The sequence below is a fragment of the Pantoea sp. Lij88 genome (assembly GCF_030062155.1).
GTDB lineage: Bacteria > Pseudomonadota > Gammaproteobacteria > Enterobacterales > Enterobacteriaceae > Pantoea.
This window is the reverse complement of record NZ_CP118267.1, coordinates 565,440-622,179: the sequence shown is the minus strand read 5'-3', so window position 1 is coordinate 622,179 and position 56,740 is coordinate 565,440. Positions and strand designations below refer to the sequence as shown.

General features: G+C 55.9%; 56 protein-coding genes and 1 riboswitch (2 of these 57 only partly in view). Of the genes, 35 read left to right on the top strand and 21 right to left on the bottom strand.

The features are described from left to right. From PU624_RS03145 to PU624_RS03070, 16 genes are all read left to right on the top strand, one after another. Positions 1-306, top strand: partial view of a GntR family transcriptional regulator gene (locus PU624_RS03145; protein WP_283544831.1) — the final stretch only. The gene continues 429 nt to the left of window position 1, outside the view; 306 of the gene's 735 nt are visible here — the last part of the coding sequence; its start codon lies beyond the left edge, outside the window; it ends in the stop codon at positions 304-306. 327 nt (positions 307-633) lie between these two features. Then, a complete protein-coding gene (locus tag PU624_RS03140) occupies positions 634-1,632 on the top strand; it encodes an MsnO8 family LLM class oxidoreductase (protein WP_283544830.1) in 999 nt (332 codons plus the stop codon). 19 nt (positions 1,633-1,651) lie between these two features. Next, positions 1,652-2,803, top strand: a complete 1,152-nt coding sequence (locus PU624_RS03135) for an amidohydrolase (protein ID WP_283544829.1) — start codon at positions 1,652-1,654, stop codon at positions 2,801-2,803. 80 nt (positions 2,804-2,883) lie between these two features. Next, entirely contained in the window at positions 2,884-4,197 is a 1,314-nt protein-coding gene (locus tag PU624_RS03130; RefSeq protein WP_283544828.1) for an LLM class flavin-dependent oxidoreductase, read from the top strand. 11 nt (positions 4,198-4,208) lie between these two features. Continuing rightward, a complete protein-coding gene (locus PU624_RS03125) occupies positions 4,209-5,150 on the top strand; it encodes an ABC transporter substrate-binding protein (protein WP_283544827.1) in 942 nt (313 codons plus the stop codon). A 10-nt stretch (positions 5,151-5,160) separates the two neighbouring features. After that, on the top strand, positions 5,161-5,673 hold the full coding sequence (locus PU624_RS03120) for a GNAT family N-acetyltransferase (protein ID WP_283544826.1): 513 nt from the start codon (positions 5,161-5,163) through the stop codon (positions 5,671-5,673). Between the two features lie 9 nt (positions 5,674-5,682). After that, positions 5,683-6,609, top strand: coding sequence for an amino acid ABC transporter permease (locus PU624_RS03115; RefSeq protein ID WP_283544825.1), 927 nt, complete (start codon positions 5,683-5,685; stop codon positions 6,607-6,609). Next, positions 6,593-7,387, top strand: a complete 795-nt coding sequence (locus PU624_RS03110) for an amino acid ABC transporter ATP-binding protein (protein WP_283544824.1) — start codon at positions 6,593-6,595, stop codon at positions 7,385-7,387. The genes PU624_RS03115 and PU624_RS03110 overlap by 17 nt, the downstream gene beginning before the upstream one ends. Continuing rightward, the gene (locus tag PU624_RS03105; RefSeq protein WP_283544823.1) at positions 7,384-8,283 is read left to right on the top strand and encodes an ABC transporter substrate-binding protein; all 900 of its coding nucleotides are present in this window, start codon (positions 7,384-7,386) and stop codon (positions 8,281-8,283) included. Before PU624_RS03110 ends, PU624_RS03105 begins: the two co-directional genes overlap by 4 nt. 209 nt (positions 8,284-8,492) lie before the next feature. Next, entirely contained in the window at positions 8,493-9,053 is a 561-nt protein-coding gene (locus PU624_RS03100) for a non-canonical purine NTP pyrophosphatase (RefSeq protein ID WP_090965337.1), read from the top strand. Then, the gene (locus PU624_RS03095; RefSeq protein ID WP_003855101.1) at positions 9,050-9,844 is read left to right on the top strand and encodes an SIR2 family protein; all 795 of its coding nucleotides are present in this window, start codon (positions 9,050-9,052) and stop codon (positions 9,842-9,844) included. The genes PU624_RS03100 and PU624_RS03095 overlap by 4 nt, the downstream gene beginning before the upstream one ends. Before the next feature lie 156 nt (positions 9,845-10,000). Then, positions 10,001-10,354: a YebG family protein gene (locus PU624_RS03090; RefSeq protein WP_283544822.1), complete on the top strand. Its 354-nt coding sequence runs from the start codon at positions 10,001-10,003 to the stop codon at positions 10,352-10,354. 701 nt (positions 10,355-11,055) lie between these two features. Further along, positions 11,056-12,399 carry a carbohydrate porin gene (locus PU624_RS03085; protein ID WP_283545164.1) on the top strand — a complete coding sequence of 448 codons (1,344 nt, stop codon included), beginning with the start codon at positions 11,056-11,058 and terminating at the stop codon, positions 12,397-12,399. Positions 12,400-12,561: 162 nt separating this feature from the next. Then, complete coding sequence (gene licT, locus PU624_RS03080) at positions 12,562-13,395, top strand: BglG family transcription antiterminator LicT (protein WP_283544821.1); 834 nt, start codon at positions 12,562-12,564, stop codon at positions 13,393-13,395. Positions 13,396-13,530: 135 nt separating this feature from the next. Next, positions 13,531-15,384 carry a PTS beta-glucoside transporter subunit IIABC gene (gene bglF, locus PU624_RS03075; RefSeq protein WP_283544820.1) on the top strand — a complete coding sequence of 618 codons (1,854 nt, stop codon included), beginning with the start codon at positions 13,531-13,533 and terminating at the stop codon, positions 15,382-15,384. A gap of 12 nt (positions 15,385-15,396) precedes the next feature. Beyond that, a complete protein-coding gene (locus PU624_RS03070; RefSeq protein WP_283544819.1) occupies positions 15,397-16,791 on the top strand; it encodes a glycoside hydrolase family 1 protein in 1,395 nt (464 codons plus the stop codon). A 63-nt stretch (positions 16,792-16,854) separates the two neighbouring features. Here PU624_RS03070 and PU624_RS03065 read toward each other — a convergent pair whose 3' ends face one another. After that, positions 16,855-17,982 (bottom strand): Fic family protein, encoded by a 1,128-nt coding sequence (locus PU624_RS03065; RefSeq protein ID WP_283544818.1) that lies wholly within the window; start codon positions 17,980-17,982, stop codon positions 16,855-16,857. A gap of 521 nt (positions 17,983-18,503) precedes the next feature. Here PU624_RS03065 and PU624_RS03060 point away from each other — a divergent pair. After that, entirely contained in the window at positions 18,504-20,444 is a 1,941-nt protein-coding gene (locus PU624_RS03060) for a methyl-accepting chemotaxis protein (protein ID WP_283544817.1), read from the top strand. Positions 20,445-20,513: 69 nt separating this feature from the next. Here the strand turns inward: PU624_RS03060 and PU624_RS03055 are convergent, their stop codons facing one another. The 5 genes from PU624_RS03055 to PU624_RS03035 are packed head-to-tail and all read right to left on the bottom strand — an operon-like array spanning position 20,514 to position 25,543. Then, complete coding sequence (locus tag PU624_RS03055; RefSeq protein ID WP_283544816.1) at positions 20,514-21,596, bottom strand: ABC transporter ATP-binding protein; 1,083 nt, start codon at positions 21,594-21,596, stop codon at positions 20,514-20,516. 2 nt (positions 21,597-21,598) lie between these two features. Continuing rightward, positions 21,599-22,546, bottom strand: coding sequence for a carbohydrate kinase family protein (locus tag PU624_RS03050; RefSeq protein ID WP_283544815.1), 948 nt, complete (start codon positions 22,544-22,546; stop codon positions 21,599-21,601). A 2-nt stretch (positions 22,547-22,548) separates the two neighbouring features. Further along, positions 22,549-23,388, bottom strand: a complete 840-nt coding sequence (locus tag PU624_RS03045; RefSeq protein WP_283544814.1) for a carbohydrate ABC transporter permease — start codon at positions 23,386-23,388, stop codon at positions 22,549-22,551. After that, entirely contained in the window at positions 23,378-24,286 is a 909-nt protein-coding gene (locus PU624_RS03040) for a carbohydrate ABC transporter permease (protein WP_283545163.1), read from the bottom strand. Before PU624_RS03040 ends, PU624_RS03045 begins: the two co-directional genes overlap by 11 nt. Before the next feature lie 9 nt (positions 24,287-24,295). Continuing rightward, positions 24,296-25,543, bottom strand: coding sequence for an extracellular solute-binding protein (locus PU624_RS03035; RefSeq protein WP_283544813.1), 1,248 nt, complete (start codon positions 25,541-25,543; stop codon positions 24,296-24,298). A 297-nt stretch (positions 25,544-25,840) separates the two neighbouring features. On the opposite strand from PU624_RS03035, the gene PU624_RS03030 reads away from it, so the two are divergent. Next, on the top strand, positions 25,841-27,010 hold the full coding sequence (locus PU624_RS03030; protein ID WP_283544812.1) for an ROK family transcriptional regulator: 1,170 nt from the start codon (positions 25,841-25,843) through the stop codon (positions 27,008-27,010). Positions 27,011-27,052: 42 nt separating this feature from the next. Here PU624_RS03030 and PU624_RS03025 read toward each other — a convergent pair whose 3' ends face one another. The 3 genes from PU624_RS03025 to PU624_RS03015 form a co-directional block, all read right to left on the bottom strand. Continuing rightward, on the bottom strand, positions 27,053-28,327 hold the full coding sequence (locus PU624_RS03025) for a Glu/Leu/Phe/Val family dehydrogenase (protein WP_283544811.1): 1,275 nt from the start codon (positions 28,325-28,327) through the stop codon (positions 27,053-27,055). 462 nt (positions 28,328-28,789) lie between these two features. Further along, positions 28,790-29,179, bottom strand: a complete 390-nt coding sequence (locus tag PU624_RS03020; RefSeq protein WP_283544810.1) for a DUF1090 domain-containing protein — start codon at positions 29,177-29,179, stop codon at positions 28,790-28,792. A 112-nt stretch (positions 29,180-29,291) separates the two neighbouring features. Continuing rightward, positions 29,292-30,062 (bottom strand): MerR family transcriptional regulator, encoded by a 771-nt coding sequence (locus tag PU624_RS03015; protein ID WP_283544809.1) that lies wholly within the window; start codon positions 30,060-30,062, stop codon positions 29,292-29,294. Between the two features lie 359 nt (positions 30,063-30,421). On the opposite strand from PU624_RS03015, the gene PU624_RS03010 reads away from it, so the two are divergent. Next, positions 30,422-30,820 carry a hypothetical protein gene (locus tag PU624_RS03010; protein WP_283545162.1) on the top strand — a complete coding sequence of 133 codons (399 nt, stop codon included), beginning with the start codon at positions 30,422-30,424 and terminating at the stop codon, positions 30,818-30,820. Positions 30,821-30,865: 45 nt separating this feature from the next. Here PU624_RS03010 and PU624_RS03005 read toward each other — a convergent pair whose 3' ends face one another. Both PU624_RS03005 and PU624_RS03000 read right to left on the bottom strand, forming a co-directional pair. After that, positions 30,866-31,339 (bottom strand): nuclear transport factor 2 family protein, encoded by a 474-nt coding sequence (locus tag PU624_RS03005; protein WP_283544808.1) that lies wholly within the window; start codon positions 31,337-31,339, stop codon positions 30,866-30,868. A 50-nt stretch (positions 31,340-31,389) separates the two neighbouring features. After that, the gene (locus PU624_RS03000; RefSeq protein WP_283544807.1) at positions 31,390-31,824 is read right to left on the bottom strand and encodes a 6,7-dimethyl-8-ribityllumazine synthase; all 435 of its coding nucleotides are present in this window, start codon (positions 31,822-31,824) and stop codon (positions 31,390-31,392) included. 357 nt (positions 31,825-32,181) lie between these two features. On the opposite strand from PU624_RS03000, the gene PU624_RS02995 reads away from it, so the two are divergent. Next, positions 32,182-32,889 (top strand): phage antirepressor KilAC domain-containing protein, encoded by a 708-nt coding sequence (locus PU624_RS02995; RefSeq protein ID WP_283544806.1) that lies wholly within the window; start codon positions 32,182-32,184, stop codon positions 32,887-32,889. A 120-nt stretch (positions 32,890-33,009) separates the two neighbouring features. Here the strand turns inward: PU624_RS02995 and PU624_RS02990 are convergent, their stop codons facing one another. Next, positions 33,010-33,807 (bottom strand): MetQ/NlpA family ABC transporter substrate-binding protein, encoded by a 798-nt coding sequence (locus tag PU624_RS02990; protein WP_283544805.1) that lies wholly within the window; start codon positions 33,805-33,807, stop codon positions 33,010-33,012. A gap of 273 nt (positions 33,808-34,080) precedes the next feature. Here PU624_RS02990 and PU624_RS02985 point away from each other — a divergent pair, with 273 nt between their 5' ends. Together PU624_RS02985 and PU624_RS02980 are read left to right on the top strand one after the other, a co-directional pair. Next, complete coding sequence (locus tag PU624_RS02985; protein WP_283544804.1) at positions 34,081-34,464, top strand: cupin domain-containing protein; 384 nt, start codon at positions 34,081-34,083, stop codon at positions 34,462-34,464. A gap of 154 nt (positions 34,465-34,618) precedes the next feature. Beyond that, on the top strand, positions 34,619-35,200 hold the full coding sequence (locus PU624_RS02980; protein WP_283544803.1) for a DJ-1/PfpI family protein: 582 nt from the start codon (positions 34,619-34,621) through the stop codon (positions 35,198-35,200). Positions 35,201-35,234: 34 nt separating this feature from the next. Here the strand turns inward: PU624_RS02980 and PU624_RS02975 are convergent, their stop codons facing one another. Further along, positions 35,235-36,284, bottom strand: coding sequence for an ABC transporter substrate-binding protein (locus tag PU624_RS02975; protein WP_283544802.1), 1,050 nt, complete (start codon positions 36,282-36,284; stop codon positions 35,235-35,237). A gap of 211 nt (positions 36,285-36,495) precedes the next feature. Further along, a riboswitch (guanidine-I (ykkC/yxkD leader) is annotated at positions 36,496-36,594 on the top strand. Positions 36,595-36,654: 60 nt separating this feature from the next. Between PU624_RS02975 and PU624_RS02970 the strand changes: the two genes are divergently transcribed. The 6 genes from PU624_RS02970 to uca all read left to right on the top strand — a co-directional run bounded on the left by PU624_RS02970 (position 36,655) and on the right by uca (position 44,416). Then, on the top strand, positions 36,655-37,710 hold the full coding sequence (locus PU624_RS02970) for a putative urea ABC transporter substrate-binding protein (protein WP_283544801.1): 1,056 nt from the start codon (positions 36,655-36,657) through the stop codon (positions 37,708-37,710). Positions 37,711-37,732: 22 nt separating this feature from the next. Next, a complete protein-coding gene (locus PU624_RS02965; protein ID WP_283544800.1) occupies positions 37,733-38,548 on the top strand; it encodes an ABC transporter permease in 816 nt (271 codons plus the stop codon). After that, positions 38,545-39,330 (top strand): ABC transporter ATP-binding protein, encoded by a 786-nt coding sequence (locus PU624_RS02960; RefSeq protein WP_283544799.1) that lies wholly within the window; start codon positions 38,545-38,547, stop codon positions 39,328-39,330. The genes PU624_RS02965 and PU624_RS02960 overlap by 4 nt, the downstream gene beginning before the upstream one ends. Further along, positions 39,327-40,055 carry an urea amidolyase associated protein UAAP1 gene (locus tag PU624_RS02955; RefSeq protein WP_283544798.1) on the top strand — a complete coding sequence of 243 codons (729 nt, stop codon included), beginning with the start codon at positions 39,327-39,329 and terminating at the stop codon, positions 40,053-40,055. The genes PU624_RS02960 and PU624_RS02955 overlap by 4 nt, the downstream gene beginning before the upstream one ends. A gap of 10 nt (positions 40,056-40,065) precedes the next feature. Further along, the gene (locus tag PU624_RS02950) at positions 40,066-40,701 is read left to right on the top strand and encodes an urea amidolyase associated protein UAAP2 (RefSeq protein WP_283544797.1); all 636 of its coding nucleotides are present in this window, start codon (positions 40,066-40,068) and stop codon (positions 40,699-40,701) included. Positions 40,702-40,810: 109 nt separating this feature from the next. Continuing rightward, a complete protein-coding gene (gene uca / locus PU624_RS02945) occupies positions 40,811-44,416 on the top strand; it encodes an urea carboxylase (RefSeq protein WP_283544796.1) in 3,606 nt (1,201 codons plus the stop codon). Between the two features lie 89 nt (positions 44,417-44,505). On the opposite strand, the gene PU624_RS02940 is transcribed toward uca, so the two are convergent. Then, entirely contained in the window at positions 44,506-45,414 is a 909-nt protein-coding gene (locus PU624_RS02940) for a LysR substrate-binding domain-containing protein (RefSeq protein WP_283544795.1), read from the bottom strand. 99 nt (positions 45,415-45,513) lie between these two features. Here PU624_RS02940 and PU624_RS02935 point away from each other — a divergent pair, with 99 nt between their 5' ends. Further along, a complete protein-coding gene (locus PU624_RS02935) occupies positions 45,514-46,287 on the top strand; it encodes a HalD/BesD family halogenase (protein ID WP_283544794.1) in 774 nt (257 codons plus the stop codon). A gap of 2 nt (positions 46,288-46,289) precedes the next feature. Here PU624_RS02935 and PU624_RS02930 read toward each other — a convergent pair whose 3' ends face one another. Both PU624_RS02930 and PU624_RS02925 read right to left on the bottom strand, forming a co-directional pair. Next, a complete protein-coding gene (locus PU624_RS02930) occupies positions 46,290-47,363 on the bottom strand; it encodes a DUF2817 domain-containing protein (RefSeq protein ID WP_283544793.1) in 1,074 nt (357 codons plus the stop codon). Positions 47,364-47,399: 36 nt separating this feature from the next. Next, complete coding sequence (locus tag PU624_RS02925) at positions 47,400-48,170, bottom strand: ABC transporter substrate-binding protein (RefSeq protein ID WP_283544792.1); 771 nt, start codon at positions 48,168-48,170, stop codon at positions 47,400-47,402. Between the two features lie 361 nt (positions 48,171-48,531). Between PU624_RS02925 and PU624_RS02920 the strand changes: the two genes are divergently transcribed. Beyond that, positions 48,532-48,975, top strand: coding sequence for an NUDIX hydrolase (locus tag PU624_RS02920; RefSeq protein ID WP_283544791.1), 444 nt, complete (start codon positions 48,532-48,534; stop codon positions 48,973-48,975). 332 nt (positions 48,976-49,307) lie between these two features. Here PU624_RS02920 and PU624_RS02915 read toward each other — a convergent pair whose 3' ends face one another. The 3 genes from PU624_RS02915 to PU624_RS02905 all read right to left on the bottom strand — a co-directional run bounded on the left by PU624_RS02915 (position 49,308) and on the right by PU624_RS02905 (position 51,281). Then, positions 49,308-49,622, bottom strand: a complete 315-nt coding sequence (locus PU624_RS02915) for a type II toxin-antitoxin system RelE/ParE family toxin (protein ID WP_283544790.1) — start codon at positions 49,620-49,622, stop codon at positions 49,308-49,310. Next, a complete protein-coding gene (locus PU624_RS02910; protein ID WP_283544789.1) occupies positions 49,622-49,882 on the bottom strand; it encodes a type II toxin-antitoxin system ParD family antitoxin in 261 nt (86 codons plus the stop codon). The genes PU624_RS02915 and PU624_RS02910 overlap by 1 nt, the downstream gene beginning before the upstream one ends. 190 nt (positions 49,883-50,072) lie before the next feature. After that, complete coding sequence (locus PU624_RS02905; RefSeq protein WP_283545161.1) at positions 50,073-51,281, bottom strand: aldose 1-epimerase family protein; 1,209 nt, start codon at positions 51,279-51,281, stop codon at positions 50,073-50,075. Between the two features lie 361 nt (positions 51,282-51,642). Between PU624_RS02905 and PU624_RS02900 the strand changes: the two genes are divergently transcribed. The 4 genes from PU624_RS02900 to PU624_RS02885 all read left to right on the top strand — a co-directional run bounded on the left by PU624_RS02900 (position 51,643) and on the right by PU624_RS02885 (position 54,726). Next, a complete protein-coding gene (locus tag PU624_RS02900; protein WP_283544788.1) occupies positions 51,643-52,206 on the top strand; it encodes a peroxiredoxin in 564 nt (187 codons plus the stop codon). Between the two features lie 24 nt (positions 52,207-52,230). Then, a complete protein-coding gene (locus PU624_RS02895) occupies positions 52,231-53,472 on the top strand; it encodes a protein-disulfide reductase DsbD family protein (protein ID WP_283544787.1) in 1,242 nt (413 codons plus the stop codon). A 71-nt stretch (positions 53,473-53,543) separates the two neighbouring features. Beyond that, the gene (locus PU624_RS02890; RefSeq protein ID WP_283544786.1) at positions 53,544-54,098 is read left to right on the top strand and encodes a sigma-70 family RNA polymerase sigma factor; all 555 of its coding nucleotides are present in this window, start codon (positions 53,544-53,546) and stop codon (positions 54,096-54,098) included. Next, a complete protein-coding gene (locus PU624_RS02885; RefSeq protein ID WP_283544785.1) occupies positions 54,085-54,726 on the top strand; it encodes a DUF1109 domain-containing protein in 642 nt (213 codons plus the stop codon). Before PU624_RS02890 ends, PU624_RS02885 begins: the two co-directional genes overlap by 14 nt. A 12-nt stretch (positions 54,727-54,738) precedes the next feature. Here the strand turns inward: PU624_RS02885 and PU624_RS02880 are convergent, their stop codons facing one another. Beyond that, on the bottom strand, positions 54,739-55,125 hold the full coding sequence (locus PU624_RS02880) for a VOC family protein (RefSeq protein WP_283544784.1): 387 nt from the start codon (positions 55,123-55,125) through the stop codon (positions 54,739-54,741). Continuing rightward, on the bottom strand, positions 55,122-56,276 hold the full coding sequence (locus PU624_RS02875) for an MFS transporter (RefSeq protein ID WP_283544783.1): 1,155 nt from the start codon (positions 56,274-56,276) through the stop codon (positions 55,122-55,124). The genes PU624_RS02880 and PU624_RS02875 overlap by 4 nt, the downstream gene beginning before the upstream one ends. Before the next feature lie 118 nt (positions 56,277-56,394). Here PU624_RS02875 and PU624_RS02870 point away from each other — a divergent pair, with 118 nt between their 5' ends. Then, positions 56,395-56,740, top strand: partial view of a DeoR/GlpR family DNA-binding transcription regulator gene (locus tag PU624_RS02870; RefSeq protein WP_283544782.1) — the 5' portion only. 425 nt of this gene lie beyond the right edge of the window; the window shows 346 of its 771 coding nt (coding positions 1-346); its start codon is at positions 56,395-56,397; its stop codon lies off the right edge, out of view.

Genomic DNA, 56,740 nt, shown 5'->3' with positions numbered 1-56,740 from the left:
GCGCTGGAGCAAATTCACCTGCCGGTAAATATGTTTAACAGCATGGAGTTCAGTAAGCTGGAAATCTCCAAATATTCCTACATTGAAGAAGTGACGGGAAAGAAAGTCCAGCTCAGAGACCAGCATTTAACGGCCGTCAATCTTACGGATACCCAATCACTGACGCTGCTTAAATTAGCGGAAGGCGATGCGGTCATCCAGCTTAATGAAACCGTTTTTCTCGATGACGGGGTGCCCTGCGAAGTCAATGTGGCGATTATCAATACCCGCTATTTCCCTCTGAAACAAAATTCTCAGCGGCCTTAGGCATTTAATCATTTATCCCGTTATTCCTGTGCACAGGTAATGATCGATGAGATCTGTTATTTAGCGTTTACAGCTCTCGATACCTAAGATTATTTTCTGCAATCCTTTGCCATTTCAGCGGTTTTCATCGCATTTTGATGAGGCAATAAACAGCGTTATCCGCCAGGACGTGTTATAAGGCCCTGTTTCAGCGCGTTTACCCTCCATTTTCCTTTCAGCCCTCCCCATTATGACGAATCCAATAAAGCATAAAACAATATGATGTTTTACCCCTAATCGACGGCGCAGCACACTGGTCAGCAACCGGAATAAATAAGGACCAGGTGAATGGGATATCGATTAAGTCTGTTAGATAAAGCGCCCGTGCTGCAGGGCGAGTCGCCCACTGCCGCACTTCAGCGCACGCTGCAACTGGCCCAGTTAGCAGAAGAGTGGGGCTATCACCGCTTCTGGCTGGCGGAACATCACAACACCGCGCAGCTCGCCAGTCCTTCACCGGAAGTGTTGATTGCCTGGATCATTGCCCAGACCCGTCATATTCGTGTCGGATCGGGTGGGGTGATGTTGCAGCACTACAGCCCCTACAAAGTGGCAGAGAACTTTAACCTGCTCGCCTCCCTGGCACCGGGCCGCATCGATCTGGGCGTGGGGAAAGCGCCGGGCGGGTTGCCGCTCTCCACGCATGCACTGCAACAGGGTGTCGATGCGGCTAAAAAAGGGAGCTTTGCCGAACAGCTCAGACTGCTGGATAGCTGGCTGAAGCCGTCGCAGTCGCATCCCGACGATGAGGGCTTAGCCGCCACGCCGCTGCCGTCACGTCCGACTAACCGTTTTCTGCTGGGGGCCAGTGAAGAGAGTGCCCGGCTGGCCGCCAGTCTGGGCTGGCAGTTTGTCTTTGCGGCTCACCTCAATGGCGATCGGCAGTTGCTGGAGAACGCGCTGAGTACCTTCTCCCGTCTGAGTCACGGCCAGCGCGCACTGGTGGCCGTGCAGGTGGTGGTGGCCGACTCACCCGCTGGCGCAGACCTGCTGGTTTCAGGTCTGCGTCATTATCACGTGGCGGTGAAAGATGGCCCAGGCGTCAACGTTGCCAGTCTGGAGCAGGCCGAACGCTATGTGCGGCAGGGCGGTTATCAGGATTACAAAATAGAGCCGCGCACGCCGTCACTGCTGAAAGGGACGGCAGCGCAGGTTCATGCCCAGCTGGACGCACTGCATCATAATTTTGATATCGACGAGTTTGTTGTCGACACGCCGATTACCGAGCCGTTTGCCCGCCTGAAGTCACTCGAACTGCTGGCCACACATACTCTGGTTGCCGCCTGAACCTCAGTGGAGAGTCATCATGAACCCTGCGTCACAACTGATCGAATGGCGACGAGAACTGCACACCTGGCCAGAACTGTCGGGTCAGGAATTTGCGACCACTGCGCGACTGCGCGGCTGGTTACAGGCCGCGGGCATCCGGCTGCTGGACTATCCCCTTGAGACGGGCCTGGTAGCGGAGGTTGGCCGCGGGGAGACGGTGATAGCCCTGCGCGCCGACATTGACGCGTTGCCGATCCATGAAGCGAGCGGGGTACGTTTTCATTCCCGTCATCCTGGCGTGATGCACGCCTGCGGTCATGACCTGCACACTGCGGTGATGCTGGGTGCCGCGCTGCAGCTCAACGCGCAGGCCGATGCGTTGCCTGGCCGGGTACGTATCCTGTTTCAGCCCGCTGAGGAGATCGCACGCGGCGCGCGTCAGTTTATCGACGCAGGCGTACTGGATGAGGTGCAGGCCATTTTTGGTATGCACAATGAGCCGTCGCTGCCCGTCGGCACCTTCGCCACCCGCAATGGGGCGTTCTACGCCAATACGGACAAATTTATCATCCGCGTCACCGGCAAAGGCGCACATGCCGCCTATCCGGAACAGGGCGTCGACAGCATCGTTACCGCCAGCCAGATTATTCAGGCACTGCAGGGACTCACCAGCCGCAGCTTCAGTGCGCTGGACAGCCTGGTTCTGAGCATTACCCGTATCGACGGCGGCAAAAGCTGGAACGTGTTGCCAGGCGGCGTTGAGTTTGGCGGCACGGCCCGTACCCACGATTTACAGCTGCGCGCGGAACTGGAACAGCGGGTGCGCACGCTGGTTGAGCACTTTGCCGAAGCCCATGGCGCGCAGGCGACGCTGAGCTGGCATCCTGGCCCGCCGGTGCTGATCAACGACGCGCACTGGGCAGACTTCAGCCGTGATGTGGCGCAGCAGGCGGGCTACCAGGTGCAGGCCGCCGAACTGCATCTGCTGGGTGAGGATTTTGCCTTCTATCTGCAACAGGTACCGGGTGCGTTTGTCAGCATCGGCAGTGCCAGTGATTTTGGTCTTCACCACGCCAGCTTTACCCCGGATGAGGCGCTGATTGCCCCCGCCGCCGACTACTTCGCCCGACTGGCCCGCCAGGCGCTGCAACATCTTAATGCGCGATGTCGGGAATCCACTCTGAACTGACTTCATCTGCAGCCCGCTCAATCACGACGGTTCTGAACACCGTCGTCGGGCATCGCTACGACTAAAAAAGAGAGAGCATCATGACCACAAGACAACTTCGGCTGGGCACTATTCTGCATGGCGCATCGGGAAATATGTCCGCCTGGCGTCATCCGGCGGCACAGGCCGATGCCAGCATCAACCTGGATTACGCCAAAAAAATTGCCCGCAAGGCCGAGCAGGGCAAGCTCGACTTTCTGTTTGTCGCCGACGGGTTGTTTATCAACGAGAAGTCGATCCCGCACTTTCTCAATCGCTTTGAGCCGCTGACGCTGCTCTCTGCACTGGCGGGCGTGACGGAGCATCTGGGACTGGTCGGTACCGTTTCCACCTCTTACAGCGAACCGTTTACCGTGGCGCGTCAGTTTGCCAGCCTCGATCACCTCAGCGGCGGTCGCGCGGGCTGGAACGTGGTGACCTCACCGCTGGAAGGGTCTGCGAAAAACTTCTCCCGCCAGAAACACCCGGAGCACGCGTTGCGGTATCGCATTGCGGATGAGTATCTGCAGGTGGTGAAAGGCTTATGGGATTCGTGGGAGCAGGATGCCTTTGTGCGCGACAAAGAGAGCGGACAGTTCTTCGATCCGGCAAAACTGCATACGCTCGATCATCACGGTGACTTCTTCCAGGTTCAGGGACCGCTGAACATCGCCCGCACGCCGCAGGGTCGTCCGATTATCTTCCAGGCCGGGGCGTCTGACGATGGTAAAAAGCTGGCGGCGCGGCATGCTGACGCCATCTTTACCCATCAGCCAACCCGTGAAGACGCGCAGGCGTTTTATCAGGATGTGAAGCAGCAACTGGTGGCGAACGGTCGTCAGCCCGAAGATCTGCACATCTTCCAGGGCGTCAGTGTGATTGTTGGCGATGATGCAGCGGACGTCGAGCGTCAGTATCAGACCACGGCGGCACTGGTGTCGATTACCGATGCGCTTAACTACCTCGGTCGTTTCTTCGACCATCATGATTTCTCGCAGTATCCGCTGGATCAGCCTTTCCCGGACATTGGCGACATCGGTCAGAATAGCTTCCGCAGCACCACTGACGAGATCAAACGCAAAGCCAGAGAGCACGGGCATACCCTGCGCCAGGCGGCGCTGGAAGCCGCCACTCCGCGTCCGTTGTTTCACGGCACGCCGGAAGAGGTGGCGGATGGCCTGCAGCAGTGGTTCGAAACCCAGGCCGCTGATGGCTTCATCATTAATGGCGGCACGCCCGATACCTTTGAACGTTTTGTCGATCGCGTGGTGCCGATTCTGCAGGCTCGCGGCCTGACGCGCCGTGACTATCCGGGCAGTACTCTGCGCGACAGCTTCGCCCTGAAACAACCCGTTAATCAGTTCATCTCACATTAAGGGCACAAGCCATGAAAAATACCTCGCGTCTTCTCGCCCTGCTTGTTCTGGCAGCCAGCAGCCATGCGCTGGCTGAGGACACCAGCGTCTCCTATAACGGCCAGCGCGTCAGCCTGGAAGCAAATAAAGCGCCGATTAATACCGTGAAGAATCCGGATGCCATCGCGCAGCTGCCTGCCGGTCATCACTTTGTGGTGCCGGGTTCCTTTACCGTGGCGGTCGCGGCGCTGAATTCGCCACCACTGACCGTGTTTTCCGATGACAACAAAACCCTGCTCGGCAGTGAAGTGGACATCGCGCGCCTGGTCGCCGACAGCCTGGGACTGAAACTCAACGTCGTGCCTGCATCGTGGGAAGACTGGCCGCTGGGTGTTGCCTCCGGCAAGTATGATGCGGCGATCTCCAACATCACCGTGACCAGAGATCGTAAGGAGAAGTTCGACTTCGCCACCTACCGCAAAGACTCGCTGGGCTTCTATGTCAAAACCAGCAGCCCCATTAAATCACTGACCAAAGCTGAAGATATCGCCGGACTGAGGATCATCGTGGGATCCGGCACCAACCAGGAAGCGATTCTGCTGGCGTGGGATAAAGAGAATCAGGCAAAGGGTCTGAAAGCCTTTACCCCGATTTACGCCAAAGATGACGCCGCTCAGACGCTGGCGCTGCAGGCCGGGCGCGCTGATGCCTACTTCGGTCCCAACGTGATCGGTGCCTGGAAAGCAGCACTGACCGGTAAAACCCGACTGGTGGGCAGCGTTGATGGCGGCTGGCCAAAGGCGGCACACATTGCCGTTACCGTGAAGAAAGGCAGCGGGCTGGCGGAACCGATCAGCACCGCGCTGAACGGCGTGATTGGCAATGGCGATTATCAGAAGGTGCTGAACCGCTGGGGCGAAGGGGTTGAGAAGATCGACCGTTCTGAAATCAATCCCGCCGGGCTGGGCGACTAAGGAGCTGACCATGAGTGAATCCACTTTTCGCGAAGTGTCGCCCGAGGCACCGGAGCTGCAGCCGATTCTCGGCGGCCTGTTCGGTGAATATTCGGCGCGCTACGGCGACTACTTTGCCCGTCATAAAGAGCAGGAGCTGACCGAATGGTATCTGCCGCCGCAGGGGCTGTTTATTGTGCTGGAGCGTGACGGCGAGATTATTGCGATGGGCGCTTACAAACCCTATGACCCGCAAACCGCCGAGCTGAAACGCATCTGGACCCGCAGCGATCTGCGCCGTCAGGGGCTGGCGCTGGTGGTGTTGCAGGAGCTGGAGCGTCGCGCCCTGCAGGCGGGTTATCAGCGGCTGTTCCTCACTACCGGCTTCCGTCAGCCGGAGGCGGTACGGCTCTATACCGGTCACGGGTATCAGCCTCAGTTTGACCTCAGCGGTGACCTGGAACGTTACGGCCAGCCACCCCACGACGGACGGCTGCGTTTTATCAAAGTGATCGGCGTGGTTAACGTCGCCGAAGCGAGTTAAGGAGTGACGATGAGCAAACATCAACATCTGCAGGTCGTGCCCGCGCGTTATCCGGCACGCACCGCCGGGGCTATCGTCGCGCTGTTTATTCTGGCGGGCGTGGTGCAGTCGGTGGCCTTTAATCCGCGCTGGGAGTGGAGCGTGTTCGCCCGCTGGTTCTTTGATCCAGTCATCCTGCACGGTCTGGGTCAGACGCTGCTGCTGACCCTGCTGGGCACGGTATTCAGCCTGTTTTTGGGCGGGCTGCTGGCGCTGGCACGCCTCTCTTCGTCGTGGCTGCTGAGCACGCTGGCGTGGGGTTATATCTGGCTGTTCCGTTCACTGCCGCTGATTGTGGTGCTGATCATTCTTTATAACTTCTCCTATCTCTACGACACCCTGTCGCTCGGCATTCCGTTTACCGGCCTGTCGTGGGGCGCGTTTCAGACGATTAACGTACTGGGCCAGTTTCAGGCAGCCGTGATCGGTCTGACGCTGGTGCAGGCGGCTTACAGTGCGGAGATTATTCGCGGCGGGATCCTCGGCGTCGATCACGGTCAGGTGGAAGCCGCGTCCGCGCTGGGTCTCTCTGCGACACGTCGCACCTTCCGCATCATTCTGCCGCAGGCGCTGCGCGCCATTATCCCTACTGCGTTCAACGAGATCATCAGCCTGGCGAAAGGCACCTCCGTGGTTTACGTGCTGGCGATGCCGGAGCTGTTTTACACCATCCAGATGATCTACAACCGCAATCAGGAAGTGATCCCGCTACTGATGGTGGGAGCCGCCTGGTATCTGATCATTACTACCGTTCTGTCCGTAATTCAGTACAACGCTGAACGCTGGATGGCCCGCAGCGTCACGCGTGAACCGCAACCCTCTCGCTGGCGACAGTGGCGCAACCGCGTCACGCCACTTCATCCGACCGAGGAGATCAGCCATGTCCGAAGCCATTGATTACCGCACCTCACACACGACCGGTGCCATCAGCATTACCGGCGTCAGTAAACGATTTGGTAAACATAAAGCGCTGGATGATGTCTCGCTGTCGCTGGAGCCCGGCTCCGTCACGGTGATCCTCGGGCCATCCGGTTCCGGTAAATCCACGCTGCTCCGTACCATCAATCATCTGGAGCGGGTCGATGAGGGATTCATTCAGATTGATGGCGACTACATCGGCTATCAGCAGCGCGGCAATAAGCTGTATGAGCTGAAAGAGAAGGCGATTCTGCGGCAGCGTATCAACGTCGGCTATGTGTTTCAGAACTTCAATCTGTTTCCGCACCTCAGCGTGCTGGACAACCTGATTGAAGCGCCGGTGGCGCATCGGCAGTTAACCAGACCGGAAGCGATAGCGCGGGCGGGTGAACTGCTGGATATTGTCGGCCTGCGCCATAAAGCCGATGCCTGGCCGCGCCACCTGTCGGGCGGGCAGCAGCAGCGCATCGCCATTGCGCGGGCGCTGATGCTCAATCCGCGCGTGATGCTGTTTGATGAGCCGACTTCGGCGCTGGACCCGGAGCTGGTCGGCGAAGTGCTCGACGTGATTAAAAAGCTGGCGCGTTCCGGCACCACGCTGGTGATTGTGACCCATGAGATCGGCTTCGCCCGCGAAGTGGCGGACAACGTGGTCTTTATGGTGGATGGCCGGATTGTAGAGCAGGGCAGTACGACTCAGGTGCTCAACAATCCGCGTCATGAACGCACCCGCCGTTTTCTGGCGCGCGTGTTATGAGGGCGCTGACGTTCACGGTGCTGGCGCTGCTCCCGACGCTGGGGTATGCAGCGGCAGCGAAACTTGATGTTCTGCAAAACGAGACACCGATCCATGCGTCGGCTAATCCAGAGGCAATCAGAAAAATTCCGGCTGATTACCACTTTATTGAACCTGGCACGCTGACGGTCGCGACCTCTGCCACTAACTCACCACCGCTGTCGCTGCTGGCGTCTGACAATGTGACGCGGATCGGCAGCGATCCTGACATCGCCAGACTGCTGGCGGACAGTCTGGGATTAAAGCTGAAGCTGGTGCCAGCGTCGTGGGAGGACTGGCCGCTGGGTATCAGCGCCGGACGCTATGATGTCGCGATGTTTAATATTGCCGTCACCGAAGAGCGTAAGAAGAAGTTCGACTTTGCGACCTATCGTGCCGACAATCACGCCTTTGCGGTGAAAAGCGACAGTCACATCAGCCGGATTGATCGGCCTGCTGATATTGCCGGTAAGCGGATCATCGTCTCGTCGGGCACCAATCAGGAGCGCATATTGCTGAGCTGGGATCAGCAGAACCGGGCCAACGGTCTGCCCGCGGTAACGCCGGTTTATCTCACTGACGATGCTTCAGCCACGCTGACGCTGCTGTCGGGACGGGCCGATGCCATCTTTGGCCCTCACTCGATGGCGGCATGGAAAGTGGCGTCGCGCGGGCAGACAAAGCTGGTAGGGAGCGGGCCGTTTCGCGCGTGGGTGGCCGTAACCACCAAAAAAGGCAATGGCCTGGCCCCCGCACTGCAGACGGCGCTGGATGGCACTATCAAAGACGGGCAGTATCAGCAGGTATTAGCCCGCTGGGGCGAACAGGATGAAGCCATCGCACAATCGACGGTGAATCCACCGGGCATTGTTTACTGAGTCCGCAGCGCCGGTGGCCGCACCGGCGCTGCATTAAATTTGCGTGCCAGAACAAGGCCGCATCACCGCCTGCGTCTCTCTCGTCTGACCGCGCGCTGTTCGCAGCGCCTGACCGAATTGGGCTACACTCTTCAGCGTTACTGATTTATCCTGCCCGCTTGTTTCCGTTAAAATTCAGTGCGTGGCGGAGTAATTAACCTGGAAGCCCCATGAAAATCAGATTCCTTTCTGCCAATGAGCCGAAACTGGCTGAGGTGCGCAAAATACTCGAACCCATCGGGGTCGAAGTTCTGCCCATCGCCCGTCGCATCGAAGAAATTCAGACCGAAAATGAGCTCGACCTGGTGCGCGATAAACTGACCAAAGCCTTTTCCCTGATTGGCCGGCCGCTGTTTGTGGAGCATACCGGCCTCTATCTGGATGGCCTGAATGGTCTGCCCGCCGGTCTGACCCGCATTTTCTGGAACCGCCTGGACGCGGAGCGCTTTACCGCGCTGGTGCAGGGACTCGACAGCCAGGCCGTGACGGCCAAAACGGTGCTGGGGTACTGCGATGGCCGCAAAATGTACCAGTTTTCTGGCGAACTGCGCGGTACCATCGCCGCGAAACCTGCCGGGACGCGCGGCTTCCAGTGGGACTGCGTGTTTATTCCCGAAGGCTATGAGCAGACCTTTGCAGAAATGGGCGAACTCAAGAATGAGATCTCGATGCGGCGCATCGCGCTGGATCGCTTCGCCACCTTTTTAAAAACCTCGCGGGGAGTGGCATGAAACCTGAACTTAAACGCGCCTATGATTCCGGCAAACTGATTCTGTTCGCCGGTGCCGGTATATCGCGCAATTTTGGTCTTCCCGAGTGGCATGAACTGATTGCTCATCTGGCTAACGAGCTGGGTTACGACCCTAAAATCTTTAATACCTATGGCACGCATCTGTCGCTGGCAGAATATTACAAACAGAAGAAAGGTTCGCTTGGCCCGCTGCGCAGCTGGATGGATCGCGAGTGGCACCGCCCGGATATCGATGTCCGGTCTTCTGAAATTCATACCATGATTACGCAGGGTAATTTCTCGCGCATCTACACCACCAATTACGATCGCTGGCTGGAAGCGGCGCACGATGCGCACGGTGTTCCTTATTACAAAGTAGCGAACGCCGCTGACCTGGTCTCGCTGACTGAAGATAAGCGTCACATCATCAAGCTGCACGGCGATTTCGATGATGACACCTCGATTGTGCTCGATGAGAGCAGCTATTTTGAACGTCTCTATTTTGACTCGCCGCTCGACATCAAACTGACCCATGACGTGATGGGCAATTCCGTGCTGTTTGTCGGCTACAGCATCAGCGACTTTAACATTCGCCTGCTGTTCTACCGTCTGACCAAGATGTGGGGCCGTACCGGGCTGGCAACCGCCCGGCCAAAATCGTACCTGTTCACCAACCGCAACAACCCGGTGGCCAAAGAGGTGCTGGGGCAGTGGGGGATCGAGGTGATCGTTTCCGAAGAGGACGATCCGCGCAAGGCACTGGCGATGTTCCTCGAAGAGTTGCTGGTATAGTCAGCGTCGTTTCCGGCAGAGAAGCGTCAGGAAAAAGAAAAAAACCTGCGCACGGTTAAGGTTAGCCCGCATGCAACCGATAAACGCTATTCTCTGCTGGCAAAGCATAACCGGCATGATATACTGTATGTATACACAGTACCTGAGGGCGAAAAGATGGCTGTTGAAACAAAATTTGTTGTAGTCAGAAAGGGTGAAGAGAAGATGACGTTTGCCAATAAGAAAGAGGCCGATGCCTACGACAAAATGCTCGATATGGCCGAAGCCTTCACTGACTGGCTGTTACAGCATCAACCTGCACTGGATGAGTCTCAGGCGGAAACGCTGGGCCTGCTGATTGCCGAGCAGAAAGATGCGGTGCAGCATATTCTCCGCACCAGCAAACTGCCGGAAGCGGCTGCGGTTTCTGAACCTGAAGCAGTAATGCCTGAAGCGGTATCTGACGATGGTGCGGATGAGCAGGTGGAAGAACCTGCTGCTAAGAAAGTGCGCGCCGTCAAAGCCGCATAATCACCACAACGCCGGAAGCGAACCTTCCGGCGTTGCTGTTTCTGAAAGGCAGTATGAACGCTGCTGCTTAACCTGATTTGAATCTGTACCTGCATTTTTGGCGCAAGTCCCTTTCTGCATAACTTTCCCGATTTTCCCACCTTACCGGCACGGGTAATCCTCTCTCCGATAATGCAGTATCAGCATCGATAGAAAAAACACGGATTGCTCCTGCGCTTATTGCTTTCAGAATATTGCATTCACTGCAGGAAATTTTAAAACGGCAGGGTTAATTAAATCACTACCGCTCACCCGGCACCGTTCATTGCATTTAATTAAACACGTTAATCAGAGCGCTTTCTGACTTCCTGTTAATATTTATTTTACATCGGGTTCAATAATGCGTGCTGCTATGACTTTCGGCAATATTAAGCGTTAATCAGCTCACATTTTACAGAAATACAATAGCGATAACTTTTCAGCATTCAAATGCAGTGTTAGGGTGGCACTGTTTTCAGCGAAGGGTTGCTACTGCACACCAGGCAAAACCTAAGCGTTCCACGGTATTTACCGCTGTGGAACGTTTAGGTTTTTTTTTGCCCTCGCTTCAGCTGATTGCTTACAGGTGACTGATAAATTTGATTATTACCTTACGTTTAACAGGAGGTTGAAAAGTCTCCTGCAAGCCCTTTTACGATTAAAAATAAATAACAGGTCTTATGATGATAGATAAAAAACTGTGGGCGCTCTTATTACTGACTTTTTCTCCTTTTTTGTCGGCGCAGGAATGGCACGGAACCGTACTGGGATTTGAGCCGCCACCCGAGCCCATTCTGGGTGATAGGTATGGATTACGTGAATCGCTTGCTGATAATGGGTTTACTTATAATCTGGGCTATCTGAATGAGATCGGCTGGAATGGCGGAGGCGGATATAACCATGATTCCCACGTCGCCTATATCGATCAATTTGCATTAACCTTTAATCAGGATCTCTCCCGCTGGAGCGGTATTCCCGATGCGCGTATTGAAGCCAATATCGTCAACCGTAATCATAATGATGATTTAACGACACGGCGCGTTCAGGATCCTCGCGCGAATATGAATGACCTCACGCAGGAGAGCTGGTGCGGGCAATCCATCACCCGGCTGGGCTGGCTGACCTTCGCGCGCAGCTTTGATGACCGCCGAATGACATGGCGCATCGGAATGATGAACAAGGTTCAGACATTCGATCAGATCATCCCCTGTGATTTCCAGATGCTGTCGCAGTGCGGCGGAAAATCGGCCAACTCACTGACCTGGAACAACTGGAACGTGCACACCTGGGGCACCACGCTTGAGTACCGGTTAAATCCCGTCGTCACCTTAAAAGGCGGTGTGATGGAGCAGAACCCGGATGCCGCCAGCCGTCAGCACGCCTGGAGTGCTTCCACCCGGGGCAGTAAAGGCGTGCTGCTGCCGGTGGAAATCGAAGCCCGCCCTCTGATAAAAGGTCTGCCAGGAGCCTATAACCTGGGCGTGCTCTTTACCAATGCGCCGCAGCGAGACCTCTATCGTGGCCACGCTGGCGGCGCGGGGGCCAGAGACCCTGAGGGCTATCAAAAGCACCACCGGACCTGGTTTCTTTATGCCGGTCTCAATCAGCAGCTGACGCAGCATCAACAGGATACGAGTCGCGGTCTGAGCACCTCCTTCAGCATGAGTCTGGCCGACCCGCGCACGAACTATATGCATTCCGTTTATGCGGCTTCGCTACGCTACCGCGGTCTGTCTGACGCCCGTCCGGAAGACTGGATTGGCATTGGCCTGACCTGGACGGAGGGGAGTAAGCAGTACGCGCGTAACCAGCGTGAAATGAACCAGATCAGTGGTGTCTCTGACTATAACGATGTGGCCTATCATCCGGTGCCGGGTGATTCGCTCAGAGGCGAATTCTATTACCGGTTCCGGCCCGTTTCCTGGCTTGAGCTGCAGCCCGGTCTGCAGTACTGGCATCATCCGGCAGGGATTTCCCGCACTCAGGATGCCTGGGTCACAGAGCTTAAGACGGTGGTCACCTTTTAAAACATCAGCTGAGTACGATCGCTGTCACGCTTTTTGCCCTGACAGATTGAGGCCGTAACGAAAGCTGATAGAGTGCCGGGACTGGATTGTTACTGCTTAGGCAGGCAAAACCTGATTTCTGGCCTCTGCCGGACGTCAGGTTTTTTTGTTTCTGGGGTGCCAATGATAATCGCCAAAATTCTTAATAATAATGTGGTGATGGTTCAGGATGAACAGGGGCGCGAGCAGGTCGTGATGGGGCGAGGGCTCGCCTTTCAGAAGCGCGCGGGTGACCCTCTGGATAGCGCGCAGATTGAGAAGGTGTTCGCCCTGCAAAGCGATCTGCTGGTTCAGCGGCTGGCGGAATTATTAAACCAGATCCCGGCTGAAGTCATGACTACCTGCGATCGCATTATCGATCTTGCCACGCAGCGTCTGGGGAAATTGCAGGAGAGTCTCTACATCACTCTGACTGACCACTGCTATTTTGCCATTGAACGGCAGAAAAAAGGTCTGGCCATTAAAAATGTGTTGCTGTGGGATATCAGACGTCTCTACCCCAGAGAGTTTGAGCTGGGTCAGGCGGCCAGGGCGATGATTTCCCAGCGTCTGCATGTCGAACTGGCTGAAGATGAAGCCGGGTTTATCGCCCTCCATCTGGTCACCGCGCAGCTTAACAATGAAATGCCGGAAGTGATGCATGTCACCCGGGTGATGCAGGAAATTCTGCAACTGGTGAAGTATCAACTGCAGCTGGAGTACGACGAATCTTCCCTGAGTTATCAGCGATTCGTTACTCACCTGAAATTCTTTGCCCAGCGGATGCTGACGCGCACCGTGATAGACGATGACGATGTGTCGCTGCACACCGCGGTTAAAGATAACTATCCCAGAGCCTGGAAATGCGCGGTGAAAATCGCGCAGCATCTGCAACAACGCTATCAGCGAGAGCTGACGGCTGAAGAGATCATGTTTCTCGCCATTCATATCGAGCGGGTGAGAAAAGAGGGGCGATAGCCTTTAAAACCGGATTGTTACTGCTTGATGCAGGCAAAACCTGAGCGCGTCTTCTGAAAAGAGGAGGTTCTCGGGTTTTTTTATTTTTAGCTCAGTCAGCGGGTGTCTGCGGGCATCTGTTTTAAGGAAACCGAGATGGAATATCAGACGCTGGCGCAGGATATCCTGCGCCATATTGGTGGCAAAGATAACATCGTCAGTCTGGTTCATTGTGCAACCCGACTTCGCTTCAAACTGAAAGATAACCAGAAAGCCGACGCTGAAAACCTGAAGAAAAATCCGGGCGTGATTATGGTCGTGGAAAGTGGTGGTCAGTTTCAGGTGGTGATAGGCAATCATGTTCACGATGTCTGGCAGGCCGTCCGTGCCGAAGCCGGACTGAGTGATGAGATCCCTGCGGCAACAGACGATCAGCACAATGCCGGTAACCTTTTCAGCCGGCTGATTGATATTGTGTCAGGCATTTTTACCCCCTTTATCGGCATTCTGGCCGCCTCCGGTATTCTTAAAGGCTTGCTGTCGCTGGCGGTGGTCTGCGGCTGGCTTACTGTTGAAAGCGGAACCTATAAAATCTGGTTTGCCGCGAGTGATGCACTGTTTTTCTTCTTCCCGCTGGTGCTGGGCTATACCGCAGGCAACAAGTTCGGGGGGAATCCCTTTATCACAATGGTCATTGGCGGAGCGCTGACGCATCCGACGATGATCGCCGCCTTTAATGCCAGCCAGCAGGCCGGGGCTATCACGGAGGCGTTTTTCGGCATTCCGGTGACCTGGTTTAACTACAGCGCCTCGGTCATTCCTGTCATTCTTGCTGCATGGGTAAGCTGCTGGCTGGAAAAACAGAGCGCCCGGCGGCTTCCTGCCTCAATGAAAAACTTCTTCGCGCCCTTAATTTGCCTGACCGTTACCGTACCGCTGACCTTTCTGGTGATTGGCCCGCTGGCTACCTGGCTGAGTCAGTTGCTGGCCCACGGCTACCAGTGGATCTATGCCCTCGCACCCTGGCTGGCCGGAGCCGCTATGGGCGCGCTGTGGCAGGTCTGTGTGATTTTTGGTCTGCACTGGGGACTGGTGCCACTGATGATCAACAACGTCGTCGTTCTGGGTCAGGATTCGATGCTGCCCATGCTGCTTCCCGCCGTCATGGGGCAGGTCGGCGCGGCGCTGGGTGTTTTTCTGCGTAGCCGGGATGCACGGCAAAAGATGCTGGCGGGCTCATCCGTGACCGCCGGGATTTTTGGGATTACTGAACCGGCCGTCTATGGTGTCAACCTGCCGCTGCGCCGTCCCTTCATCTTCGGCTGCGTCGCGGGTGCCCTCGGCGGTGCCCTGGTCGGATTCAGCGCGACACACGTTTACTCCTTCGGCTTTGCCAACATCTTCACCATCGCCCAGATGATCCCACCAGGCGGTGTCGACGGCACGCTATGGGGTGGCATCGCCGGTACGCTGCTGGCGCTGATACTGAGTTGTGGCATGACGCTGGTAGCCGGCATGCCCCGTGTCACCGCGCCAGACGCGGCAGAGCACAACGAAAATGATCTGCTCTCACCCATGACAGGCACCGTTCTTTCACTCGATCAGGTGCCGGATCCTACCTTCGCCGGAGGATTACTCGGTCAGGGTGTGGCCATTATTCCCGCTGATAATAAAGTCATCGCGCCCTTCGCAGGTGAAGTTGCCTCACTGTTTCAGACCCGGCATGCGATCGGCCTGCTGAGTCAGAGCGGCATAGAAATGCTGATCCATGTCGGCATCGATACCGTCAGGCTCGACGGCACACCTTTTACGGCACATGTCAGCGTGGGCGACACCTTTCAGCCCGGCGACCTGCTGCTGGAGTTTGATCGTCAGGCGATTCTTGATGCCGGTTACGACCTGGCGACACCCATCATTATTACTAACAGCGATGACTACGCGGAGGTTACTCCCCTGGCCGGGACAGCGATCACGGCGGGTGCGCCGTTACTCAGCGTCACTCATCGATAAAAGGAGAACAGGATGAAAACTTTTCCGGATTCATTTTTATGGGGCGGTGCGGTTGCCGCTAATCAGGTTGAAGGCGCATGGCGTGAAGCGGGCAAAGGCCTCTCAACCTCGGATGTGCAGCCACAGGGGATTTTTGGCCCGGTAGTGGAGCGCGTTGCGGGCAGCCAGAGTCTTAAAGATGTGGCGATCGATTTTTACCACCGTTACCCGGACGATATCAGGTTATTTGCAGAGATGGGATTCAGCTGCCTGCGGGTTTCAATCGCCTGGACGCGTATTTTCCCGAACGGTGACGAGCAGCAACCGAATGAAGCGGGGCTGGCCTTTTACGACCGCTTATTCGACGAACTGGCCGCGCATGATATCCACCCACTTGTGACGCTGTCACATTATGAAATGCCGTGGCATCTGGTTAAGCAGTATGGTGGCTGGGGCAATCGTCAGGTGATTGGTTTCTTTGAGCATTACGCCCGGACGGTCTTTACCCGCTACCAGCACAAAGTCAGCCTGTGGCTGACGTTTAACGAAATCAATATGTCCCTGCATGCGCCGCTGACCGGCGTGGGTCTGCCGGAGACCAGCAGCAAAGGCGAGGTTTATCAGGCGATCCATCATCAGCTTGTCGCCAGTGCGCTGGCGGTAAAAGCCTGTCATGAGATCAATCCGGAAGCCAGAATCGGCAATATGCTGCTGGGAGGTCTGGTTTACCCGCTGAGCTGTAAGCCTGATGATGTGCTGGAAACGCTGCAGGAGAACCGTAAATGGCTCTTCTTTGGCGATGTTCAGTGCCGGGGAGCCTATCCGGGCTACATGTTGCGCTTCTTCCGCGACAACCACATTCAGCTGGATATTACGGATGCCGATCGCCAGATACTGCGCTCGACCGTCGACTTCATTTCGTTCAGCTACTACATGTCCGGCTGCGTCACCGCTGATGAAACGCTGAATCAGCAGCTGCAGGGTAACATTCTGAGTATGGTGCCAAATCCCCATCTGCAGAGTTCTGAATGGGGCTGGCAAATTGATCCCGTCGGATTGCGTACATTGCTGAACCTGTTGTGGGATCGTTATCAGAAGCCACTCTTTATCGTGGAGAATGGACTGGGGGCGAAAGACGTGCCGGACGCCGGGGGCATCGTGCAGGATGACTATCGCATCAGCTACCTCAACGATCATCTGGTGCAGCTGCGTGAAGCTATTGAAGATGGTGTAGACGTGATGGGGTATACCAGCTGGGGGCCGATCGATCTGGTCAGCGCATCAAAAGCCGAACTGTCAAAACGTTACGGTTTTATCTATGTGGATCGCGATGACAAAGGGGAAGGTACGCTGGCGCGCAGCCGGAAGAAAAGCTTCCACTGGTATAAAGAGGTCATCGCCACCAACGGGGCTTCGCTGAAAGGGTAATCCCGTGCTTAACGGAGCATCGCCACCGCCGCGATGCTCCCCGCTTTCTCAGCAATCACGCCTTCAGGGCATCTCGCCGGTTTTAACCTGATAGCGGGTGCTCCTGCCGCCACCCTCCAGCCGGTAAAGACAGCCTTTCTCCACCAGATCCGCCAGATGACGGGTTGCGGTGGCTTTACTCACTCTGGCGACCTTCTGATACTGACTGGCGCTGATCCCCAGCTCAAAACCCTGTTCGCCACCGTCCAGCAGCCGGTTCAGCACTTTCACCTGCTCCGGGCTTAATCCGGCCCCCTGATGCCGCAGCCAGAAACGCGCTTTCTGCTGGGTACGATCGATGATGGCCATCGCCTGTTGGAGGCTCTCATCCAGGATATCGAGAAACCACACCAGCCAGTGGGTGATGTCCAGACCGCCTTTCTGCGTCTGCTCAAGGATGCGGTAATAACCGGCACGCTGCGCCAGAATCGCAGGGGACATGGCATAGAGACGGATGCTCTGGCTGTCGGCCTGCGACAGCGCCAAATCGGTTAACGCTCGCGTGATACGACCATTACCATCATCAAACGGGTGCAGGGTGACAAACCACAGATGGCAGATGGCGGCGCGCAGCAGCGGGTCCAGCATCACATCATGCTGGCTGCTGTTGAACCACGCAATGAACTGCGCCAGCTGCGGCTCCAGCCCCTGTCGTGGTGGTGCTTCAAAATGCACTGTGGGGCGATCGATGCGTCCTGAGATCACCTGCATCGGCTCACTGCCGCGCAGCATGCCAACGCTCAGGCGCTGCACCGTCCATTCATCAGCCGGAAAGAGCCAGTGATGCCACTGAAATAATCGCGCCATCGTCAGCGGCTGGCTGCGATTGTTGATGGCATCAAGCATCATCGCGGCCAGTCCCTCTGAACGATCGGAAACAGGATATGGCTGTTCTTCTGTTACGCCTAACCGGCGCGCCAGCGATGAGCGCACTGACTGCACGTTGACACGCTCCTCTTCAATCGCCGATGAGGAGAGAATATTGCTCAGCAGGGTATCTAGCGTCTGGGACTCAGCGTCTGACTGCAGGCTGGCACGGCCCAGCAGCAAACCGCGCTGCTGCTGCAGATGGCGCAGGCGCGGTAATAGCACGGCATCCTGCCATTGAAAATGGGGCCAGTCCGGCTGCTGCCAGATCCAGTTCACGCTCATAATCGGCTCACTATCAGAGAGAATGAGCCGAATAAGCGTTTATATTCGGCTCACAGAATGAGTCGATAATAACGAATATCTGGCTCACAGGCCAATCTGGCTGACGTGAGGGCAAAAAAAGGACCCGAAGGTCCTGTCTGCTTAGCGGGAGAATTGCATAAAGGTGTCTGAGTAGTAGTGAACGATCCAGGCGACATATGCTAACCAGACAACCATCCCAACAGCTAATCCTGATTTACCGATCATTGTTCTCTCTCCACTGCGATAAGGGGGCTACAGCAACTGTTGACATAAACTGACAGTAATAGCGGGCGGCAATATTGTTGCAGATCAAAAAAAGCCCGTTCATTCGCAGCGGCATAATCCCTTTTCGATCAACTTCCCTGCATCCCGCACGGTGAGCCCCCCGTCACGATGGAATAACACCTATTAAAGTTCAAAAAAACGCCGCCGATAGAAGATCTCAGGAGCACGATAATCACAAGGAGGTATTGAAGCGGGTAAATTTCAGGGGAATCACTATGGCCAGTCAGGTAACACATAAGAAAAAAATGAGTACCCGTGCGCAGATGTTAATCATGGGTGGTTTAACAATAGTGCTGGGGTTTACCGTGACTATCGGGGTCCTCAGCTGGCAGTCGGGTAAAGAACAGAAAGAGCTGGCCGAAAAATATCTGCAGCAGATTGCGCAGAGCCGTGCGTTACAGGTTCAGCAGGAACTGAGTCATGCCCGCGATGTCGCCAGCCTTCTCGGTCAAAGTCTGATCGCCTTACCTGGCGCCGGAATTACCGATCGCAAAGCGGCGGATAAGGTGATGGAGTATGCGCTGCGCGCTAATCCGGACTATCTGTCGATGTCTGTCATATTTGAACAGAATGCCTTTGATGGCCGGGATGCTGATTTTGCCTCACAGCCTGGTCAGGCCCCACAGGGTCGCTATGCCTTTTTTGTGGATCGCGACGCGTCGGGTAAATACGCGATGCATCCGCTGCTCTCCTATCTGACGCCGGGTCAGGGCGATTACTATCTGGTCCCGCAAAAATCACAAAAAGACACGCTCACCGAACCCTACAGTTATGCCTATAACGGCGTACCGACGCTGCTCACCTCCGTCGCGGCTGTGATTATGGATCAGGGCACCTTAAAGGCGGTGGTCACCTCTGATATTTCACTGGCATCACTGCAGCAGAAAGTGAATCAGATCAAACCCTGGCAGGGCAGCGGCTATGCCCTGTTGCTCTCTGCTAACGGGAATGTCGTCTCCTCACCGGTGAAAGATGAAGCCGGGAAACCCTGGAAAGGTGAAAAAGATGGTTTTACGACGACAGTCGTACAGCATTTTGATGCCGTGCTGGGTGAAGATGCCTTAGTGACCTGGCAGCCGGTGGTGATTGGTAACAGCGACAAACCCTGGTATCTCGGCGTCGTTGCCCCGGTCAGTCAGGTCATGGCCGCCTCCACCCGACAGCTGATGTGGGCGGTGATCCTGATGGTCGTGAGCGTCATGCTGGTCGGTGCGGTGCTGGGCATGCTGTTCAGCCGTAAAGTGCTGCGTCCGATTGGTGGCGAACCGGTTGAAGCAGCCCATATTGCGCTGGCCGTTGCCGATGGCAAACTGGATAACCGGATCGCAGTGAAAAGCGGCGACAGCAGCAGCCTCTTTTTCGCGCTTAACACCATGCAAAGCCAGCTCCGGCAGATTGTCGGGCAGATTAAAGATTCCAGTGAATCAGTACGTCAGGGCGCGGGCGAAATTGCCAGCGGCAACCTCAATCTGGCGTCACGCACTGAAGAGCAGGCTGCCGCGCTGGAGCAGACCGCAGCCAGTATGGAGCAGATCAGCGCCACGATTCGCCTGAACGCCGATAACGCGCAGCAGGCGACCAGCCTGACGGAGAACGCCACGCACATCGCCAGTCGCGGTGCATCGCTGGTAGGTGAGGTGGTGCAGACGATGGCGCAGATCGATGACAGTTCGAAAAAGATCGGCGACATTACCACTATGATTAACAGCATTGCTTTCCAGACCAATATTCTGGCGCTGAACGCGGCGGTAGAAGCCGCTCGTGCCGGTGAGCAGGGCCGCGGTTTTGCCGTGGTCGCCTCTGAAGTGCGTAATCTGGCCCAGCGCAGCGCGAATGCGGTGAAAGAGATCGGCGCACTGATTGAAGAGTCGAGCGTACGGGTCGAGAGCGGCGTCCGGCTGGTGAACGATGCCGGTAAAACCATGCAGGAGATGATGCACGCGGTGAATTCGGTGCAGGGCATTATCGGCGAGATTGTCACCGCATCAAGCGAGCAGGCGCGTGGCATCAGTCAGGTAACGATTGCCGTCAATGAAATGGATGGCGTCACTCAGCAGAACGCCGCGCTGGTGCAACAGATGTCGGCGGCCGCCAGTTCGCTGGAGGATCAGGCGCAACAGCTGTCACAGACGGTGGAGCAGTTTCATCTGGCATAAGGGGCCGTAGGTTCCCTGAGCCAGTATCTGCTTCACAGACTAAAAACCCGCCAGCGGCGGGTTTTTTTATCACTGTTCCGTCAGCCGCACGCCGCTGCTGGCATCAAACAGGTGCATCTTATCCGGATTCACGGTCACCGGCAGCGTCCCGCCCGGCACGGCATCACTGCGACCGCTCAGCTGCATATGCAGCGGGAAACCCTGCCAGTTCAGGTGTAACAGCGTTGATTCCCCTGTGATCTCCACAATGTTCACCGTCGCCGGTTGCCCGCTGGCATCAAAAATCAGATCGTGAGGTCGTACGCCCAGCGTCACGGGCTGATCGGCCTGCTGCTGAGCCGCACTGTGCCAGCGAGGGGGCAACGGCAGCCACTGCTCGCCACAGCAGACGCCAGGCAGGCCGTCGCGTGTCTGGAAGCGCGCATCCAGCAGATTCATCGGCGGCGAGCCGATAAACCGGGCCACAAAGGTGTTAACCGGGCGGTCATAAATCGCCAGCGGCGCACCCTGTTGCACAATCACCCCTTCTTTCATCACCACAATCTGATCTGCCAGCGTCATCGCCTCGACCTGATCGTGGGTGACATAAACCATCGTGGTTTTGAACCGCTGATGCAGAGACTTAATCTCGGCGCGCAGCTCCATGCGCAACTGCGCATCAAGGTTAGAGAGTGGTTCATCGAACAGAAACACCTGCGGGTTGCGCACCATCGCCCGTCCCATTGCCACGCGCTGCCGCTGTCCACCCGACAACGCGCGTGGATAACGCTGCAGCAGCTGATCGATGCCGAGAATGCCTGCGATGCGGGCGATTTTGCTTTTCTGCTCCTCGCGCTTCACCTTTTTTACCTGCATGTGAAACGCCAGATTCTCTGCGACGGTAAGATGCGGATAGAGCGCATAGCTCTGAAACACCATCGCGATATCCCGGTCAGCGGGATCGAGATCGTTAATCTGTTTTTTATCCAGCATGATCGCCCCATCAGAGAGGGTATCCAGACCGGCAAGCAGCCGCAACAGGGTGGATTTGCCGCAACCAGAGGGACCGACCAGCACGGTAAAACTGCCGTCAGGAATGGTTAAATCCAGCGGATGAAGCACGCTCTGTTTTCCGTAGCGCTTCGCCACCTGTACAAGTTCAACACTGGCCATATTCAGCGCACCTCATTTGAAAGTTGGAGTTGTTGCCAGCTGGGATAGCGGCGCGGAGAGCTGCTTATCGCCTGTGAAGCCACTTCAATGCCCCAGCGCAGCGCGGTGAGCGATGACTGGCGGTAGAGCAGTGCAGTAAGAAATCCGGCATTGAAACTGTCACCGGCACCAATGGTATCGACCACCGTCACCGGCTGACCGGCGGCAAACTGCACCGAGGCGGCAGACCAGAGACGCGCGCCCTCTGCGCCACACTTAATCACACAACCGCCACGACCACTGAGCTGAGTGGCCAGTCGTTTACCGCTTTGTTCCAGCAGGTCTGCGCCCGCTAAACCCAGCGCTTCCACCTCATTGAGTAGCAGCCAGTCACAGTCCGCTAACCAGCTCCCCATCTCCAGGCGAAGCGCATCGCTCCAGCCCGCAGGCGGCCAGCCGGTATCCACAGCGATACAGAAGCCACGCTGCTGCAGCGCGGCCAGCAGCGCCGGATAGTGGGTGTAGAGTTCAAGACAGAGAAAGGTGCCGCACAGCAGCACGATGTCGCCCGGCGTCGCCTGCAACGGCAGCTGGGCCAGCACATCGTCAGCGGTCAGCACGGTGATATGACCGTGATTGCTGAGAAACGATCGTTCGTTATCGGGATGCGTCACGCCCACCGTCAGCGAGGTCTCACAGGCATAGCGCGGCCAGTGTGCGGCACTTTGAGGAAAATGACTGGCGAGCCAGTGGCTGAAGCCATCATCGCCCTGATTGGCGATGGCGCGATGCGGCACCTGCATCGCTTCGAGGGCCAGTGCGCAGTTACCGGCCGATCCGCCAGGACGTAACTCGCTGTGCTGCAGCATCACTTCTGTGCCGCGCTTCGGCCAGTCGCTGAGCGTACTCATGATTAAATCGACGTTAATATTGCCCACCACATAAAGCGTGGACGCGATGGTCTTGTCCATAATTATCCCTTACTTCCGCCGCTGGTGAGACCGCTGACCAGCGTCTTCTGCAACCAGATGGCAATAAACAGAGGCGGCACCGAAGCCAGAATGCCAATCGCCGCGATCAGACCATCATCCGTCGCGCGTCCGGCGGTAAAACCGGCAATCGCGACCGGCAGGGTCTGAGCCGAAATATTGCTGGTGAACAGCAGGGCGTAGAAAAACTCATCCCAGGCGAGCAGCCAGCCAAACAGGGCAGCAGCGCCTAATACCGGTTTCGCCAGCGGCAGCGTGATGCGCAGCAGAACCTGCCAGAAGCGCAGGCCATCCAGACGGGCAGCCTGTTCGATATCACGCGGCAGCGAGTCGAACTGATTCTTCAGCATCCAGGTCAGGAACGGCAGGATCAACGAGCAGTAGACCATCACCAGGCCGGGACGGGTGTTGAGCAGCCCCAGCTGTTGCAGCAGGAAGTAGAGCGGCAGCACAAACGCCACCGGCGGCACCATGTAGATCGCCAGTGCGCCGGAAAGCCAGGCATCGCGGCCGCTGTAGCGTGAGAAGCTGAACGCCGCCGGTATTGCCAGCAGCAGCGAGATCGCCGTGGCCACCGTCGCGACCAGCAGGCTGTTACCCAGCGCATGCAGGAAAATGTTGCCCGGCTGGTTCGGTGCCAGCGAAATCAGCCTCTGATAGCGGCTGAAATCCCACTGACGCGGCAGCCACTCCAGCGGCACGCGAGAGAGATCGCTGGCAGAGCTGACGCTCATCAGAAACAGCCAGCCCATCGGAGCCAGAATGCTGATGGCGACCAGCAGCGCAGCTCCATAGCGCAGTACCCGTCGCAGTTTAGTTTTCATAAGCAGAACTCCGGCGGCGCTGATGCCACAACATCAGCAGATAGAGCGTAATTAGCAGGGCGCACATCAGCGTCATCAGTATCGCGTAGGCCGCACCGCTGCCGGCACGCAGATAGCTGAACGACTCCTGATAGACGAAAAAGCTGAGGGTTTTGGTGCTGTCCACCGGGCCGCCGCGCGTCATCACGTAAATGATGTCGAAGATCTTAAAGGCATCGATGGTGCGTAACACCAGCGCGACGCCGAGCGGAGCAACAATTGCCGGGAAGGTAATTGCCCGGAACCGACGCCATGCTGAAGCACCATCCAGCCGTGCCGCTTCATACAGATCGTCAGGAATCGACTGCAGCGCGGCCAGCACCAGCAGGGTGACCAGCGGATAGTTTTTCCAGATATCCGCAAACATCACCGCATTGAGCGCCGAATCCGGCGATCCCAGCCAGCTGCGGTAGCCATCAATAATACCGAGCTGGCTGAGCAGGGCGTTAATGCTGCCGTAATCGGGGTTGAAGTTGAGCCGCCACATCATCGCGTTGACGATGGTCGGCAGCGCCCACGGCAGAATCACCAGTACCCGCAACACATTACGGCCGATGAACTTCTGATTGAGCAGCAGCGCTACCAGCACGCCGATGATCCCTTCAAAAGTGACGGAGACCAGAGTGAAGTAGAGCGTGCGCCAGATCGACGCCCGAAAATCGGGATCGCTGAGCGCATAGAGATAGTTTTCCAGCCCAATCCAGGCAGGCGTTTCACCGCTGCCAATCAGCGCAGCATCGGTAAAACTGAGCCAGATGGTGCGCAGAAGAGGCCAGGCGGTAAGCAGCAGCATCACCAGCAGCATGGGTGCCAGCAGCACCCATGCCTGACGCTGTTCGCGTTGACGCAAACTCAGCATCATAACTCCTTAACGTAACCGGGCGGCGCTTTTATCCACCGTTGCCATCGCGTCCTGAGCCGGGACTTTACCCAGCAATACCTGCTGTAACTGCTGCTGCAGCTGGTTTGACAGGCGCGAATAGTCCGCAGTCTCCGGACGTGACAGCATCACGTTTAGCGATTTGTCCGCCGCAGTAATCAGACTCTCCTGATCCTTTTTCACTGCCTCATCCTGATAAGAGGATTTCCAGATTGGCAGGCTGAGCTTCGCATACTGGTTCTGAACCGGCTGTGAGGTCATGTACTGAATGTACTGCCACGCCTCATTAGCATGCGTGCTGCCTTTGGTGATCCCCAGTCCCATCGACCCGTTCACCGCACCCACTTTTCCTGGCGCATCGCCCGGCGCAGGCATGATGCCAACGTCGCCCGCCACTTTGCTCTGCTTAGGATCGTTCGCCATGTTGTACATGTAGGTCCAGTTCAGCGCGAAAGCCGCATCGCCATTAGAGAATGATTTGCGCACATCCTCTTCCAGATATTCACGGGAAGCCGGGTTACTCAGCCCCTCATCAAGCGAGCTTTTCATCAGGTTCAGCGCCTTAAGCGAGGCCGGGCTGGAGAAGTCGAGTTTGCCGTTCTGATAGAACTGTCCGCCAAAGCCTGACACCAGCGTGGTGTAGTCACACACCAGCGCTTCCGCCTGGGACCAGCTCCAGACCAGCGGGTACGTCACAATCTTTTTGTCCTTGATGATCTTCGCGTCATCCAGCACCTGCTGCCAGGTCTGTGGCGGGGTGGTGATGCCCGCTTTAGCCAGCATCGCTTTGTTGTAATAGAGGTATTTGGTATCGAGGATCCACGGCATACCCAGCGTCTTACCCTTATAGACCACGGTATTCATTGCGCCCGGGAAGACCTTCTCTTTTTCCTCTGGCGTAATGCGGGCGCTGACATCCTGCAGCAGATCGAAACGGGCAAATTCCGCTGGCCAGATGGCATCGAACAGCACCACATCATAGCCATTACCGCCCGCGCCACGCGCCGCTACGATCTTGTCGTGCAGCGCTTCATAAGGAACAAACTCCAGATTGACGGTGACATCCGGGTGCTGCTTTTGAAAATCCTGCGTCATCGCGCGGATATCATTTTCGCTATAGGCCGCCTGCGTCATAAACAGGGCATTGATCTGGCTGGCCGCCGCCGCGCTGCCTGCGCTCAACATCAGTAAGGCGGCGAACCCGGCTTTCAGTTTGGGGGTATAACGCTGTGACATGGTCTTCTCCACTATGCAGCAACAGGCTGTCGGTTAATTAAATCAATTTGATTGATTTAATCAGGGGCAAAATTCTGGTCAGTGAGGGAACTGACCTGTCAGGAACCAAGCAAACGGCGTGCCACAAGTGCCAGAGGCAAAGCAACAAAGCCGTAACAACGCTGAAACTCAGACTGCGCTTTTATGGCAAAATTGCCTATGCTGAAGCGCGAAAAATGCGTGCAGCATCAAAGATATTGTTTGCCGGAACGTCCCTGGGGACCAATACTGTCGGGTCCCGCTGTAATGGAAAACAACATGAAAACCTCAGGTACCAACCTTGAACATGCGCGGGCGCATAACCGGCGTGTGGTGATTGAAGCCATTCGCCTGCACGGTGAACTGACCCGTGCCGAACTGGCCCGCATGACGGCGCTGACGCCGCAGACCGTCTCGAATATCGTGGCGGAACTGGAGCAGGCTGAACTGCTGACCAGCCGCCAGCCGCGCCGCAGCGGGCGCGGTCAGCCCTCGATTCCGGTTACGCTGAATCCCACCAGTGCCTGGTCGATCGGCATTCATCTGGATCATCAGACGCTGCTGCTGGTGCTGGTCGATCTCAGCGGTGAAGTGCATTTCCGCCGCCTCGTTCTGGTGCAAAAGCCGCAGCCGGCTGCCACCCTGGCGTGCATTGCCGACGTGCTGGAGGAAATGCGCCTCTTTCTCGGCGCTCAGTGGCAGAAAGTGCTGGGCATTGGCGTGGTGATGCCGGGACCTTTTGGCGTTGAGGGGATTTCATCTGTCGGGCCGACGACGCTAAACGGCTGGGAGCAGGTCGATATCGAGGCTGAACTTGCCGCCATCAGCGGCCTGCCGGTGACGCTGGAAAACGACGCCACGGTTGCCGCTATTGGCGAGCGCTTTCACGGTACGGCGCGCCACCTTAACTCCTTTATCTATCTCTATATCGGTACCGGCCTGGGCGCGGGGATCTTCACCGATGGCCATATCTATACCGGCCACGCCCATAATGCGGGTGAGATTGGACACATCGTCGTGGAACCTGGCGGCCGCGACTGCTACTGCGGTAATCAGGGCTGTCTGGAGCGGTATGTCTCGTTACAGGCCGCCTATGAATTCTGCGGGCTCGATCCGATGCGGGCGCTGCCTGAGGATCTGCTGCAGATTGACCCTGCGCTGTTCACTGCGTGGATTGAGAGCGTCATGACGCCGTTGCGCCAGGCGATCAATATTCTGGAGTCGGTGTTTGATGCTGAGGCGGTGATTATTGGCGGGATGATGCCTGCGCCGCTGCTGGAGCAGATGGTTGAGCGGTTACCTCCGCTTTATCAGTCAGTGCGGGGACGGTATCTGAACGATATGCGTCTGAAGACTGGCATGACAGGCAGCGATACGGCTGCGCTGGGTGCGGCCGCCTTGCCGATATTTGATGAGTTTAACCCGAAGTTTCAGGTGCTGATGAAGTAAGAGAGGAAAAGGGCGCTGTTGCCTGCAACAGCGCCCTGAGCATTAACCCGGATAGATACCGCGATCTTTACGCGCCATCAGGATTCGCTCACAGGCCACGATATAGGCTGCGGTGCGCAGCGAGCAATCTTTCTCCTTCGACTTGTCCCAGATATGGACCATCGCTTCGGTCATAATCTTATCGGAGCGACGATTGATTTCATCCTCGCTCCAGAAGAAGCTGGCCATGTCCTGCACCCATTCGAAGTAGCTGACGGTAACACCGCCGGCATTACAGACTACGTCCGGCACCACGATAATACCGCGTGTTGCCAGCATGTCATCGGCCTCCGGATAAGTCGGGCCGTTTGCGCCTTCCAGCACGATTTTGCAGCTCAGGATCTCTGCGCGTTCGCGAGTAATCTGACCTTCCAGCGCGGCCGGGATTAGGATATCCATCTCGGTGGTCCAGAACGCCTCTTTATCAATGCTCTGCGCACCAGGGAAACCGGCGATCTGCTTGTGGGCGATCTGCCATTCGCTGAGCGCGGCCATATCAATGCCATCTGAATTATAAATTGTCGCCGTGTGATCCTGAATTACCACCACACGAGCGCCCGCCTCATCAAACAGGCGTGCGGCTTCGCTGCCGACGTTACCGAAACCCTGAACCGCCACACGGGCACCTTCGATTTCGATGCCTGAACGACGAGCCACTTCGCGTCCGGTGATAAACACGCCACGACCCGTCGCTTTTTCACGGCCCAGTGAACCGCCCAGGTGAATCGGTTTGCCGGTCACCACGCCGGTAATCGTTGTGCCGTGGTTCATGGAATAGGTGTCCATCATCCACGCCATCACTTTGCTATTGGTACCCACGTCTGGCGCCGGAATATCTTTTTGCGGCCCGATAATGATGCCAATCTCGCTGGTATAACGACGGGTCAGCCGCTCAAGTTCACCATCTGAGAGTTTGAAAGGATCGACACGGATGCCGCCCTTAGCACCACCGTAAGGCAGGTTAACCGCCGCACATTTAATGGTCATCCACGCCGAAAGCGCCATGACTTCATTCAGATCGACATCCGGATGATAGCGAATACCGCCTTTACCTGGGCCGCGCGAAAGGTTGTGCTGAACGCGATAGCCTTCGAAATGGCGAATTGAGCCATCATCCATCTGGAGAGGAATATCAACAATCAACGCACGCTTTGGATGACGCAAAGTATCTATCCAACGTGAAAGATCGCCCAGATAAGGCGCAACCCGGTCGATTTGCTGTAAGTAGGTGGACCAGGCAGATGTGCTGCTTTCAGACGCATAAGATAACTTATCCATAAAAAACCTTTCTTAATGAAGTCATTTATTGGGTGGAGCCGTGAAGGGTGAGCGCATTATCTTGCGCGGACATAATCTAACACTTCTGAAACAAATAAGATGGTGCCTTTGCTCCATTTAAGTGCACCTATGCCCTGTTTTGGGGCAGAAAAGTGAATAAAACGGGGGCAATGACCCCATCAGGGCGAATAAAGATGCGCGTTAAGTGCGTATTGGCTGCATATCAGGGGAACCTCGCTATCTTTCAGATCTTTGAGGGCGTTCAAAAAGTTAAATAATTGATCGCTACCTGATTGACTTTACGGTCCTGATTTCGTGCATGAGAATAAGTAATTGAAGGATTACCTTAAGTAATGCATTGAGCAGGAATTGTACAGGTTAATCAGGCATTTAGATCAGAGAGGCAGCAGGGAGGGGAAAATCGAAAAAGAGCGGGCCAGCGCAGGCGCTGGCCCGGAGCGATTACTGATGAAGAACCTGTTCGGCTTCTTTCAGCGCCTGACGCGCATCTGCCAGTTTGTCTTCACGCTTCTGGATTTTGCTGGCGCTGCGTCCATCCGCTTTCGCTTTTGCCAGTTCCTGTTCGCGTTCCTGCACCTTTAACTTTTTCTCCGCCACTTTTTCCTGGCGCTGCTTTAACAGACTGCCTTCGGTGCAATTCTGTTCAACTTCGCGCAGGGCGGTCTCAAGGCCGGCAACCTGATGAGCATTATTGTGCTGGCGGGCAAAAGAGAGCTGAGTCTCAATCTCCTGCTTTTTGGCAGCACAACCGGTCAGGGCAGATGCCGCATGCGCAGCAGTGAAAGTGAGGGGCAACAGGCAAAGGCTGAGGGTCAGTAAAGTTTTTTTCATCGTAGTCTCGTCAATGAGTCAGAGTTGAGGCGCCAGTATACGTAGCCGCCTTAAGAGATTCTTAACGGAAAAAAATATTTACCGGAACGATAAAGCGGGGAACTGCCTGCTATCAGGCAGCGCTGGAGGCGTCAGAGTGCGAATAGTGGAGGTTACGATCAGGGCCACTGAGCATCACAGGATGACCATCCTGACTCTGCTGTTCGAAATAATCCTGCATCTGCTGACTGATCCCGGCACCACACCACATGACATGATGCTGATGGAGTTCAGATTTAATGGCGGGCTGTCCGGATGCGCGTGAGTCAACCGCAACATTAAAGCCCATCGCAGTAAGACGAATCGCTTCCAGCCAGATCTCAGTTTTATCGAGCACGCTCACCGCTTCCAGAAACAGAGGAACCGAGGATGCGTTACGCGATGAAACGCGCATCACTTTGTCTGCCTGTTGCTGAACGGATTGTTCAAAGCGATCGAGGCGACGTGACGCTCCGCGACGGTGATCGGCATACAGCCAGACGCTCAACGGTCGCAGCAGATTAATGATGAAATCATCACCGCTGTAGTTGCTGGACATATTGTGCATCTGACGCGAAAGCGACAGCGGTGTGCCGAATTCGAGCTGCCAGAGCATGTCGCCTTTGCGCGCTGCCCAGCCATAGGTCGTAACCGCTGATGCAGCCTGCTGGCCCACTTTGATCTCGTCCAGCGTTGCGCCCATGGCCGTTAAGCCTACCAGGATACGAATTTCGCTGAGGTGATCATCACTCCAGTCATCTGAATTCTGCTGTGGCGTCAGTAAACCCTGCTTCATCCAGCGCTTCAGGTTCGCAGGATGGGTGCCGGTAATCGCACAAACAGTCTCGGTATTAAGAATTTGCATTTCGTGCCCTCTGTAGAGGGAATAGCCGCCGGGATTAACCGGGGATGAACAACCACTATGAACCTTATAATCACCAATTAACAGAGTAAAAGCCTGCTAAAGCCGGGAATAGCACGCGTGACGCTGCGCTTATCGCGCCTTATTTAGCGGTTAAACTCATGATGATCAGCAGGTTAAATGTTCAGCTACCGCTTAAAAAAAGACTGTACATTTATTCAGTAAAGATTCTTTACACAAACCAAACCCGAAATCCGCACGGATTTACCCTTTTTAAGAGCATGCCGACGCTTTCCCCCCTTACATCCGACCGGCAAATCGCTAAAATAGCGGGTTCTGATGATCAGGAGAAAGAGTGCCCAATGCGTTATCGTTATACTCTCGCCGTTGTGACGGTTGCTGCTGTGCTGACCGGCTGCGCAAAGAAAAATGCCGCCACCGATGCGCAGGATGAATTTGCTGCTGGCCCGACGCAGATTGATGTTTCACACATCAAAACCCGCGCAGATGATGGCTCCAGTGTGTTCCTGACGGTAGATGGTAAAGACGCCGGCAGATTGCCTAACGGTGAAAGCATGCTGCTGCATGTTCAGGCCGGCAAGCACCAGATTGGTGGCTATGTGCCCACCCTGTTCGGTATGGGTCGGGTAACTATTGCGCCGGTAGAAGTGACCACGTCACCGGAAGATGTCAAAAAAGTGGCTTATACAGTCACCCGCAACAAAGCGACCTTTGTTGAAAACAAAGACGAGCAGGGCTGAGTTGATGAAGGCGGAGAGCAACACTCTCCGCTGAACACGCCTGCGTTATAAACCGAGTTCGCTCAGTGAAGGATGGTCGTCAGGGCGCCGTCCCTGTGGCCAGTGAAACAGCCGCTGTTCTTCATTGATTTTCAGATCGTTGATGCTGGCAAAGCGCTGCATCATTAATCCCTGCTCATCAAACGCCCAGTTTTCGTTGCCATACGAGCGATACCACTGCAGCTGTTCATCGTGCCACTCATAGGCAAACCGCACCGCAATCCGGTTCTGGTCATAACTCCACAGCTCTTTGATCAGCCGATACTGCTGCTCCCGCTGCCATTTCTGCTGCAGGAAAGCGACAATTTCTGCCCGGCCGGTCAGAAACGTATCGCGATTACGCCACTGGCTATCCGCTGAATAAGCCAGCGCGACACGCTCAGCATCCCGGCTGTTCCAGCCATCCTCAGCCAGCCGGACTTTTTCTATCGCCTGTTCAGGCCGGGTAAACGGCGGTAAAGGCGGACGTGAATTTTCCAACTTACTCTCCTTAACAGCGCAGACAGATGCGTCAGCCGCATCCGGAATAATCAGAGTTCCAGAGAGTGGATCTGACAGACGGCACGCGCCGCTTCCTGACCTTTTTTCACGAAATGCTGGGTATAGAAGTCGATAAACTCTGCCGATGGCTGGAAATTGTGTGGCGTCAGGGAAACCGAGAACACCGGTACGTTGGTCGCCAGCTGCGCCTGCATCAGACCACTGACCACCGCCTGCGCGACGAAATCATGGCGATAGATGCCGCCATCCACCACCAGAGCCGCACAGACAATCGCATCATACTTGCCGGTCTGCGCCAGACGTTGTGCCAGCAGCGGCATTTCAAAAGCGCCCGGCACATCCCATGTTTTAATCTCATATGCCGCACCCCGGCTTTCCAGTTCCTGTTCGAAACCGGTCAGAACCTGAGAAACGATCTCGCTGTGCCAGTTGGCTTTAATAAAGGCGACTTTCAACGGCTGCATGACTTACTCCAAAAAAAGGTGACATCCAGTGGTAACGGGCCTGATTTCATCCCTGCACCCCGAATCAAAAATAGTGAGCCTGGCAGGCCAGTAACCTGCTGACTGCCTTCACTATACTGTAATGTAAAGAGTCTGTGTCCATCATTGTGATTATATGTAAATAACCGAGGCTCTGATTACCTCTCTATGCTGCAGCAAAAGCCCGCAACGCCTCCAGTAAGGCTTCTCCGCATCCTTTTTGCGTAACCGCTTCCAGTTACGTTACTGCTTAAATAAAATACTGGATATTTGAACAGGTGTTTGTATAATAAATGGACTGCCCGCCGGGTATTGGTAGCGTAAGTGAGGGGTGAACCCATGATGATTTCGACTGAAAGCCTCAGGTCTCTGGAACAATCGGTCACAATGAGCAGCCGTGAGCTGGCTCAGATGACCGGTATTACACACGGAGAAGTGAAGCGGTTAATCAAAAGTCTGGAGACGGCTCAGCGTCTCTCCCAGCCACTCATCGTGAATGAGTATGAGCGGGAAGGGGAAGTGCGTCAGGAGTTCCGCCTGAGCAAGCGTGACTCGCTGCTGGCTGTCGCTCGCCTGTCGCCGGGCTTCACGGCTGAAGTGCTGGATCGCTGGCAGGATCGCGAGAAGACCACCCATCTGCCTGACTTTACCAATCCGGCTGAAGCGGCTCGCGCCTGGGCCGAGCAGTTTGAACAGCGTCAGGCGGCAGAGCAGCAGCTGGCTCTCTCGGCACCCAAAGCCGCGTTCTTTGATAACTTCGTCGAGGTGGATGACTGTCTGGGCTTTCGCCAGCTCTGCAAAATGCTGAAAGTGAAAGAGCCGGAGTTCCGCCAGTTCCTGCTGGAGCGCAACATTATGTATCGCGCCAAAGGCACCCTGACGCCGCAGCACTACCATCTGCAGGCCGGATACTTCACGTTGCATACCGGTACGGGCGAAAACCAGCACGCGTTCTCTCAGGCGCGATTTACCTCCAAAGGGGTGAAATGGGTTGCCAGCCTGTGGGCAGGACATCTCTCTGCTCAGCCTAAAGGCGCAGCCGCGTAAGGGCATATCCGGACTTTTAGCAGAGGCTGATGGGTAAGCGCAGGCAGAAAACGCAGAAATAAAAAAGGCCGCAACTGAGTGCGGCCTTTTTTGATCGTTCAGGTCCGATTAATGGGGGAATTACCAGCCTTTAATCGCATCACCTTTGTAGACTTCTTCCGCTTTCGCCGCGACTTCCGGTGACTGCAGCGCAGCCTTCAGCTTCTGAATTTTATCGCTGTCTTTATTATCTTCCCGTGATACCAGGGCATTCACGTAAGGCGACGAGGCACTTTCCATAAACAGGCCATCACGGTGTGCTGATAATCCAGCCTGAGCCGAGAAGTTGGTATTAATGATCGACAGACTGACATTAGGATCGTCTAACGTGCGGGTCAGCTGTGGGGTATCCACTTCAACCAGCTTCAGATTTTTTGGATTTTCGATGATATCCAGCGAGGTCGGTAAATAACCCACACCGTCTTTCAGTTTAATCAGACCCTGTGCCTGCAGCAGCAGCAGGCTGCGTCCCAGCGTGGTGGCTTCGTTAGAGATGGTGATAGTGGCACCACTCTGCAGCTCACTGATGTTTTTGATTTTGTGCGAATAAGCCGCAATCGGGAAGACGAACGTTTTACCCACTACGGCAAACTTATAGCCGCGTTCTTTAGACTGTGACTCAAGATAGGGCAGGCTCTGGAAGGCATTAGCATCGACTTCTTTGTTATTCAGCGCTTCATTAGGCAGCACATAATCATTGAAGTTAAGCACTTCAACATCGAGCTTGTATTTATCTTTAGCAACCTGCTGAACCACCTGCCAGATCGCTTCATCGGGCCCGGTATTAATCGCAACTTTAACTTTGTTATCGTCGTCTTTTGAGCAGGCGGATAATAATAAAACAGAACTGGCAAGTAATGCCGTAAACAGACCTTTCATTATCAGAAATCCCTCAGATAGTAGATGTTTTCAAAGATAATACAGAATGCACGGGTTGCGTACTGACTGAGGAATATATCTTATAACCACAACGCTGATTTCGAACAGTAATTAACCAGATTCTCGCGCTGATCAATAATTCTCGGCCATTATTCCTGGATTCGCTGGCGGATATTTTCAGTCAATTAGCGTATTAAGCAGCCACGTAATTTTCTTCTACGCTTACTAATCAGTCATTACAGGCATTCTATTGATTATTAACAGGGATTAACTATGTCGAAGCAAGATAGCGGGATCAACGCAGTTGAAGTCATGCGCAGCAGCCAGGCCTGGAATGGTGAAGTCATTGAAGCCTATCCTGCTGGCGAACCCGAGCTGACGGTTATGCGGCTGTCACTGCCTGCCCACACGTCATTGCCCTGGCACACTCATCCAATGCCGAATGCGGCGTTTATTCTCTCCGGCACCCTGATTGTTGAGGATAAAGAGAGCGGCGAGCAGCGCACTTTCCATGCGGGTGAGGCGCTTAATGAGACGGTGAACAGCGCGCATCGCGGCTATACGCTGGATGAGCCAGCCGAACTGGTGATTACCTATGCCGGTGTGAAAGGGCAGGAACTGACCGAGCCGTTACCGGGCGAACCCGAAGAGTTTTAAATCCTCACGCATCACGGTAGCCGAAGAGACTGCCGTGATGCAGTCCTGCAGCAAACCCCGCCGCACTTGATGCTGATCAGTAACACGCGCGCCAGCTCAGCCCAGGATTGAAGGTTCTTTGCGTCATCCACATCAGTATAAAAAGGATTTTTTCATGGATAAGAATGTAGCTGTGCTGCTCGCGCCTGGCTTTGAAGAGGCTGAAGCCATTATTACGCTTGATATCCTTTCACGGCTGGGCCTTCGCGTGACGACTCTGGCCTGCCAGCCCTACCGGGAGATAACCAGTTATCATCAGGTGAAGCTTGTCGCGGATGAGTTGCTGGAGACGAATCGCGAGCGGCTGTTTGATGCGGTGATTGTGCCGGGCGGCCCCGACGGCAGCAAAAACCTGACAGCGAATGCTGCGGTCATCGATTTTATACGCCAGCATGATGACGCGGGCCGTCTGATCTGCCCCATCTGCTCCGCAGCAGCCAGAGTTCTTGCGCCTCATGGTCTGTTAAAAGGGCGGCGCTATGTCAGTTCCGGCACCTCATCAGAAGGTGTCACCGATGGCGTTTACGTCGATGCATCGGTGGTGAAAGATGGCAACCTGCTGAGCGGGCAGGATCTGGGTGCGGCGTTTGATTTCGCTTTCGCGATTGCATTTGTGCTGACAGGCGAGGGTGACCAGGCCATCGAACAGGCAGAACACATCAGCCATCGGCTAAAAGTCGATTTCACTCAGCTTTAATCTGCTTTGTGCGCCCCGAGTCGCGGGGCGCACATCATTCAGGCCCCTGATAAGTAGTGCGATAGAAACGCTGATACCAGCGGTTAGCCAGCCTGTTCATGTCCACATCCTGAAACTTCTGCGGATAGAGTTTTTTCGCCATCCACAGCTCGCCAAGCCCCATCGCTTCCGGCATCGGATAGCCCCAGGCTTTGGCGTACTCCGGCATCAGAAAGACGCGATGATGTTTGACCGCGTCAATCGCCTGCCATTGCGGTGAGCTGTTGATCTCATTGACGACAGAGGGGTAACGATTCTGCACAAAAATCACCTGCGGATCCCAGGCGATCACCTGCTCCATCGACACCGTTTTAAAGCCCTGTACAGTCGCGGCGGCGACGTTGACCGCGCCCGCATGCCGCATCATCAGGCCGGTGTATTTTCCTGAGCCATACGTGGTCAGCTCCGGGTTCGCCATGTAGGCACGAATACGTTTCTCCGCCGGAATATCCTTCAGGCGGTCGCTGACCATTTTGCGTCCCTGATCGGTGGCCTCAATCAGCGCTTTCGCTTCTGCGGGTTTATTGGCGATCTCGCCAATCAGCGTAATCCCTTCACGCAGCCCTTTGTCGTAAGCCATCTCCTCGTCATCCATTGTCGGATTCATTCTGGCCTTTTCACCTGGCTGATCGTGACGCAGCGAGATAGCCACCACAGGAATCCCCAGCGCGGTAATGCTGTCGATCATCTCGTGCGGGGCATAATTGGTGACAAACACCACCTGCGGATGCAGTGCCACCAGTTTCTCCGGATCAACATGCGTCAGATCGCCCAGCGTGGCCATATGGTTCAGCTCAGGGGCGAGTCGGGCATAGCCGTCGCCGAGCTGCTGCTTCCAGTTCGCCATCACACCCACGATTTTATCGGTGGCGTTCATCTGCACCAGCAGGTTCAGCGTCTGGTGCTGAAGCACGACAATGCGGTCAACGTGGTCAGGAATCGCAACCTGGCGGCCAATCTGATCGGTAATCTGGCGCGATGCCTGGGAAGTGAGCGGAAGGAGTATCAGTAAACCGAGTGTGCATGCCTGCCAGAAGCGCTTCATTAACTATCCTCAAAAATCGTTATGAAATGGATTATATAGCGATAGGTGACCGGCGTCACGGCACCGATTATGTGCAACGCCCGTTGCTGGCTCACCATCCCGGTGCCTTATGAAATGCGAATCCACTATTTAACTGATATTAATAGATTTAATTTCTGGCACGCCATTTGCTGAAGTCAAAACAGTAAGCAGCGTTCGACACAACTGATAGCAAATAGCTGGCTAGGGTTCCGGTTCACGCAGGTGAATGTCTGGTCCGAGAGCTGGCGACCTCTGCGAGGTTACACGGCGGGACAAAAGCCCGGGAGACAGCGGCACCATCTGGTGTCTTGCGCTGCTCCCGTTTTTTTGTGCCAACCAGAGGTCAACCATGAAGAAATCACCACTCCTGACGCTTGTTATGTCTCTGGCGCTGCTGGTCAGCGCGCCGTCTTCCGCCGCAGTCAAAAAAGAGTTCAATATCTGCTGGACCATCTACGCGGGCTGGATGCCGTGGGGCACCATCAGCAATGAGAAGATCATTGATAAATGGGCCAGCAAATATGGCATCAAAATTCATATCACCCAGCTCAATGACTACATCGAGTCGATCAACCAGTACACCGCCGGGCAGTTCGACGGCTGCACCATGACCAATATGGACGCGCTGACCATTCCTGCGGCGGGTGGCATTGATAGCACCGCGCTGATCACCGGCAGCTACTCCGATGGTAACGACGGCGTGGTGCTGAAAGGGGAAAATAAGAAACTCAGCGATCTGAAAGGGATGTCGGTCTATCTGCCTGCGCTGTCGGTTTCTCACTACCTGCTGGTGCGGGGTCTGGAGAAGGCCGGACTGCAGGAAAAAGACGTTAAAGTCGTGAACACCTCCGATGCCGATATCGTTTCCGCCTTCGGCACCAGCAACGTCAAAGCGGCCGTCGCCTGGAACCCGCAGCTTTCGGTCATCAAAAAGACGCCACAAACGACCGAAGTATTCAGCTCAACGGCCGTACCGGGCGAGTTGATTGACATGATGGTGGTGAACACCGACACCCTGAAAGACAATCCCGCACTCGGTAAAGCGCTGACCGGCGCCTGGTTTGAGATGATGGCGAAAATGCAGGCAGGAGACACGCAGGCGCTGAGCGCAATGGCGGCCGATTCCGGTACCGATCTCGCCGGTTACAAGGCGCAGCTGAAAACCACTCACCTGTTCTGGACGCCCGCCGAAACCCAGACCTTTGTCTCTTCCCCCGATCTGGCGAAAACCATGCAGCGCGTCGCCGCGTTCTCCTTTGATAAAGGATTGCTGGGCGAGGGTGCGCAAAGCGCGGACTTCATCGGCATGAGCTTCCCTGGCAACGTCACCCTTGGCGACAAAGCCAACATCAAACTGCGCTTTGACGACAGCTATCTGAAGATGGCCGCGGCGGGCAAGCTGTAATCACCGATCTCAGGAGTTTTTCATGCGCCACATCAACCGCTACCCCCGGCAGGGAATGCGCCTGACGCTAATGCTGTTACCGTTTGTGTTGCTGATTGCCGTCTGGTTTATCAGTTCGGCGGTGCGTCTGGAGGCTAATCCCCAGGACAAACTGCTACCCGGTCTGTCGCAGATGATCGCGGCCATCGACCGGATGGCGTTTACCCCGGACAAGCGCAGCGGGGAATATCTGCTGTGGGCGGATACGTGGATTAGCTTAAGTCGTCTGCTGACCGGCCTCGTGATCTCGTCGCTGATTGGCCTTTGCATCGGTGTGGCTGCGGGCGTCTTCCCGATGACCCGCGCCGCGCTGTCACCGTTCATGACCGTGATATCGATGATCCCGCCGCTGGCGCTGCTGCCGATGCTGTTTATCGTCTTCGGGCTGGATGAGCTGTCAAAAGTGATGCTGATTGTCATCGGCATTACGCCGATGCTGGCGCGCGATCTGGAACATCGGGCGCGGGAGATCCCCGCAGAGCTGTTTATCAAAGCGCAGACTCTGGGGGCGAACAGCTGGACGGTGGTGCTGCGGGTGGTGGTGCCGCAGCTCTTATCGCGGCTGATCACCTCACTGCGTCTGCTGCTGGGTTCCGCATGGCTGTTTCTGATCTCCGCCGAAGCCATTTCCGCAACCGCCGGACTAGGTTACCGCATCTTCCTGGTACGCCGCTATATGGCGATGGATGTGATCATTCCTTATGTCATCTGGATCACGCTGCTGGCGTGGCTGATGGATCTCGCGCTGCGTCAGCTGCACAAAGCCTGTTTCCCCTGGGCGGAAGGAGGCCGGGAATGAGTTTTATCGAAATCAACAATATCTGGCAGGAGTATGGCGACCACGTGGTGCTGGAACGCATCAATCTGCAGGTGAAAGAGGGCGAGTTCTGCTCGCTGGTAGGGGCGTCGGGCTGCGGTAAATCGACGTTTTTACGCCTGCTGCTCGGTCAGGAAAAGCCGACGCGAGGATCAATCACCCTGGATGGTAAGCAGCTGCCCGGCGAGCCGGATCGCAGCCGTGGCGTGGTGTTTCAGCGCTACTCCGTTTTCCCCCATCTTAACGTGCTGGATAACGTCGCCATTGGCCTCGAACTTCCGGCGTCACCCTTTACCGGGCGGCTGTTTGGCGCCCGGAAACGCCAGGCCCGTGAGCAGGCAAAACAGATGCTGGAGAAAGTCGGGCTGGGTCATTCGCTGGATAAATATCCGGCGCAGCTTTCCGGCGGGATGCAGCAGCGGCTGGCGATTGCTCAGGCGTTTGTGATGCAGCCGCGCGTGTTGCTGCTGGATGAGCCGTTTGGCGCGCTGGACCCCGGCATCCGCAAAGATATGCATGCGCTGCTGCTCCAGCTGTGGAGCGAAACCCGGATGACGGTGTTTATGGTCACGCACGATCTTGCCGAAGGCTTCAATCTGGGCACCCGGCTGCTGGTGTTCGACAAAGTGCGCATCGACCCACAGGCCCCCAATGCCTGGGGCGCGCGCATCACTTACGACATTCCGCTTAATGAAACGCGGCTGTCTCAGCTGACGACCGGCAGCAAAAACAACATTTATCCCTTTAAGGAGACCGCTCAATGACAGAACTTTTTCATTCAGCCCCCAGCCTGCGCGAAGAGCCGCTGCCAGGCGGAGCGCATACCTCGCTGATTCTGCGCAAAGGGCAGATTCTGCGCCTGACCGATATCGACGGCGGCGCGAACGTCAGCATGATGATGCTCAATCCACACGAGAAAAGTGAACGGCTGAATCTGCCGGACACCCTGAAAGGCCAGCACACGGCCCGCCTGACCACCGGTCACTGTTTCTACTCCGACATGGGACGCGTGATGGCCGCGATCGTAGTGGATAGCTGCGGCTGGCATGATCCATTTGGTGGCGTACTCAATGCGTCGGAAACACAGGAAAAATACGGTGCCGGGCGCTATCAGGAGCTGCGCAACGGCTTCTACCGCAACGGCGTGGATAACCTGCTGGTGGAGATGGGCAAATGGGATCTGGGCCTGGAAGATCTGCTGATGGTCGTCAACTTCTTCAGCAAGGTCACGGTGGATGAGCAGGGCCGCTTCGCCTTCAGCACCGGCAACAGCCGTGCGGGGGATTTCGTTGAGCTTTATGCGCCCATGGACGTGCTGATGGTGCTGACCGCGCTGCCACATCCGCAGGATCCCGCCACGGATTATCTCCCGCGTCCGGTTCAGCTGAGCTGGTATCAGGCCGACGATATGCAGGCCGTCAGTGAAGCGATGGTGACTCGCGGTGAAAACGAGCGCGCATTGCATAACACTCAACTTTTTGCCCTGTAAGGAGGCTACGATGACCCTTATCCACTCTGATCGTCGTCCTGAAGATGCTGTCTATCGCCACGTGATCCCGGCAGGCGAGCCCTGGCTGTTCGAAGTCAAAAAAGGGCAAACGCTGCGCCTGCTTGACCTCGAAGGCAATCAGGCGATTGATACCCTGTTTTACAATACTGATAACCCGCGCGAACGCTACGATCCCCAGCGCACGCTGCGTCGTCAGGGCAACGTCTATCTGACCACCGGCAGCGTGCTCTATTCGAATCTCGGTCATCCGCTGCTGACGATCGTCGCCGATACCTGCGGCCGCCACGATACGCTGGGCGGTGCCTGCTCGCAGGAGAGCAACACCGTGCGCTATGCCCACGATAAGCGCTACATGCACAGCTGCCGGGATAACTTTCTCTGCGCCTGCCTGCACGATGGCCGACTGCATAAGCGCGATATCGGCGCCAACATCAACTTTTTCATGAACGTTCCGGTTACCCCGGAAGGCGGCCTGACCTTTGAAGACGGGTTGTCTGCGCCCGGCAAATACGTTGAGCTGGTGGCGGCTTGTAACGTGATGGTGCTGATCTCCAACTGTCCGCAGCTGAATAATCCCTGCAACGGCTGGAACCCGACGCCCGCCGAAGTGCTGGTGTGGAACTGAGCCAGCCCGCTTAACCTCACCGGCCACCTTTTAGTGCCGGTCAGCCCCGGGGACGGCCCCAGGGACTATCGAATTTTGCGGGACGGCCCGCATCCCTGAGAGTTCGCTTATGTTTGATACCTTACTGATTGCCAATCGCGGCGCGATCGCCTGTCGCATCCTGCGTACGCTGCGTGCCATGCAGGTGAAAGGCGTCGCCGTTTATTCAGAAGCCGACCTGAGCAGTTTACATATCCGTGAGGCGGATGTTGCGCTGAGCCTGGGTGAGGGTCCGGCCGCCCAGACCTATCTGGTGACCGAAAAAATCATCGCCGCCGCGCAGCAGAGCGGAGCGAAAGCGATCCATCCCGGTTACGGCTTTCTTTCGGAAAACGCGGCCTTTGCTGAGGCGTGCGAGGCTGCCGGTCTGGTTTTTGTCGGACCCACACCCCAGCAGTTACGGACCTTTGGCCTGAAACACACGGCCCGCGCGCTGGCGAAAGCCGAAGGGGTGCCGTTGCTGGAGGGCAGTGAGCTGCTGGCGGATGCCAGCGAAGCCTGCCGCGCCGCAGAAAGCGTTGGCTATCCGGTGATGCTCAAAAGCACGGCGGGCGGCGGCGGCATCGGTATGCGCGTCTGTCGTGACGCGCAGGAGCTGTCAGACGCGTTTGAAACCGTGCAGCGCCTGGGCCAGAACAACTTCAGCGACGCTGGGGTGTTTCTCGAAAAATATATCGAACGCGCCCGTCATCTTGAAGTGCAGATTTTTGGTGACGGGAAGGGAGAGGTCATCGCGCTGGGCGTCCGCGACTGCTCGATTCAGCGACGTAATCAGAAAGTGATCGAAGAGACGCCTGCGCCGAATCTGCCTGCAGGCATGGCCGACGCCCTCTGCTCGGCGGCTATCGCTCTGGGGAAAGCGGTGAGCTATCGCAGCGCCGGAACGGTAGAGTTTGTTTATGACAGCGCGGCGCAGCAGTTCTATTTCCTCGAAGTGAATACCCGCCTGCAGGTTGAACATGGCGTGACGGAGCAGGTCTGGGGCGTGGATCTGGTGCAGTGGATGATCGCGCTGGCAGCAGGCGATCTCCCTGCGCTCACCACGTTAGCCGCCACGCTGAAGCCGCAGGGTCATGCCGTTCAGGCGCGCATCTACGCGGAAGATCCGGGTCGTCAGTTCCAGCCTTCGCCTGGACTGCTGACCGAGGTTCATTTCCCGGCGGCCGACGGTAAAACCCTGCGCATTGACCGCTGGGTGGAGGCGGGGTGTGAAGTCCCGCCATTCTTCGACCCGATGCTGGCAAAAGCGATTGTCTTCAGTCCCACTCGTGATGAAGCCATCGCCAGCCTGGCACAGGCGCTGGCGGAAACCCGTCTGTATGGCGTTGAAACCAACCGCCTCTATCTGTTGCAGATCTTAGCCTTTACCCCCTTTACCACTGGCGAACCCTGGACCCGCTGCCTGGAGCAGCTCGTCTATCAGGCGGCCACCGTAGAGGTGATCAATGCCGGAACCCAGACCAGCGTTCAGGACTACCCCGGACGTCTGGGATACTGGGCGGTCGGTGTGCCACCGTCGGGGCCGATGGATGATCGCGCCCTGCGTCTCGGCAACCGTCTGCTGGGCAATGCAGAGGGTGACGCCGCGCTGGAAATCACCCTGAACGGTCCCACTCTAAAATTTAACAGTGAGATTCAGGCCGTGATCTGTGGCGCGCCGCTCAGTGTCACGCTGGATGGCGCTGAACAGGCGATGGACGCCGTGTTTACCATCCCGGCGGGCGCAACACTGAAGCTGGGCGCGATGAAAGGCGCGGGCGTCAGGAGCTATCTCTGCCTGAGTGGCGGCTTCCAGGTGCCGGACTATTTAGGCAGTAAAAGTACCTTCACCCTCGGTCAGTTTGGCGGACACGCCGGCCGCGCGCTGCGCAGCGGTGATGTGCTGCATCTCGCTCCACACGCCGCGAGCGCAACCGGAACACAACTGCCCGCCGCATTGCGCACAGACCTTGCCACAATCCGCACGCTGCGCGTGATTTATGGTCCCCACGGTGCGCCGGAGTTCTTTGCGCCGGACTATATTGCGACGTTCTTTGCCACAGAATGGGAAGTGCACTTTAACTCCAGCCGCACCGGCGTGCGTCTGATTGGGCCTAAACCGATCTGGACCCGCGACAGCGGCGGCGAAGCGGGGCTGCACCCCTCGAATATTCATGACAACCCTTATGCCATCGGCGCGGTCGATTTCACCGGTGATATGCCGGTGATCCTGGGCCCGGATGGCCCGAGTCTTGGCGGGTTCGTCTGCCCTGTGACGGTCATCGAGGCCGATCTCTGGCAACTCGGCCAGCTCAAAGCCGGTGACAAAGTGCAGTTTGTGGCGGTGGATATTCCGACGGCCCGGCGACTGGCTGAGGATCGACGCACCGAGCTGACCACGCTCCAGCCACAGCAGACACATTGGCAGCCTGCGACGCTGACGTCGCCGATTGTGATGACCTGCGGCGAAGCGGATAAACGTCTGGTCGCGCGTCTCTCTGGCGATACGCATCTGTTGCTGGAGGCAGGCGAGCCGGAACTGGATCTGGTGCTGCGTTTTCGCATTCACGCGTTAATGCAGGCGCTGGAAGCGCAATCCCGCAACGGCATCATTGATATCACGCCAGGGATCCGCTCGCTGCAAATCCATTTCCAGCCGGAAACCGTGACGCTCGACGTGCTGCTGGCATGGGTGCGCGGTGAGTGGGAGACGGTCTGTACGCGTGATGATCTGCAGGTGCCCACCCGCGTGGTGCATCTGCCGCTCTCCTGGGACGATCCGGCCTGTCAGAAAGCTATCGAAAAATATATGACCACGGTGCGCCCGGACGCGCCCTGGTGCCCGAGCAACCTTGAATTCATCCGCCGGATAAACGATCTGCCGGATGAGCAGGCCGTCTGGAACACCGTGTTTGAGGCCAGCTATCTGGTGATGGGGCTGGGCGATGTCTATCTCGGCGCACCCGTCGCTACGCCACTGGATCCCCGCCATCGGCTGGTGACGACGAAATATAACCCGGCCCGAACCTGGACGGCGGAAAACTCGGTGGGTATCGGCGGCGCTTACCTGTGTGTTTATGGCATGGAGGGACCTGGCGGCTATCAGTTTGTGGGTCGCACGCTGCAGATGTGGAACCGATATCGCGAAGTGGCCGATTTTGGCGGTAAACCCTGGCTGCTGCGCTTTTTCGATCAAATCCGTTTTTATCCGGTTTCTGCGGAAGAACTGTTACAGATTCGCCGCGATTTTCCCCTCGGTCGCTATCCGCTGCGCATTGAACACAGCACGCTGCGGCTGGCGGAGTATCAGGACTTCCTCATCCGTGAAGCGGAGAGTATCGGCGAGTTTCGCGATCATCAGCAAACCGCGTTCAATGCAGAACGTGACCGCTGGATAGCCAGCGGTCAGGCCCATTTCGACAGTCAGGAAAATGTGGCGGAAGAAGGCGGCGACACCCCGCTGCAGCCGGGCGAGCAGGGGGTTGAAAGCCCGGTTTCCGGTAATTTATGGCAGGTGCAGGCGACGGCGGGCAGCCGGGTGCGGGAAGGGGATATCCTGGTGGTGCTGGAGTCGATGAAGATGGAGATTCCGCTTCTGGCCCCGTGCGACGGCATTATTCAGCAGGTCAGCGTACAGCCCGGCAGCGCAGTCCGTGCAGGGCAACGCGTGGCGGTGATCGTGGAAGATAATACGTAACGAGGGAGAGAGCTGACTAACCTTGCAGGACATTCAACATCTGATACTGCGCCCGCTGACAATTTACGCTGGCGGGCGCAGATCACCCTCTATCCGCCTTTCGCGCCCAGCTCACTCAACCAGTCGATCATCGCCTCACTGCCAGGCTGGCTCAGCGTGCGTTGCGGCCAGGCAAGGAAATAGGGCTTACTCAGCGGCAGGCAAAGGTGATCTACCACTACCAGATCGCCCCGCGCCAGTTCCGGCGCGATAAGACGTCGCTGTCCCAGCAGCAGTCCCACACCCGCAACCGCCGCATCAATCGCCAGCGAGGTCAGGTTAAAGCTGAAGGCGGGCTGCGGCAGGGGTTCATCCATGCCTTTGGCCTGAAACCAGCTTTGCCAGTCCGGCAGAAAACGGCCTTCATGACCCCAGTCGAGGTGGATCAGCGGTGCCTGACTTAAGATCGTTTCCGGCGTGAAGCGTTGTAACAGAGCCGGACTGGCGACCGGCAGCACCTCATCCTGAAACAGCTTCAGCTTGTCTGACTGCGGATAACGATCCTCACCAAAGCAGATCACAAAATCGGCAGGCACCGCGGTGAAATCGACCTGAGAATGCGTGCCGTGTAACGAGAGATCGATATCCGGGCAATGGTCGCGCCAGCTTGCCAGCCGGGGCAACAGCCATTTCGACGCCAGCGCCGGTAACGCGTAGACCGTGAGTTTTGGCGCGCTGGCCGCATGGCGGATGTTTTGCTGGCCAAGGTGCAGAATATCAAAAGCCTCGGTGACATAGCGCAGATACTCTTTCCCGGTTTCGGTCAGCATCACGCCACTCTGCGTGCGCAGAAACAGGGCGCTGCCGAGTTGCTCCTCCAGCTGGCGAATCTGCTGACTGACCGCCGCCGGGGTTAAGGCCAGCTGGGCGGCGGCTTTTGCCAGGCTGCCCAGTTCGGCGGCCACTTTAAAGGATTGTATGACGCTGATTTTTGGTAACCGGGGCAACTGGACAGGCATTAACGCTTCCTTATCAGGGCAGTAAGTTTTTATCGTTACGCAGCGTGGCAGGCGACAGGTAGAGTAACATCACACCTGCCCATCGTGAGAATTGTTGCTATGTCTGGTTCACTTGTTCGTCTCGATCTTCATCCGCTGGCCGATCATGACTGGCGTCAACGCTGTCGTGAGCAGTTAAACAAGTCCGGCGCGCTGGTATTACGTCAATTTTTAAAACCACAGGCTTTAGAGGCGATCATCGAAGAGGGCAATGCGCAGCGTCATCTGGCTTATCACACCCGCAGCAAACACAATGTCTATCTGATGAAGCCTGATGAGGCGTTCCCCGCCGATCACCCGCGCAATCGGGACGTACTCAGCACCAAAGGCTGTATCACGGATGATGTGATTGCTGCCGATTCGCCGCTGCGTCAGCTTTATAATGACGCCCTGTTCCAGCGTTTCCTGTGTGATGTGCTGGGCGAGGAAGCGCTTTATCCCTACGCGGACCCGCTTTCCTCAATCAACCTGCACTATGCGCCGCATGGACAGGAGCTGGGCTGGCACTTCGACAACTCCTCCTTTGCTATTACCTTACTGGTACAAAAACCGCTGGCAGGCGGGGTGTTTCAGTATGTGAAGGATCTGCGGGATGCCGATGCCGGTGAGATGAACTTCGCAGGCGTCGAAGCTGTACTGGACGAACGTCAGCCGGTAGACGCGCTGGAGATGAATGCCGGCGATCTGGTGCTGTTTCGCGGCCGGAATTCCCTGCATCGCGTGACTCCGACGGAAGGCGAAGTCACCCGGATGCTGGCCGTGCTGGCTTACAATACTCAGCCGGATATCGCGTTGTCAGAAACAGCCCGGATGACCTTTTACGGCAGACTATAAAATCAGGGCGTGTCTGCAAGGGCACGCCAGCCGCGCAGAAAGATTTGCTGCGTGCGGAAAGCCACTAACGCACGCCAGTCCGCATCTTCGGGCCAGAATCCCTCGACCAGTTGCTGCTTCAACGCCTGGCCAGCCGCACTGGCGGGATCGCCATAGAGATGCAGCCAGTGATCTTCACGAACCCGCTGATGCATATCCTGACCCTCGTAAGTTCCGCATTCCACGACCAACGGCAATATTTGAGTGTCCGCCAGCGACGTCAGCAGATATTGCGACAGATACCCTGTCGCCGTTGCCGTCACGCCCGTTACGCTGTCACGTCCGGCACCTGTAAATAACAAGGTCAGCCATTCGCCGTAAATGGCTTTGCCCCAGTCATGGGCCGCATAACGCTGCTCTGCGATAGAGAGCAGCATCGGATGCCCCCATGCGCCGGCCCCGGTATGAAGGTCAAAACTGATGATGGTTTTCGCAACCGAGAGATGCTGTTCGATGATGGTTTTCATCGTTTGATATGACCAGCTGGGCTGGTGCCCGCCGAAGAAGAAGCCATCAGCAAAGGTATACTGTCCGGCTTCCACCACGCGTTTAACCGACTGCCAGCCTGCGTTCTCCAGTGCCTGAGCCAGTTGCCGATCCGCGCTGGCACGGTCGCCATGATAGAGACCGTGCCACTGCGCATAATCCGGGTTAGCAGGCACCGGCTGGCTGAAGTCGATAAAGTTACGGTTGAGGTCGATATTGTCTTCGTTCACGCGCCGTAAATGCGCCGCGCCCCACGGATTGAGCAGATGGATCAGCAGCAGCGCGGTGTCAGCCGGCAAGGCTTTTTCGTCCAGCGAATCAAGCCAGGCGATCTGACAATCTGAACCATAATAGCCTTCGACGCCGTGCGTGCCGGAGACGACCAGCATCAGACGCGATGCCGTGGCAGGTCCCAGTCGTGCCACATCCGTATACAGCGATTCGACCTGCGGACCAGGAAGAGGATGCTGATACGAGGTCATCTCAGCCCCTTTGCGCTCCGCAGCGGCCAGAAAGCGTGCGCGCTGAGCGCGGTAGTCGGGCAATGTCATTCTATTCCGCCTCTGCAAGTATTAGCCCGGTATTAATCAGGGATAAACCTTGAATTTAAAGTACTTTTTCGTCAGCTGGTCATAAGTCCCGTTTTTATGGATCTCCGCCAGCGCCGTGTTGATCATCTTCAGGTTCGCTTCATCTCCCTTGCGTAATGCGATACCCACGCCATCACCGAAGATGACTTTATCCACCAGGGTTCCTTTGATGGCGTACGGCTTGCCTTCAGGCGTGGTGAGGAAGCCCTGTTCAGCGGAGACCGCGTTAGCCAGGCTGCCATCAAGACGCCCGGCGACCAGATCCGGATAGACTTCCATCTGATTAGGATAAGAGACGATTTTGACGCCCTGTGACTCCCATTTGGTTTTGGCGTAGGTTTCCTGGATAGTGCCCTGAGCCACCCCGATCGTCTTTCCACGCAGTGAAGCAACGTCGGTCGTCAGTTTGCTGGCAGTCGGTGCCAGCAGAGCACTTGGCGTGTTGTACAACATATCGCTGAATGCTACCTGCTGACGGCGCTTATCGGTCATCGACATCGCAGACAGGATCGCATCAAATTTCTTCGCCTGAAGGGCAGGGATGCTGCTATCAAATCCCATCTGCACCCACTGACACTTCACTTTGGCCTGCGCGCAGATGGCATTGCCAATATCGATATCAAAACCCTGCAATGTGCCATCCGCCGCCCTGGATTCAAATGGCGGGAACGTTGGATCAACGCCAAAGCGCAGTGTCTGCTGCGCCAGTGCACCCTGGGCAAACGCGGTCAGCGAAAACAGTAACGCAAGAGATAAGCTCTTTTTCATATTTATTTCCCGAAGGCAGATGAATTTATGCACGACATTCAAATTTAATAACATGCAGCCTGTTTTCCTGCCAGCGAATAAACCGTGTTCTGCCAGAGTAAAATCTTATGTTATTAAGGGGATGTGCGAATTATTTATGCGGCGTTAAATTTTGCTTAATGCAAAGTACGTTATTTTCTAAAGCGAGATCTCATTAATCAGAGCAGGAACAGCAGGCGCTGGGGGCGGGATCTGAGTCTATGTGGCAGGGCCAGGAGAAATCCGGGATATGATAACTTGTTATTTTACTTCGACACTGTTTTATTTCTACCTTCAAAAACAGTTATGCTGAATGGAACTGAAATAAAAAAGGAGTTACCCTGTGCGCACCCGTAATTCTGCACGCTTACTTATTATAAACTCACTCAATCAGGTTTTATTATTCAGGTTCAGGCATGAAAATGATGCGCTGGCAGGGAGATCATACTGGGCAACGCCTGGTGGAGGCCTGGAATCAGGAGAGACTTTTGAGCAGGCAGCCATCAGGGAACTCAGGGAAGAAACCGGTATTAACGTTCATGATGTGGGACAGTCGTTAACAGAGAGAGCTTTTGAAATGACGCTCCCCAGCGGTGAGGTGGTTCTGGCACATGAGCAATTTTATTTAATTAAAATAGATGATGAAGACATCAGTACCAGCGGATGGAGTGAGAATGAAAAAACCGTCATTGATCATTATCACTGGTGGGATCTGAATGAACTACGAACCACTGATGACGTGGTTTATCCCTCAAATATTCCTGATATCTGCTCGATGTTGGATTAATTACCGAGTAACGCCTGACTTCGTGCCTGTAAGTCATTCCGCGTCTGAGGTGAAAAACCTCAAACCAGAAACCGTTATCACAGGTTCTCAGCAGGTAACCTGATGTGGTCATGTAAGATTACCTTAATGAGGGTAACTGCAGTGCAATTGAGCCAAACATAGGTGCGCATAATCTATCTTATGTTAAATAACATATCAGGCTCGAACCCAGTAACTTAATAAACTCCCCCATTCAGCTTTTTACTTAAAACGCCAAGTATATATTGCAACTAATCTGCATGATTGTATCTCTCAGGCATTTCCATATCTTTCTGGAATAGCCTTTACTCCGCTCACAGAGGGCTTTTCGGCGTTTCCTGCTCAGAGAATATTGTGATGATATCCCGCGAACCATGAAGGAGCCTCTCTACACGGACTTCCGTGTCCAGCACCCTGAATACAATGAGATAGCGCCCGTAAGCACAAGTTCTGACGCTTTGTCCAGGCTCCGGTCTTTCTTTATAGATAACCGGCGATTCTGCTATCAGCAGACACTGCTGGTATAGTTCTTCCGTGAAACTCACCGCACGCACCGGGTTATCCTGAGCGATATAGTCACCGATCGACTCTAAATCCTGTTCAGCCAGAGGCGATATACCCAGTTTCATTATGATTGACCACCTTCGGCCTGCCGCCGATATTTTTGCGACAGCCGTCCAAAAACCTCTTCCGCGTTTTTGCTCTCGCCGCTGTTTATACCTGCATTGACCGCTTTTTGCAGAGCATCAAGTTTCATCTGCTGCTCCCGCTCTTCCAGAGCCCTGAGCCCCGCACGGATCACTTCACTGGTGTTGTTATATCGCCCGCTTTCAATCTGTTCACGTATAAACGCTTCGAAATAAGGACTGAGTGCTACGCTGGTAGGCATAATTTCTCTCCGTCAGAATTACTATCAGTTAATAACTGTTAGTATTTCAGAGTTACTCTTCTCCATCAACTTTCGGCTTAACGTTTAGCCACTACTTTGCCTGCTTATCGCCGTGATGAAACAGCCTGACTAATTGAACCATCGAATAAAAAATCCCAACATATGTCGGGATTTTAAGCCATTAAGCCAGTTACTCTTTCGCTATCGGCGTCTCGCTCACATCTATCTTCGTCTCACCCTGAATGCCCTTAATGCGTTTCTCAACGTCATTAACCTGCTCGCTGCTGTGCAGCAGCGTATACGTCAGATCAAATGCCGTACTCGCGCCAGGTTCCAGTTGCTTCACGCGCTTTTGCTCGCGTTCGATGGTAACCGGATAGGCATAACTCGTGCCTGGCTCGATGCCGGTCACATAACCCTGCTTCAGGGTGTCAGTATTTTTCCATAAGGTCAGCATCGGGAGCTGGCGGGTATCGAACTGGATCGACGCACCGCTGTTTCCGGCTTTATTAATCACCGCAGCGACGGTCTGATGGTTACTGTCTGAAAGCGGCTTGATATTGAACACCATTTCGTCAAAGTCTTTGGTCGGACCTTTGTAGGTCTGCCAGTCCTTTAATCCGGCTTTCGCGTAATCATTGAACGGGCTGATGCCGGACATCGGGGCCAGGAAACGCGCGCCCTCTTCCAGAATAGGTTTGCCTAAGTTGCTGTGATAGATGATCTGGTAATCGTGTGGATAGTCACCGTGGTTCGTTAACACATCATGCAGGCTGAAGCTGTTGCTGCCCGGCACGTAGCGCAGTTCGGTCATGGTCTGCAAATCGGTTTTCTTGAAAGTGCTCTCTTTAATCAGACCGCGAATGCGGATTTCATGCGGTGCGGCGTCGGCCACTTCAACTTCCAGCTGTGAAACCGGCGTGTTACCCGCTTTACCGTGCAGCGTGTAGATACGCCCCTGGTCTGTCACTGGATGACCGGTCCATTCGTAACCGCAACGCACCATCATCTCGTTGAAGCCGTCCAGCCAGCCCAGACCGTTGCGGCTTTCCAGATTGATGTAAGCAGGATTGACCACCTCTTTAACCGGTGAATCCCAGCCCATACGCGTACCAAAACCTTCAACGCGCAGCAGGTTCATGCCACGGGTCGGGCTGAGCGTGATGGTCAGGCCATCCTGACTGTGAATGGTGAGGATTTTACTGCCTTCCTGCTTGCCGCCATGCAGAACTTTTTGCTCAATGCTGAACGGCTTGCCCTGAAACTTCAGCTCACCACTGGAGATCTGCCAGTTTCCCTGCTCTGTGCCCTGTTCAGCACTCGTCAGCACCCATGTTTTCGCCGCTGCAGAACCTGAAACCAGAACCGCCAGGACCGTTAATGCCAGTTTAATCTTCATCATTCACCCCATTTGCTGAATCGTTTTTTTATTCCATAAACGGAATTTACTGGTTGAGGCTCAGCAGAAACGTGACGATGCTCACCTGACGATAAATTGGCGCTATTCAGGGGCATTATTGAGAGTTAAGTCACATAGAAAACGGCATTAAAAGAATAATGGCGACTGATTATGTGCAACTGAGATGCATGAGCTGTATTCGATTCAGCTATGAGTAATCCGGGCAGAAATTTAACCGGCTGATAACCCGTCAGAAAAAAACCGTAAAATATTTTCAAAACCGCGCAACTTTTTCCATTTTTGAACGAACCTTTTATCAGAGACGTCAGACAACTCCGTCTGTTCGTCAATGGAGAGAGTAATGCCAATGAAAAACACCCTGAAAACCCTGGCCGTTGCTACGCTGCTGGCACTGAGTGTTCCGGCAACATCCGCCTTTGCGGCGTTACAGGTCGGTGAAAAAGCGCCGGACTTTAAACTCGACGCCGCGCTGGCGGGTAAATCGACCACCTTCTCTTTGCAGCAGGCTCTGAAAAAAGGCCCGGTTGTCCTTTACTTCTTCCCGGCTGCATTCAGCGCTGGCTGTACCCTCGAAGCGCATGATTTCGCTGAAGCGACCGATGAATTTAAAAAACAGGGTGCGACCGTCATCGGTGTCACCGCGGGCAATACCGATCAGATTGCTAAGTTCTCGCAGCTGGAATGCCGTGACAAATTTACCGTAGCAGCCGATCCGGGTGCCAAAGTCGCCTCAGAATATAAGAGCACGATGGAGATGAAAGGTCAGAAAGTCTCCGACCGTACCTCTTACGTAATTGCGCCCGACGGCAAGATTCTGCTGAGCTTCACCGATAAAAATCCTGATACGCATATCCAGAAAGCGATGGATGCCGTTAAAAAATATCGTCAGGCCAATCCGGCATAACTTCATTTTCTGAGCAGGTAAATCATGCTGACTGCGATTGCAGCCGCCTTCCTGGGCGGCATTATTCTGAACCTCATGCCCTGCGTGTTTCCGGTGATCTCGCTGAAAGCACTGAGCCTGATTCGCCATCACGAATCGCCATCGCACGCCCGCGCGGAGGGCCTGGCCTTCTTACTGGGCGTCGTGGTGACGATGGTTGCCCTGGCCGCGGTATTATTGCTGGCCAGGGCGGGAGGCGCTTCGGTGGGCTGGGGGTTCCAGCTGCAATCGCCGCTGGTCATCGCCGCGCTGATTCTGGTGATGCTCGGTTCAGCACTGAACCTGCTCGGTCTGTTTGAAGTCGGATTGTCGGTACAGCGGGTGGGCGAAGTGGGCGGCGATCGCGGCGGTTTAGTCGGTTCAGCGCTGACCGGCGCACTGGCCATCATTGTCGCCACGCCCTGCAGCGCGCCGTTTATGGCCAGTGCGGTGGGATATGCCCTGACTCAGCCTCCTCTGGTGAGCCTGGTGATCTTTATCTCGCTGGCGCTGGGCTTTGCGGCGCCCTTTACCCTGGTCTCATTCTTCCCGGTTCTGGCGCGCGTTCTGCCAAAGCCGGGTGCCTGGATGATCACCTTAAAACAGGGTCTGGCGTTTCCGATGCTGGGCGCAGTGGGCTGGCTGATCTGGGTACTGGAGCGTCAGGCGGGATCGGCGGCGCTGGCCGCAATTCTGGCCTGCTGTTTACTGTTTAGTTTTGCCGCCTGGCTGTATGGCATGGCGCAGAAACGCCGTATGATGGGACAGCGCCATTTGGTGCTGCATGTTGCAACGGCGTTCTTCCTGGCGCTGGTCGTCGTGCCTTTACTGAATCTGAACAGCTTTGCCAGCGCGCCCGCTGAGACGGAAACCGCCTCACAGGCCGCCGCCGCTGTAGCCTGGTCGCCGCAGAATGTTGATGCGATCAAAGGTCAGGGCAAGCCCATCCTGGTGAACTTTACCGCGTCATGGTGCATTACCTGCCAGGTCAACGATCGCACTTCGCTTTCGACACAGGCGGTAAAATCCGCAATGGCGCGAACCAGCACGATTTACATGGTCGCAGATTCAACCAAATACAATCCCGATGTGGAACAGGCGCTGAGCGATTTCGGACGCGGTGGTTTGCCCCTCTACGTGGTTTACCCGGCTGATGGCGGCAAACCGGTGGTGCTGCCGCAGGTGCTGACGCCAGGCATTGTGATTTCAGCGCTGGATCAGGCGACAGAAAAAGGAAAGAAAACCTGAGAGGATGGATGAAACGATTTCCTGGCGTGTTGTCAGGTCACTGCGAACGTGTGCTGAACTGCTGATGATCGATGTCAGAAACTGATCCACGCGCACAGCAGTGGCCAGCCCTGATGGCCCGTGCACAGGCGGGTGACAGAGCAGCCTATAACCAGTTACTGAAAGCGATGGTTCCGGCCATCCGGGCACGGGTGTGCAAAAAAATCCGTGACGAGGTGCTGGTCGAGGATGTGATTCAGGAGACGCTGCTGGCGATTCATCGGGTGCGGCATACCTACGATCCGCAGCGCCCGATACTGCCCTGGGTTGCCGCCATTGCTTCTGCGCGGACCATTGATGCGCTGCGACAGCATGGTCGTCGTCAGGAAGTTCAGGATGATGAGGAACTGCAACAGTGGCCTGCTGAAAACGCAGAGTCTTCAGCGGATACGGATATCCTCTCCGGGTATCTGGATACCCTTCCGCTGCGTCAGCGGGAGATCGTCGAATCGGTGCATCTGCGCGAGCAGAGTCTGGCGCAGGCAGCCGCTGAAACCAATCAGTCACTCTCTGCGGTTAAATCTCTGTTGCATCGCGCAATGGTTACTCTTCGAAAATATGGACGGGGTCATCATGAGAAATCATGACCAGTTAATTAATCAGCTCAGCGCCTCTGCGCAGCCGGTGCAGCGCGTCTGGCCCACTGGCTGGCGCGTCGCGGGCTGGATCGCGCTTGCCCTGCCTTGCGGCGCACTGACCAGCTGGGCATTTCACAGCCGTCTGACGGACTGGTCTCAGCCTGGCGCGTTATTTGCGCTGGTTGCCGTTCTGCTGTCGCTGGTCATCGCAGGCAGCACGCTGGCGGCCGCCTTTACGCTGAGTATTGCAGGGCGAAAACCGGTCAGCCTGCGCTGGCCGCTGCTGATGGCGGTAATGTGGCTGGGGCTGAATCTGATCAATATGTCATCGGAAGCCCCGCATGCGGGCGCGAGCAGGCTGGGTGAAGGCATACACTGCTATCTGTTTATGCTGTCAGCCAGCGTGCCGATGGTGCTGATGTCGGTGTTTGCCCTGAAACGCACGCGGTCACTTTATCCCGCCCGCAGTCTGGCTCTGAGCGGCTGCGGCAGTGCGTTTACCTCATCAATGCTGTTGTCGCTGTGTCATGACACCCATCTGCATATGATCGATTTCTCTATGCATCTGGCGGCAGGCATCACCATCGTGGTGATGACAGTGGTCACGGGACGCCGCTGGGTCCGGCTGGGAGAGTAATGACGTTGTTCATTACTCTGCGACCAGCTCAATCAGGTTACCGTCCGGATCGCGAATAATTGCCTCATAAAACCCGTCGCCCGTGCGGCGCGGTGCCGCTACCAGAATCCCCTTTTCTGCCGCTCTGGCCGCCATCTTATCGACCTGCTGCTCATCACCGACGCTTATTGCGATGTGCGCCCAGCCAGTGACTTCCCTGCCCGGCTGGCCGTCGTCCAGATCCGGCAGGGTCATCAGCTCAAGGGTCGCGCCCTGATCCAGCCGCAGGAAGTATGAGGCGAAGCCAGGACGGTTCTGACTCTGATACCGCTCACCGCTCTGCGCATTAAACATCCCGCGCCAGAATTGCTGTTGCGCCTCTGGATGGCGTGTCCAGAGTGCGACGTGGGCGATTTTCATGCGTTTTCCTTTGTTGTGATGCTACGGCCTAAATCCAGCGTCAGCGAGACCGCGCCGACGATCAGCATCAGTGCCATGATCAGTGAAAATGAGAAAGAGAGATGGGTGTAATGCGCCACGTAGCCAATCACGGCGGGTCCGCTCAGCACGCCAAGATAACCCAGCGTCGTAATGGCGGGCACGGCCACGGCCTGCGGCATCACCGTCTGACGTCCGGCAGCGGAGAACATCACCGGCACGATGTTGGCGCAGCCTGCGCCAACCAGGGTATATCCCAGCAACGCCAGCGGCCAGGAAGCGATGTACGTCACCATCGCCATGCCTGCGGCGGCAATCAGCGCACCGCCCAGTACCACCGGCAAACGTCCCAGCGATGAGATGATGCGATCGCCGGTCAGACGCGCCGCCGTCATCGCAATAGCAAAACAGGTGTAACCCAGCCCGCCCAGTGATGCCGGAATGGCCCGGACATCGGTCAGATAGACCGCGCTCCAGTCCAGTACGGTGCCCTCCGTCAGGAAGACAGCAAAGCAGATGATGCCGATAATCAGTACGCTGCCGCGCGGAACCGCAAACACCGGCCCTTCCGCGGGATTGGCAAAAGTCAGTAAACCCGATGCGCTGACCAGCGTCATGATTATCACCGCAAGGATCGCGAGTAAGCAGCCGGTCAGCACGCTGAAGCCCATCGCCAGTAGCAGCGTCATAAAGCCAGCACCCGCTATGCCACCCACGCTGTACATACCGTGAAAACCGGACATCACCGGCTTCGCGGCCTGCTTCTCTACCAGGATCGCCTGAATGTTCATGGCGCAGTCCGTGACACCGATGCCGACGCCAAACAGCAGCAATGCCAGCGCCAGCAACAGTGGATCGCTGAGCACCGACAGCCACGGCGTACTGATGATAATCAGCGCAATGGCGACCAGAATGACCCGGCGGCAGCCAAAACGACTGGTGAGCCAGCCCGTCACCGGCATCGCAATCAATGCGCCAACGCCCAGACAGAGCAGCAAGGTGCCCAGCTGAGCCTCATTCACGCCGGTATTGGCGCGCGCGAAAGGCACCATGACAGCCCAGGTTGCGGTAATAAATCCGGCCAGAAAGAAGATGATGCGCGTTGCCTGTGCGGAAGAGAGGTTATTAGCCATTACGATCCTTTAGTGGATGTCCGGGAGCGGAAAAGGACGAGGAGATTCTGTTGACACCCTGCCCGTCTGTGAACAATTATGCTCACTATAGCTCGATTATGAACACTCTGGAGTTAACATGCTCGATTATGCAGCTTTCCCACAGCAGCGACAAGCCCTGATTCGTGAGATCCTGCAGCAGAACGGTCGCGTCGTTTGTGCGGACCTGGCGCGGCAAATGGCGGTCTCTGAGCACACCATCCGGCGCGATCTGCATGAACTCAGCAAAGAGGGATTGTGTAAGAAGGTTTACGGCGGTGCGGTGTTACAGCTGCCTGACGCGGGCAGTTTTATCAGCCGAAAAGAGCACGATCACGCAGCAAAAGCCCTGATCGCGCAGCGCTGTGCCCGCCTTGTGAAAGCTGACAGCTGTATCTTTATCGATGCGGGCACCACCAATCTGGCGCTGGCGCAGGCGCTCCCGC

Bases quoted from the DNA above. Each gene is read 5' to 3' on its own strand.
- bglF (WP_283544820.1), top strand. From the start codon at position 13,531: ATGGAATATCAGACGCTGGCGCAGGATATCCTGCGCCATATTGGTGGC.
- PU624_RS02950 (WP_283544797.1), top strand. From the start codon at position 40,066: ATGACCCTTATCCACTCTGATCGTCGTCCTGAAGATGCTGTCTATCGC.
- uca (WP_283544796.1), top strand. From the start codon at position 40,811: ATGTTTGATACCTTACTGATTGCCAATCGCGGCGCGATCGCCTGTCGC.
- PU624_RS03085 (WP_283545164.1), top strand. From the start codon at position 11,056: ATGATAGATAAAAAACTGTGGGCGCTCTTATTACTGACTTTTTCTCCT.
- PU624_RS03140 (WP_283544830.1), top strand. From the start codon at position 634: ATGGGATATCGATTAAGTCTGTTAGATAAAGCGCCCGTGCTGCAGGGC.
- PU624_RS03135 (WP_283544829.1), top strand. From the start codon at position 1,652: ATGAACCCTGCGTCACAACTGATCGAATGGCGACGAGAACTGCACACC.
- PU624_RS02930 (WP_283544793.1), bottom strand. From the start codon at position 47,363: ATGACATTGCCCGACTACCGCGCTCAGCGCGCACGCTTTCTGGCCGCT.
- PU624_RS03020 (WP_283544810.1), bottom strand. From the start codon at position 29,179: ATGAAAAAAACTTTACTGACCCTCAGCCTTTGCCTGTTGCCCCTCACT.
- PU624_RS03030 (WP_283544812.1), top strand. From the start codon at position 25,841: ATGAAAACCTCAGGTACCAACCTTGAACATGCGCGGGCGCATAACCGG.
- PU624_RS02995 (WP_283544806.1), top strand. From the start codon at position 32,182: ATGATGATTTCGACTGAAAGCCTCAGGTCTCTGGAACAATCGGTCACA.
- PU624_RS02925 (WP_283544792.1), bottom strand. From the start codon at position 48,170: ATGAAAAAGAGCTTATCTCTTGCGTTACTGTTTTCGCTGACCGCGTTT.
- PU624_RS02900 (WP_283544788.1), top strand. From the start codon at position 51,643: ATGCCAATGAAAAACACCCTGAAAACCCTGGCCGTTGCTACGCTGCTG.
- PU624_RS03125 (WP_283544827.1), top strand. From the start codon at position 4,209: ATGAAAAATACCTCGCGTCTTCTCGCCCTGCTTGTTCTGGCAGCCAGC.
- PU624_RS02910 (WP_283544789.1), bottom strand. From the start codon at position 49,882: ATGCCTACCAGCGTAGCACTCAGTCCTTATTTCGAAGCGTTTATACGT.
- PU624_RS02890 (WP_283544786.1), top strand. From the start codon at position 53,544: ATGTCAGAAACTGATCCACGCGCACAGCAGTGGCCAGCCCTGATGGCC.
- PU624_RS02880 (WP_283544784.1), bottom strand. From the start codon at position 55,125: ATGAAAATCGCCCACGTCGCACTCTGGACACGCCATCCAGAGGCGCAA.
- PU624_RS02915 (WP_283544790.1), bottom strand. From the start codon at position 49,622: ATGAAACTGGGTATATCGCCTCTGGCTGAACAGGATTTAGAGTCGATC.
- PU624_RS02875 (WP_283544783.1), bottom strand. From the start codon at position 56,276: ATGGCTAATAACCTCTCTTCCGCACAGGCAACGCGCATCATCTTCTTT.
- PU624_RS02975 (WP_283544802.1), bottom strand. From the start codon at position 36,284: ATGAAGCGCTTCTGGCAGGCATGCACACTCGGTTTACTGATACTCCTT.
- PU624_RS03100 (WP_090965337.1), top strand. From the start codon at position 8,493: ATGAAAATCAGATTCCTTTCTGCCAATGAGCCGAAACTGGCTGAGGTG.
- PU624_RS03065 (WP_283544818.1), bottom strand. From the start codon at position 17,982: ATGAGCGTGAACTGGATCTGGCAGCAGCCGGACTGGCCCCATTTTCAA.
- PU624_RS03060 (WP_283544817.1), top strand. From the start codon at position 18,504: ATGGCCAGTCAGGTAACACATAAGAAAAAAATGAGTACCCGTGCGCAG.
- PU624_RS03015 (WP_283544809.1), bottom strand. From the start codon at position 30,062: ATGCAAATTCTTAATACCGAGACTGTTTGTGCGATTACCGGCACCCAT.
- PU624_RS02955 (WP_283544798.1), top strand. From the start codon at position 39,327: ATGACAGAACTTTTTCATTCAGCCCCCAGCCTGCGCGAAGAGCCGCTG.
- PU624_RS03035 (WP_283544813.1), bottom strand. From the start codon at position 25,543: ATGTCACAGCGTTATACCCCCAAACTGAAAGCCGGGTTCGCCGCCTTA.
- PU624_RS03095 (WP_003855101.1), top strand. From the start codon at position 9,050: ATGAAACCTGAACTTAAACGCGCCTATGATTCCGGCAAACTGATTCTG.
- PU624_RS03025 (WP_283544811.1), bottom strand. From the start codon at position 28,327: ATGGATAAGTTATCTTATGCGTCTGAAAGCAGCACATCTGCCTGGTCC.
- PU624_RS03070 (WP_283544819.1), top strand. From the start codon at position 15,397: ATGAAAACTTTTCCGGATTCATTTTTATGGGGCGGTGCGGTTGCCGCT.
- PU624_RS03105 (WP_283544823.1), top strand. From the start codon at position 7,384: ATGAGGGCGCTGACGTTCACGGTGCTGGCGCTGCTCCCGACGCTGGGG.
- PU624_RS03040 (WP_283545163.1), bottom strand. From the start codon at position 24,286: ATGCTGAGTTTGCGTCAACGCGAACAGCGTCAGGCATGGGTGCTGCTG.
- PU624_RS02970 (WP_283544801.1), top strand. From the start codon at position 36,655: ATGAAGAAATCACCACTCCTGACGCTTGTTATGTCTCTGGCGCTGCTG.
- PU624_RS03120 (WP_283544826.1), top strand. From the start codon at position 5,161: ATGAGTGAATCCACTTTTCGCGAAGTGTCGCCCGAGGCACCGGAGCTG.
- PU624_RS03050 (WP_283544815.1), bottom strand. From the start codon at position 22,546: ATGGACAAGACCATCGCGTCCACGCTTTATGTGGTGGGCAATATTAAC.
- PU624_RS03010 (WP_283545162.1), top strand. From the start codon at position 30,422: ATGCGTTATCGTTATACTCTCGCCGTTGTGACGGTTGCTGCTGTGCTG.
- PU624_RS02940 (WP_283544795.1), bottom strand. From the start codon at position 45,414: ATGCCTGTCCAGTTGCCCCGGTTACCAAAAATCAGCGTCATACAATCC.
- licT (WP_283544821.1), top strand. From the start codon at position 12,562: ATGATAATCGCCAAAATTCTTAATAATAATGTGGTGATGGTTCAGGAT.
- PU624_RS02885 (WP_283544785.1), top strand. From the start codon at position 54,085: ATGAGAAATCATGACCAGTTAATTAATCAGCTCAGCGCCTCTGCGCAG.
- PU624_RS03000 (WP_283544807.1), bottom strand. From the start codon at position 31,824: ATGCAGCCGTTGAAAGTCGCCTTTATTAAAGCCAACTGGCACAGCGAG.
- PU624_RS02935 (WP_283544794.1), top strand. From the start codon at position 45,514: ATGTCTGGTTCACTTGTTCGTCTCGATCTTCATCCGCTGGCCGATCAT.
- PU624_RS02990 (WP_283544805.1), bottom strand. From the start codon at position 33,807: ATGAAAGGTCTGTTTACGGCATTACTTGCCAGTTCTGTTTTATTATTA.
- PU624_RS03115 (WP_283544825.1), top strand. From the start codon at position 5,683: ATGAGCAAACATCAACATCTGCAGGTCGTGCCCGCGCGTTATCCGGCA.
- PU624_RS02905 (WP_283545161.1), bottom strand. From the start codon at position 51,281: ATGAAGATTAAACTGGCATTAACGGTCCTGGCGGTTCTGGTTTCAGGT.
- PU624_RS03045 (WP_283544814.1), bottom strand. From the start codon at position 23,388: ATGAAAACTAAACTGCGACGGGTACTGCGCTATGGAGCTGCGCTGCTG.
- PU624_RS03130 (WP_283544828.1), top strand. From the start codon at position 2,884: ATGACCACAAGACAACTTCGGCTGGGCACTATTCTGCATGGCGCATCG.
- PU624_RS02895 (WP_283544787.1), top strand. From the start codon at position 52,231: ATGCTGACTGCGATTGCAGCCGCCTTCCTGGGCGGCATTATTCTGAAC.
- PU624_RS02965 (WP_283544800.1), top strand. From the start codon at position 37,733: ATGCGCCACATCAACCGCTACCCCCGGCAGGGAATGCGCCTGACGCTA.
- PU624_RS02960 (WP_283544799.1), top strand. From the start codon at position 38,545: ATGAGTTTTATCGAAATCAACAATATCTGGCAGGAGTATGGCGACCAC.
- PU624_RS03110 (WP_283544824.1), top strand. From the start codon at position 6,593: ATGTCCGAAGCCATTGATTACCGCACCTCACACACGACCGGTGCCATC.
- PU624_RS02985 (WP_283544804.1), top strand. From the start codon at position 34,081: ATGTCGAAGCAAGATAGCGGGATCAACGCAGTTGAAGTCATGCGCAGC.
- PU624_RS03055 (WP_283544816.1), bottom strand. From the start codon at position 21,596: ATGGCCAGTGTTGAACTTGTACAGGTGGCGAAGCGCTACGGAAAACAG.
- PU624_RS03090 (WP_283544822.1), top strand. From the start codon at position 10,001: ATGGCTGTTGAAACAAAATTTGTTGTAGTCAGAAAGGGTGAAGAGAAG.
- PU624_RS02980 (WP_283544803.1), top strand. From the start codon at position 34,619: ATGGATAAGAATGTAGCTGTGCTGCTCGCGCCTGGCTTTGAAGAGGCT.